Here is a 57,096-nt window from a genome sequence, read left to right on the forward strand (position 1 = left end):
GTCCGGGGCAGGCAGCGGGTGCGCCGGACACGGCCACGCACGGCGATTTCGCCACGGCTTGGGCCTCACAGAGCCAGGATGGCGGAAAGGAGTGGCTGCAACTGAAGTATGCGGGCACGACCGAGATCGGGGAGGTGGTGGTGCACGAGAGCTACAATCCGGGCGCGATCAGCCGGGTGGTGGCGATGATGCCGGATGGCGGCGAGCAGGTGCTCTGGGAGGGCACCCAGGATCCGGGCACGGCGGGGCAGGCGCGGAATAGTTCATTCACCGTGCCGCCGGGAATCAGCAGCGACCAGATCCGGGTGGAGATGGATACCGCGCGCGTGCCGGGCTGGAACGAGATCGATGCCGTGGAACTGGTCGGCCGCGACGGCAAGCGCCAGTGGGCGACCGAGTCGACGGCGAGTAGCTACTATGGAGAAGGCCGGGCGCTGGGAGCGACGGCTTATACAAGCCAAGAGATTTTGTTAGATCTTCCGGAGGTGGAGAAGAGGTAGGGAATCGGCTGCCTTTTGCCGCCCACCGCCTCAGTCGCTCTGATCAAGCGACGCGCTAAGAGCTTGGGAAAGCGCCGCGCCGCCGCTGATGAGGTCCTTCCACTGGAGCTCGGGGCCCTTGCGGCGGCCTTTTTCGGTGAGCTTGAGGCCCTGAGGATCGAGCGTGACGATGTAGGCGTTGCCGTCGATTTCGATTTCGCGCTTCAGGGTCTTGTCGAGTTTGGTGGCCATGGCGGTGTCTGCTTGAACGGTTGCTTGATTTGTAAGGGGACGAATCGGTCGTCCGGTAGCGGACACCGGATGCCGCGGGGCGCAACGGGAATTTTAAGGTTGGACGGTGGATGGCCGATTCCAAGAGGCGCCAAGCCACCCAAACCAAGCTCATGTCAAGCTCACCCAAGATCCACCCCATTTGCGGCGCCGCCGCTATCGGAGTGCGTGCGAGAATCGCCGCTTTGAGCACGCGTCCACCCCACAATACGCCATCCAAGTTCTAGGAGAAATCCCCCACCACCCCGTACCCTCCAACTCCCGAATCATCCCAAATGGCCACCACTCCTACACAAGCACGCGGTAAACTCGCCTAGAACTTGCATGCCTCTGATCCAAGCGCACCAACTCGAAAAGCGGCGATTGAACCGATGCTTTGTTATATCGGTAGCGAGGTAGGCAATCAAGAGCCCCAAAGGGGCGGCACGGAGAAAGCCCAAGGCAAGCACGCATCGCGTGCGCAACCCTGGGTACGATGCCGAAGAAGATTGGCCCCTGAATTGGGGGCAAGGAGGTCGCGGAGGAGAAAGCCGCCGGGTGTCACCGCACTCCTGGCCCCCCATTCAGGGGGCATGGAAATGCGGGACATGATAGACCCAGGGTTGCGCGCTTTGCCGCTTGCCCTGGGCTTTCTCCGTGCCGCCCCTTTGGGGCTCTTGATCACCCTTCACTCCGGCCATTTGATGTCCGGTGCCTTGCCGTGCCAGAAGGCTTGGCGAGGATCGAAGATGTCCAGGCTGCCCATGAGGACATGGCCGGTGGGATCGATGGGATAGACTGCAACGCTATGGTCGGCGTGGAGCACCACTGCTTGACCGTGGAAGGGCTTGGGATCGAAGAGCAGGGATCCGGGGAGAAGAGGGCAGACCAGCACAGGTGTCGTGGGGCCACTCGAACTGCTGAGGCCGGCGATGTAGGCGAAGGCGGACTCGCCAGGGCGGAGGGCAGTGCTATTGCTGGTGAAGATTTCGTCCGGTGGCTTGGGCGTGATCGAGGTCTCGGCCCAGAAGATCTCCTCGGAGGGATGGGGCATAGTGACGAGGAGCTGGCGGAAGAGTTGATTGGCGGTGGAACTCCCAAGGGTGAGCGGGGTGCTGGTCTTCGCGGAGACGGCGGCGGCAGTGCTGGCATCCGGGAACTTGCCGTAGCTGGCCTCGAAGTTGGCCAGGGCCTTGCCGACTTCGGTGGCGTTGTAGACCGCGCTGGTTGTTGTGGCACGGGACCTGACCATGTTCATGAGGCCGAGGCCCAAGGAGAGGAGCACGAATACAAGGCCGATGATCGCGATGGCCTTGAACCACAGGAAGCGCCTAGGGTAGTGGTCGGGCGGCGGCTCGGGGGCATCCGGTGGCGGCTGGGTTAAGACGGAGTTCATGGCTTATCTTGGAGGATGAAGCACGGAGGTGCTTCAGTCACGGAGGAACTCGCCACGCTCGCTGTGTCTACTTCGGCCGTTTGATGCCGAAAGTGGGTGCCGGTATTCGCTCAGAAACCGCCTTTTTTTTGGAGGGTCTTGGAAGGGATGTTGAAGGTGTAAGTGCGGGTGTAGCCCGGCTGCGTGGCCAGGTATTCGGTCGAGGCTTCAAGGACGCGCTCGCTGCCTTTGTATTCCTCGCCGGTGTTTTCGACCAGGCCGCGGCTCACCAAGTCCTTGAGGTCATCATGAACGGTCGGGCGAAGCTGCTCGAGGTCGCCCCAGCCTCTGACATTGCGGGTCTTGAGGTTGTGGAGCACCCGTTCCCAAAGCTCATCGAAGCCAAAGGTCCTGTCTTCCGCGAGGATCTTGCAGAGTTCATCTAGCGGGGCATCGGCAGTCGGGCCCTGATTGAAAACAATCTCCGTTTCGGAGCAGCTCGAAATGGACAACTCCTCATCTCCCATCTGGAACGAAGGAAACAGGGCTTGGCGGTCATCGAAGATGATCGTGGTCCTATTGAAATAATACAAAACGACCTTTTGCGAGGAGCGGTAGTGGTTCTGGGTTTGAACAAACAGGATCGCTTGGATCTCGGGGAGCTCGATGTAATAAGGCGGCTTTCCGACGACGCTTTTGAACGTGTGTTTTCCAACCTGCAGCTTGTGTAGCTCGGAGCCGTGGACGTTGAAGCGGTCGAACCAAGTTTCGGGGTAGCTGGTGACCTTGATCTCATGGTCCCCGGGGGGAGGCGGCTCGACGAAGTGCGATGCGATGAAGTAAGCTGCGACTCCTGCTGCGAGAGGCGTCGTGATCATCCAAAATTCTTTGCTCTTCAGGCTCTTCATCCGGAGGTGATGTGAATCATCGGGGTCGGCCGCTGATAGATGCGGTCCGGCATCCTGCCATGATGCCGGAAACGTGGCTTCGCGGGGCATCGATAATCGCGCGCGGAATATCGGTAATGACGATTGATGGGCTCGCGGGCGGGAGAGAGGAAATCTGAGAGATGATCGATGAAATTCGAGAGGAAGAGGCCGGAGGCGGGCTTGGGGTGTGAAGTGCGATGAGGGACCGTTCGGCCGCACAGGGGCTGTGCGGACCACCTTTGCTACTCCGGCCATTTGATGTCAGGTGCCTTCCCATGCCAGAAGGTTTGGCGGGGATCGAAGATGTCCATGCCGCCGATGATGACGTGGCCGTCTTTGTCGATCGGGTAGGATTTGGCTTCGTGGCCGGCGTTGAGGAGGATGACGGCATGGCCGCCGAAGGGTTTGGGGTCGAATTCGTGTTTGCCCGGCAGGAGCGGCGCCATGAGCAGCGGCGTGGCCTGATCGCTTTTCGAATTGAGGCCGACGATGTAAGCGAAGCTGACTCCGCCCGCGACGAGGGCGCAGGCATCGCTGCCGAAGTTGTCGTCCGGCTTGCCGGGCGAGTTGGCGGTTTTGGCCCAGAAGGGCTTCCCACTTTTGCCACCACCGCCCGCAAGCAACTGGCGGAAGAGTTGGTTGGAGCTGGCGCTGCCGAGGCTGAGCTCGCTGCCCGTTGCGGACTTCACTTCGGCAGCGGCGGCGGCGCTGGGGTAGCTGCCGTATTCAGCGTCGAATTCGAGCATCATAAATCCGACGGCACGGATGTTGTCCATGGCCTCCTGCCGACTGGCGGCGGCGCGCTGGTAGGCCATGAGGAGGTACGAAGGATAGGCGATCGCCGCGAGGAGGATCAGAGCGATGATGATGCTCATCCAGCGAACGGTGGCAGGAAGCGGCGGATGCTTCTTGGTCGCGCCTGGTGGTGGCTCTGGATTCGTGCTCATGGTCGTAGGTCCGCTCTACTCCGGCCATTTGATATCGGGTGCCTTGCCATGCCAGAAGGGTTGCTTGGGATCGAAGATGTCCATGCCGTTGAGGATTACCTTGCCGTCTTTTTGAATGGGAAAGACGGAGGCGTTGTTGTCATTGAAAAGGATCACCGCGTAGCCGTGGAAGGGCTTGGGATCGAATTCGCGTTTGCCCGGCAGGAGAGGAGTCATCAGCAGTGGCGTGGAAGGATCACTGCTGGTGCTGAGTCCGGCGATGTAGGCGAAGCCGCACTCGCCTTTGGCAAGCGCGGTGGAGTCGCCGGTGAAATGGTCGTCGGGTTTTCTGGGCGGGCTGGTGATGGCTGCCCAGAAGGGCTTCTCACTTTTGCCAGCACCGCCCGCAAGCAACTGGCGGAAGAGTTGATTCGAGCTGGTGTCGCCGAAGCTGAGCTTGCGGTCCGTGGCGGCTTTCACATCGGCTGCAGTTTTGGCGCTGGGGTAGCTGCCGTATTCGTTGTCGAATTCGAACAGCATGATGGAGATCGCGCGCATATTGCGCATGGCCTCGTCGCGGGCATCGATGGCCTGTCGGTGGAGCGAGGCGCGATGGTAAATGAAGAAGATGGCGGCGATCGCTGCGAGAAGAAGGCCCAAGACGGTAAATCCCAGCCAGCGACGGGCCCATCGCCGGAAACGCTCAGACGCGGGTTCGTGATCCGATGCGAGGGCGGCATCGGGCAATGGAGTTGGAGAATGAGGGTTCATGGTGGGTTTACTCCGGCCATTTCACATCAGGTGCCTTGCCGTGCCAGAAGGGTTGGCGGGGATCAAAGATGTCCATGCCGTTGCTGAGGATGACATGGCCGTTTTTGTCGATCGGGTAGGGCACGGCGGAGTTGTCGAGGCGGAGGATGACGGCGTAGCCTTTGAAGGGGCCCGGGTCGAACTCCTGCTTGCCGGAGATGAGAGGGGTCATCACGACCGGTGTCTGGGGGTCGCCGGATGAGTTGAGGCCTGCGACGTAGGCGAAGACGCATTCGCCTTTGGCAAGCGCGGTGGTATCGGTGTTGAAGATATCGTCGGGCCTTCTGTTGAAGAAGCCGGTCTTCACCCAGAAGGGTCTTTCGCTCTTGATGCCCGAGGTGCTCACCAGCAATTGGCGGAAGAGTTGATTCGAGCTGGAGCTGCCGAGGGTGAGGGTGGTCTTGGTTTCATCCTTCACGCTGTCGATGGTGTCGGCACTTGGAAAAGTGCCGTATTCGCTGTCGAACTCGAAGAGCATGGTGCTGATTTGCTTGATGTCGCTGAGTGCCTCAGTGCGCGGTGCGGCCGGGGCGGACTTCAGGACGAATGGAGCCAGGAGAAGCAATCCGCAAAGGAAGAGTCCGGCGACGATGCCCCGGATGATCCAGCGCATCTTCCGCTGCGAGCGCAGGGCCTCCGGGCCGGGAGGTGGCGCGGGAGCGTCCGGAGGCGGTTGGGGAAGGGGTATACCCACGGGGTTTTGTTAGAGGGTTGCTGCAAGGGAGAATGGGACGGCGCTTTAGCGGGGTGGATTCGCCCTGCCGGAATGGCGCAGCCATTCCGCTACGATGCTTGGATTATTCCGGCCATTTCACGTCAGGCGCCTTCCCATGCCAGAAGGGTTGGCGGGGATCGAAGATGTCCATGCCGTTGATGATGACGTGGCCGTGCTTGTCGATGGGGTGAGCTGTGGCGGTGTTGTCGTTGCAGAGGATGATGGCCTTGCCATCGAAGGGCTTGGGATCGAACTCGTGGGTGCCGGGGATGAGCGGGGTGAGGAGGATCGGGATATCGGCGTCATCGGATGCTTTGTGGCCGGCGATGTAGGCGAAGGCGCACTCGCCCTTGGCGAGGGCGGTGGCGTCGGTAGTGAAGATATCGTCGGGCTTCTTGGGAGAGGTGGTGGTCTTGGCCCAGAAGGGTTCCTCGTCGATGCCTGGGCTGGTCACCAAGAGCTGGCGGAAGAGTTGACTGGCGCTGCCGCTGCCCAAGGGGAGGGTGGTCTTGGTCCTGGCTTGGACCGCGGCGATGGTGCTGGCGTCGGGGTATTGGCCGTATTCGCTATCGAACTCGAAGAGCAGGGTGCTGAGCTGCTTGATGTGGTGGATGGCAAGGGGCCGGTCGGGATGGCTGAGAGATTGATAGGCCAGCGGAAGGACGAAGGCCATCAGGCAGAAGGCGAAGGATAGCCCACCGAGCCACCAGATCCGCTTGGCCTTGATGCGGGAGTCGATGGCCTGCGAGCTGGGCTGGGATGGTGGCGGCTGATCAGGCGGCGGTTGCTGCAATGTCAAATGGGAATCCACGCGTTTTCACATCTCTAGCATTGCCGCTCGTGAAATTCCAAGCGGTGCGAAGCGATTCATCCTTCCTTTGCCAATTCTTCATACAGGGCGAGAGTGGCGGGGCATGCCGACTTCGTCCTCTACCTTCCAGATCAATGCCGAGCTCCACTATCAGGTGCTCCAGCGCAGCACGATGCTCCTGAATATCCACCCGCTCGCGACGGGAAACCAGAAGCTGACGGATGAGCACTTCAGCATCACCCCCGGCGTGCGCTGGGAGGAATTCCCGCTGGAGACCGGGGAGAACCGCTACATCCGGCTGGATACCGGTGATGTGACCCAGCTCGACATCGTCTACTCGGTGATGGCGGAGACCAAGTACGCGATGGTGAGCCACGAGGAGATCCACGATGTGTCGGTGGCGCAACTCCGCCGCAGCGCGATCCCCTACCTCTTCCCCAGCCGCTACTGCCAATCCGACCGGCTGTGGCAACTCGCCTTCAAGGAATTCGGAGCGATCGATCATCCCTATGACCAGGTGGTGGCGATCAGTGACTGGATCTTCAAGAACATCGACTACATCTCCGGCAGCACGGATGCGGCGACCTCCGCGTATGATACGATCACGCAGCGCTCCGGGGTGTGCCGGGACTTCGCGCACCTGGGGATCGCGCTGTGTCGCGCGCTGTCGATTCCGGCGCGCTACTTCACCGGCTATGCCTGCTTCATGGAACCGCCGGACTTCCACGCCTGCTTCGAGGCCTGCATCGGCAACCGCTGGTTTGTCTTCGATCCGACGCGCTTGGCCGCGCTGAACGGATTGGTGCGGATCGCGATCGGGCGGGATGCGGCGGATTCCTCGGTGGCGACGATCTTCGGCAGCATGCAGATGACCGGGATGTCGGTGTCCTGCGTGTCACGGGATTTCCAGGCGCTGGGTCCGGAGGATCTGGCGGGGCAGGCGATCTTGATCAAGCCATGACATGAGCGAGGAACAGAGCCACTTGCTGAGGATCCGGCACCGCACACGCTATGCCTATGCGGAGCCGGTGAGCTTTGGCAGCCACAAGCTGGTGATCCGGCCGCGGGAGGGGCATGACCTGCGAGTGGAGCATCTGGCGCTGGCGATCGCACCGGCGGCGGAGGTGGTGTGGACGCGGGACATCTTTGGCAACTCGGTGGCACGGGCGCATTTCAATGAGCCGGGGACGGAGCTGCTCTTCGACGTGGATGTGGTGGTGCGGCGCTTCTTCGATCCGGCCGCGCCGCCGGGTGCGAAGGCGGAGAGCCCGGATCCTTTCCCGCTGGAGTATGATACCCAGGAGCACGGGATCATCGTGGGCTACCTGACCCCGGTGTATGGGGAGGAGACCGCGGCGGTGAAGGACTTCATCAAGACCCTGCCGGATCCGGGGGGGGTCCCGAGTGCTGAGAACTTCGTGGTGCACCTGGCGGAGCTGATCCACGCCAAAATCGGTTACCAGCGGCGGGAGGCGAAGGGGGTGCAGACGCCGGCGACGACGCTCTCCCTCGGGACCGGATCCTGCCGGGACGTGGCGACGCTGATGATGGAGACGCTCCGGCACCTGGGGATCGCGGCGCGCTTCGCCAGCGGCTACCTAGACTGCGCGGCCACGCGGGCGGCGCGCGGCTCCACCCATGCCTGGACGGAGGCCTACTTCCCGCAGCTGGGGTGGCGGGGATTTGACCCGACGACGGGGAAGCGCTGCAGCCACCAGCACATCGTGACCGGGACCAGCCACCACCCGCGCGGGGTCATGCCGGTCAGCGGGCGCTTCACCGGCCCGTCCGGGGCCTTCCAGAGCATGGCCGTGACGGTGGAGTTTTCGGAAGTGGCGAAAGCGGAATCCGGAGTGCGGGGTTCTTGAGGGTCTTATTTCGCACTCCGCACCCGCCACTCCGCGCTTTTCCAGAGTGTCTGGCTATCAAGGAGTGGGGTGGGGTATTACGGGATTTCGGTATTGCCTTTGGGGGGTGGGGGTTGCAGTGTCCGGCGGTTTTTGCCCCGGTTCGGGCCCCCTGCCGATTGCTGTCCCTCTCTCCCTATTCGCTGCCCCGCCCTATGAATAAGCTAGTTATCGCGATTGCGATTTTGGCCGCCGCCGCGCTGGCGCTTTCGCTCTACAAGGGCGGATTGCATGCCCCGAAGGACTTGGTGGCACCTGCGGGGGAGGTGCCACGCTAGGGGATGGCAGGGGGTATTTTGGCGGAATCTGGGGGTAAGGAAAAAATTTTCCGGGGTGTGGCGCTATTTTCCGGGAACAAAATCCGCTTTCGTGGGTTCTCAAGATAGGTTATCCACCGCCACCACCACCAAGTAAAACTACTTCAATGAAACTCGTGCTCAGCTCATTAGCCGCCCTCTTCCTGGTCCCGCTGGCCTTCGCCGGTGACTGCGACAAGTGCAAGAAGCAGGACAAGGAAGATCCAGCCGTGGCCCTCCTTGGCGATTGCGACAAGTGCAAGAAGAACGACAAGGAAGATCCTGCTCTGGCCCTCGTTGGCGATTGCGACAAGTGCAAGAAGAACGACAAGGAAGACCCGGCTGTGGCCCTTCTTGGCGATTGCGACAAGTGCAAGAAGAACGACAAGGAAGACCCAGCTCTGGCTCTCCTTGGCGATTGCGACAAGTGCAAGAAGAACGACAAGGAAGACCCAGCTCTGGCTCTCCTTGGCGATTGCGACAAGTGCAAGAAGAACGACAAGGAAGATCCTGCTCTGGCCTGATCAATCTTGTTGGGCTTTTGCCTGACTGATTTCGAAGAGCCGCTTGGAGTGATCCAAGCGGCTTTTTCGTGGGCGGGTGTGGGGGAGAGGGTTAGGATAGGGCGGCATTCCTGGTTCTCCGATGACCGTCGCACTTGTCTATCCGCACCAGCTTTACCCGGATCATCCGGCTTTGTCGGCGGGGCGGGCGGTGTATTTGATCGAGGACCCGCTGTTCTTCGGGAATGATCCGCGCTGGCCGCTGGCGGTGCACCGGCAGCGGCTGGTGTTGCACCGGGCGGCGATGAAATCGTGGGCGGAGGGGCGCGAAGGCTGCCGCTATGTGGAGACGCCGGCGGGGAGCAAGGTGGACTCGGCGGAGCTGTTAGATGAGCTGCTGCCGAAGCCGGTGAAGCGGATCGAGCTGGCGGATCCGGTGGATGATGTGCTGGAGCGGCGGCTGCGGCGCTTCGCGGCGGCCCGCGGGGTGGAGCTGGTGCTGCATCCCTCGCCGAATTTCCTGACGCCGCCGGATTTGTTGGAGAAGCACACGGGGCAGGATTGCGGGAAGCCCTTCATGGCGAATTTCTACCGTGAGCAGCGGCAGCGGATGGGGATCCTGCTGAATGCGGATGGCTCGCCGCGAGGTGGTCACTGGTCCTATGATGTGGAGAACCGCCAGCGCTTCCCGGAGGATCACCTCGCGCCGCTGAAGCCGCAGCTGAAGCCGAATGCGGCGGTGCAGGAGGCGCTGGCGTATGTGGCGAAGCGCTTCCCGGGGAACCCCGGTGGCGTGGAGCGCTTCGGGTATCCGGTGACGCGGCGGCAGGCGCTGGCGTGGCTGGAGAAGTTCATGGCGGAGCGCTTCGCGGACTTCGGGGCCTATGAGGATGCGATCTCGCGGAATCACCGGGTGCTATTCCACTCGGTGCTCACGCCGGTGCTGAATATCGGGCTGATCTCGCCGCAGGAGATCGTGGAGCGGGCACTTGCGCATGCGGAGAAGCACAAGGTGCCGCTGAACTCGCTGGAGGGCTTCATACGCCAGGTGATCGGCTGGCGGGAGTTCATGGCGGGGATCTATCGCCACCGCGGGGTGGAGATCCGGAATGCGAATTTCTGGGGCTTCCGGCGCAAGATGCCGGCGGCCTTTTACACCGGGACCACGGGAATCCCGCCGGTGGACGATACAATCCGCCGCGTGCTGGAGCATGGCTGGTGCCACCACATCGAGCGGCTGATGGTGATGGGGAACTTCATGCTGCTGTGCCGGATCCGGCCGGATGAAGTTTACCGCTGGTTCATGGAGCTGTTTGTGGACGCCTACGATTGGGTGATGGTGCCGAATGTGTATGGCATGTCGCAGTTCGCGGATGGCGGGACCTTCACGACCAAGCCGTATCTGAGCGGGTCGAACTATATACGGAAGATGTCGTACTATCCGGCAGGGGAGTGGTGCGAGGTATGGGATGCGCTGTTCTGGTGTTTCATCGGGGACTACCTGGAATTCTTCAGCGCGAATCCACGGCTAGCGATGATGGCGCGGAGCTGGGAGAAGCTGGCAGGGGAGAAGAAGGAGAAGCAGCGGAAAGTGATGGAAGGCTTCTTGCGGGGCCTGAAGAAGGACTGATTCACTGGAAGGATTTGAGGCACCTACGACGGTCGCATTCGGCAACCCTTGGGCTATAGGAGGGAACGGCGTTGCCGTTCTTGGAGAGTGAAGTTAGTGCGCGCAAAAGGGGAGACGTGAGGTCGTGGCTTACCGTTCTTGTCAGGGGAGGGTGAAGAAGTCGCCGGAGCCCTCGGGGTGCTCGCGCTCGAGTTGTGCTACGCGCTTGCGGGCTGCGCCGGCGACGATGACGTGGCGGAGGAAGAGTCCGGCGCAGGCGATCACCATTCCCGCGAAGATATAGACAGGCATGATGTCGATATGATCGGGCTTCCACCAGCCGGGGCCGAGGGACTTGGGGACAAACTGGAAGGCGATGAAGACGAGGATCACGCCGAGCGAGCCGTAGGCCATGGCGCAGCGTTGTTCGCGGAGGACGGTGTGGCGGAGCTGGCGGCGCAGCTTGCGCCACTGCGCGGCGGCATCCAGCTCTGCACCCGCAGCCAGGGCGGAGGGTGGAGTCTGGTAGGGATTGTGCGGATCCCCGGCTGGCTTTGTGGCGGCTTTGCTCACTTCTGCTCCGGGCACACTCGGCCACGCAGGCGCGTGGGGCGAGCGGAAAGGATGGTGGCAGCTTGGAAACCTAAGCAAGGCGACCAGTTTTCTATCATATAAGAAAATCTGATTTTTACAATTGACGCTGGAACGGCGACTGCATATCTACCGGCAACTTCATTCCACACGATGCGTCTCCACCGATCCGAACTACAAAGCCGCGAGGTCCTCGTCACAGAGGTCTCCGCCCTTTGGCGCCGGGTCATCGGATCGCCGATTCAGGACAATAAATGCCTGAAATCATACGACGCAATGACCTTTGCCGGTAACCCGGCGCCCGAACGAAGCAGGACCAGGCCGCTGGCCTGATAGCCGCCTAAATCCAAGGATTTAAAGCCGCCCTGCTTCCAAACCGGAAGCGGGGCTTTTTGTTTTCCGCAAATCGTCCCACTCCAAACCCTTTACCCTTTCTCTGATTTTCGACCGTGATTCCGCGTCCATCGTAAAACCGATTTCCTGACCGACCGTCCCGCCCGACGGCCCCAGAACCCCTTCCGATCCGGAAGCCGATATCGCCGCCATAAGATATGGCGCTGCGATAAAGGTATATCTAGGAACGTGGGAGAACTGTTGTCATGTGGTGGGGTCAAAATGGTGGCCTTGGTGTAGAGGTAGCACCCCGCGTTGTGATCGCGGCAGGGCGGGTTCGACTCCCGTAGGTCACCCCAATCCCCAATCCCTTTCTTTCTTCCTCCGGACATGACAGAGCACTTTCTCCAACGCAGTTCCGTCCTTGTCCTGAACCGCCACTGGCTCGCGATCGACGCGGTCACCCCGGTAGATGCCTTCGGCCACCTGGCCACCGGCACCGCGCGGGCGCTGCGGATCGAGGGCGATGCGATGCAGGCCTTTGACTGGGCGGACTGGCGCGCGCTGCCGGTGGTAGCGGGGGAGCCGGCGATCGGGACCACAACAGGTCCGGTGCGGATCCCCACGGTGATCGTGCTGGCGAACTACGACCGCGTGCCGATCCACGTGCCGAAGCTCGGCTTCCGCGCGATCTGGGAACGGGACGGCGGGCGCTGCCAATACAGCGGCCGCAAGCTGACCCCGGGTGAAGCGAACATCGACCACGTGCTGCCGCGTTCGCGCGGTGGCATCGACAGCTGGGAAAACTGCGTGCTCGCCTGCAGGGCTGTGAATGCCCGGAAGGGCGCGCGGACCCCGGCTGAGGCCGGCCTAAGGTTGCTAGCGCAGCCGAGGGTGCCGCGGTCGGTGCCGACATCACTGCGGATCCGCAATCTGTGGAAGATCCCCGAGTGGGACTACTTCCTGAGACAAAATCACTAATTACTAAGCACTAATTTTCAAACCGAAGTGTGGAGAAGAGAGGGGTGGCGCTGCGATGCGGGCAGCTCGTCTCAACAGAATGTATCCGAGGTGCAAAGCGCCTGATCCCGGTGCCAGCTGCCTCTCTTCCACACGCTCCCGTCCGGGAACTAGTGCCTAGTGAACTCTCCTCAATCCAATGCACGAAGCCAATTTCATCTTTGCCATCATGGCGATCGCCTTCGCGCTGAGGTTCGCGTGGCTCGAACTCAGCAGCAGGTGATCCGCCTTCGTCACTCACTTCCCTTTCCAATCTAACAGACCACACCGCCAATCATGAAGACCATTGCTTCACCCGCCACCACCCGCCTTGAGACCGAACGCCTGATCCTTCGGCCGGTGAATACCGCCGACATTCCCGCGATCGTGACTCATGCGGGTGACCCGCGGATCGCCTTCAAGACCACGCTGATCCCGCATCCCTACCATCTGGGCCACGCGCTCGACTGGCTGGAGTCGGTGATGGTGGATCGCAAGCAAGGCAATGAAGTCTTCGCGATCGAACGCAGGGATGAGCCTGAAGCCGGCATGATCGGGATCGTCTCGCTCGAGCTGCGCAGTGACAAGTGCAGCGCGGACGTGGGCTACTGGCTGGGCGTGCCGTACTGGCGCAAGGGCTACGCGACCGAGGCGCTGCGCGAGGTGCTGCGGCATGGCTTCGAGGATCGCAGCCTGCTCTACGTGGGTGCCTGCCACATGGCTGACAACCAGGCCTCGGGCCGGGTGATGCAGAAGGCGAACATGAAGTTCGAACACGTGATCCGCGGGGGCCTGGTGCGCTTCGGCACCGCTTATGACCGCGTGAACTATGGGATTTTCGCCGACGAATGGCGGTTCGCCGGCGGCTAAGGGAAAAGGTAGTGGCGGGACGGTCGTGCCGTTCCGGCTGGGTAAAGTCCGCGTTGTGGCCTTCAAGCCTGAGTAACCCGGAACCCCAGCCGGAACGACGCGGCCGTTCCGCCATGAGCCCGCTTCAATGATCTGAAAAATCCAATCAACCACGAATGAACACGGATGGACACGAATGAAAGGCAGGGAACACGGCCGGAACTGGATCTCCATTCGCGTTAATCCGTGTCCATTCGTGGTTGGTCCTGCCTTTTCCGGACGCCCGGGACGGTTTGCCCTTCGCTCCAAGCTCTTTGCCCAATGAAACTCGAAAGCTCCAGACTCTTGCTGAAGCCCCCTACTGAAGAAGACATTCCGTCGATCGTGGCGGTGGCTTCGGATTGGCGGGTGGCGGAGATGGTGTTGGTGCCGCATCCGTATTTCCCCAGCCATGCGCAGACCTGGATCGAGCAGGCGCGGGAGTCGTGGCGCGATCATGGCATGGGTGCCCTGGCTGTTTTCACGCGGCAGGGGCAGGCATTTGTCGGTGCGATCGGCTTGAAGCCGACGACCGTGGATGGCCATGCCTCTGCGGGCTACTGGTTCTGTCCCTCCGTGTGGGGCCGCGGTTTTGCGACCGAGGCGCTGCGGGAGCTGGTCCGATATGGCTTCGAGGTGCGGAAGCTTCAGCACATCGAGGCAGGTCATTTGTTAGAGAATCCCGCTTCCGGCCGGGTGATGGAGAAGGTGGGGATGGCTCATGCTGTCCGCGTCGATCTGCCGCACCGGGATGATCCCGGGGTGATCGTGTCCGGGATCCAGCGCTGCATCTCGGCGGAGGAGTGGGAAGCACTGAAAGCTGCATAGCTAGATGACCATGAATCTATTCATTCCAAAGTGCCCCTTCACCAAGTGGCTGAAAAGGTGGTCCGCACAGCCCTCTGTGCGGCCGAAGTGACCCTTGTAGCATACTCTACTTGGTGGCCCCCGGGGTTGGCTTGCCTTGAGAACTCCTTCTAAAAATCAGATGATGGTGAGAGCGCAGTTTCCCGAGGGCACTTGGTCTCCGGCTACCGTCAGAACTGCTTCGCCGCACAGAGGGCTGTGCGGACCACCTTTTGCTGGTCTCCGACGACAACCAGAACTGCTTCGCCGCAAGGCTAAAATCTCCGCCAACCCGGGGCACCCGGTGTTGACATCCACTAGAACTACCTCGTCCGCACACGGCGTGTGCGGACTACCTCCAATCCCATGAAGCCCATCGTTCCCATCGTTTTGAAATCCACGCGCCTGATCTTGCGTCCGCCCTTGCCGGAGGATGCAGCGCGCATCGAGTGCTTCATCAGTGACCGCCGGGTGGCGGAGATGACGGCGCTGATCCCGCATCCCTACCCGCGGGGCGGGTGCGTGGACTGGATTCGCCTGACCGAGCAGCAGTGGCTGGAGGGAGTGAAGGCTTCCTTTGTGATCTGCCTGCGCGATTCAGGTGATCTGGTCGGCGCGATCTCCTTCTTCTGCGATGGCTCGCGGGACAATGAGATCGGCTACTGGATCGGCGTGCCGCACTGGGGCCGGGGCTATGCCACGGAGGCGCTGGAGCGCGTCCTGCGCTATGCCTTCGACGAGCTCGAGGTGCAGCGCGTGGATACCTATCACTTTGCCCACAATCCTGCCTCCGGACGTGTGATGGAGAAGGCCGGGCTGAAATTCCTATCGAAAACCAAGCTGGGCGCGAGCCGTGGCGACGAGCAGTATGATGACGTCCGCTATGGCCTCAGCGCCGGCGAATGGCGTGCCCGACACGCCAGCATGGCAAAATGAACTTATTGACGACAGAAGACCTGGTCGCCGCCGGCTATGAGCCGGGGCTGATCTTCAAAGACCTGCTCGCGAAAATCGCGGAGTATGAGGAACGCGGGATCGCGGACCCGAAGTATGCCCTGAAGCTGCTGAAGCGCGATGTGGCGCCGCCACCGGTGAAATACGCGATGCGCGAGAAGCCGGCACCGCTGGCGGAGGCGATCCAGGCGGAGAGCAAGGAGGAGAAGGCGAATGTGGAGCTGGTGCGCAAGAAGATGCACGAGCTGCTCAAGACTCCGATCATCTCCCGCGGGGCGATCATGCCGGACGCTTGTCCGGTGGGTGGCAGCGCGCCGGCGGTGATCCCAGTGGGCGGGGCGATCGCGGTGGAGAATGCGATCATTCCCTCCGCGCATTCGTCCGACATCTGCTGCTCGATGTACGCCACTTTCTACGAGGAGCGTAGTAGCGTGGGCAAGGAGATCGATGCGCTGATGATCGCGACGCGCTTCGGGCCGGAGCACCGGCACCTCGATGACCTGGTGTATGACCCCGTGCTGGATGAGAATGTCTGGGGCAACCGTTTCCTGATCGGACTCCGCGAGCGTGCGGCGACCCAGATCGCAGACCAGGGGGATGGCAATCACTTCGCCTTCGTGGGGGAAGTGGATGTGGATGAAACGATGCTGGCGATGCTGCGGCTGACCGGCCACACCGAGCTGGCGGATCAATTCGTGCTCACGCCGGAGGATGAGGGCAAGAAGCGCTACCGGGTGCTGGTCACCCACCACGGCTCGCGCAGCCTGGGCGCGCACGTTTACAAGCGCGGCCAGATCGCGGCGGAGAAGCATGTCGCGCGCAAGGCCCAGCACATCCCCGCCGCCGCAGCCTGGCTTGATGCGAGCTCCGACACCGGCCGCGATTACTGGCATGCGCTGGAGTATGTGGCGCGCTGGACCAAGGCGAACCACCGCTCGATCCACCAGCGCTTCCTGCAGCGCATCGGCGGCCATGCGGTGGCGGAGATTGGCAATGAGCACAACTTCGTCTGGCAGCGCGGCGATACCTTCTTCCACGGCAAGGGCGCGACCCCGGCGTGGAAGGATGAGCAAGGGCGGCCGCAGCTCGGCTTGATTCCTCTGAACATGGCCGAGCCGATTCTGTTAGTGCTGGGCGGCGATCGCGAGGAGTTCCTCTCCTTCGCCCCTCATGGTGCCGGGCGGAACCTCTCCCGCACCGCCCTGAGAAAACAGTTCCCGGATCAGGCCTCGCGGCGCACCGCGATCGAGCGCGGCACCGATGGCCTCGACGTCCGCTGGTTCTGCGGCAAGGCGGACCTCAGCGAGACACCCATCGCCTACAAGAACGCCGCCCAGGTGAAAGCCCAGATCCAGCACTTCGGCCTCGCCGAGATCGTCGCCGAGATCCGCCCCCTCGGCTGCATCATGGCCGGCGACTCCGGCCGCTCATGGCGCGACCGCGAAGAAGAACTCACCCCCAAGCAGAAGCGGCAGATCCAGCACCGCTCCGAGCGACGCAGGGTGAATCAAGAGATGAAGGACGAGTGGTAGGGGGCGCTTCCCTTACGCAGAATTCAGCGGAGTTGCGCATGGTTCTTCAGTGGAGTCGCCTCTAGTTCTTCAGCGCTGGAGGCGTTAAGATCTGGGGATCGTGCCTTTCGATCCGTGGTAGGGCGCGCTGGCCTCAGCGCGCCGCGTGCGATGTCGGGATCACCTTCGAGTGTAGAAAACGGTAAAGGTCCACGTGGATCGCACGCGGCTGCCTGAGGCCAAGCAGCCCTACCGAAGGCAGCGCTAGCTCCGATCCATCAGCAAATCTGACGGAGGGCCTTCAAAATTCCGCCCTCAAGCCCTCGATCCGCGAGCGTCCATCCTTCTCAGCGCGGCGACGTTCGACGGCTTCGGGATCGCGGATCTGCGCCTTGGCCCTTTCGCGCACCTCCTCAGACCAGAATGAGTTGTTCTTGATGTCCGCGAAGACGTCGTCGGCATGGGTGCCCTTGAAGAGAGCGGAAGACTGCGCCAGCGCATCGGCTAGCTTTGCGCCGGCATTCGGATCGGACTCGAGGCAAGGAGCGATCACTCCGGCAAGGATACTGGCCGGTTTCTGAATGCCGGCGGAGAACGGGTCGATGAGGAAGTGACTCTTACTAGGCGTGCCGTAGAAGTTGAGCGCCGCGGCCGGATCACGCTGCATCCAGCGCTTGGCGAGTTCCAGCCGCAGCGTGTGCTCACCTCCGCCGGGCATGAAGCTGCCTTCCCCCTGCATGGTTTCGATCTTGTGCGGAAAGTCCTCCCACTTCGTCTTCGGGGACAGCCCGGCGAAGAAACTTTGGGCGGCGGCTTTCCACTCTTGCTCGCCTTCTTCGGTGGGCGGGATGTATTTCAGCCATTCCCACGCGGCTTCCGGGTCGCTGCCGGCCCAGCCTTCGAACAAGGGGCCGATGAGTGCGCCTGTGGGGCATTGGTTCTCCGCGGGCAGCCACTCGCTCAAGAGCTCATAGGCACGCACGCCATCATGGCTGGCCACGCCCTTGAAGAATGCGCCGACCGCTTGCCAATTGCCTTCTCCTTCGTACCTCGGGGGGACGTCGATTCGGCTCACGGCATCCGGATCCAGCTGGCCCCAGCGTTCGAGCAAGGCGCTTTGCAGCGGGGCGAGGCAGGAGCTGTAGAAGTCCATACCGAAATCCACACGCACCCGGTGCTCCGGCGACCAGCGGAGATCCGGGCTGCGGAGGAGTTCCTCGATCATCGCCGCGTTGAGGTTCTTGCAGGCAGCCAGGACCTCCGGGGTGGCGGCGGGCTCGGATAGCTCGATCTCTTCGTTGTAGAGATTGTCGAGCCAGCGCTGGATCTGCGCCTTGGCCTCTTGCGAAGAGCTCTTCAAGGCCGCCGCCTTGCTCAAGGAGGCGCTGCGGTCGCCCGACTTCCCCGGCAGCGTGGGCGCAGCGAAGGTGTTCGCCCTTTCGTTTTCCGCTGTCAGCGACGCGTTCCTTTCCAAGCTCCCGGCCGCGACCAGCAAGACGCCGCCGGTGAGGATGAGGAGTTGGCGATTCACGCCTCGGGGAATCGCATGGATCATGGCGGAGGTCGAGGCGGAAGGGCGCACAGAATGGGTTGCAGGGCGCGGGATTCCTGCTCCCTTGTATCCGATCCGATTCAATTCGATACCTTCTCACTGCTCCACTCATGAAATCTCCGATCCTTGCCGCCGCTACGCTTTCCCTCGGGTTTTCCCTCCTTCCGCTTTCCGCCGCGCAGCCGCCGGATACTGAGTTCCTCAAGCAGGGGCAGCCGTCGACACAGGGGCAGGAGCAAGCGGCGGCGCCAACCTACAATGCGACGCTGGTAATGGAGTATACGCTGGTCGAAGCGGGGAAGGTGATCGCGCGGTCGGTGATCCATGCGGATCCACAGGACAGCTCTGAGGAGGGGACGAGGTCGAGCAGCGGCACGGCGCTTTTGCGGGTGCCGGGTAGCGGGACTTGGACGATCGTGAGCAGCCTGGACTTCGGCGTGAAACATCCCGGCAAGGCTCAGGACGATTACTTGAACGTGGAGGTCAATGACCTGCAGAAGCTGCAAGCGCCATCGGGCGACAGCAACACGATGCAGCCGGTGGTGATCTACGGCACCGAGCGCCGCTACAAGGGCCCGGGGACTTACCTGCTGTTCGAGGACAATGAGCGCAAGCTGAGCCTGACGGTCACGGAGACGAAAGCGGCGGTGGAGAAAGAGAAGGAGAAGTGAGGCGCTGTTAGATGGCGCTCATTAGTCCGGCAGCGGCAGCTTGCTGGGCTCAACGCTGAAGTCCGTGAACTGGAACCGCTTCTCCGTTTCGCGGAAGGAGTCGATGGCCGCGCGGTGTTGGGGATCGTGGATCAGGTTGCGCGCGGCGTCGCGGACTTCGGGGGGGAAGTCCGTTGAGCGCGCGATCGCGGCGAAGGTTTCCTCGCGGTCGAGGTGCCCGGGTTGCCAGGCCTCGAGCTTGGATTGGGTGCCGAGGTCCTCTTTGAGCCACTCCACGATGAGAAGGGCTTGGGGCGAGTCTGCGATGGATTCGCTCAAGTAGGCTTCGGTATTATTGCGGGCGACGGGCTGCGGGGCAATGTCGAGTGCTCCCAAGGCCGCGACCGGATCCTCAAGGCCCCAGCGGCGCATGGCCTCCTGGCGGAAGGCGGCTTGCGGGCTGCTGCCGGCGAAGAGGCTGGCGTCGGGAAGCTGCCGCGCGGCTTCCACCAGGGCGGGCCAGTCGGGATTTTGAAGGCCATTGAGGTAGCCGCGTGCAGCGCCCTGGAGCATGCTGCCGACGAGGTTCTTGTCCGTGAGCCATTGCCAGGCGGCGGTGGGATCGGAGCCGGCCCATGTTTGCATCAGCTTCTCCGTGATCTTGCCGAAGGCCGGGGAAGGATTGCTGAAGCCAACGCCATCGAACCAGTGCTGGAGCAAGCGGCCGGCAGTGGTGGCATCAGCGGACTCGATGGCCTTCTCAAGGAGCGCGGTGGCGGGAGCCATGGCCTTGTCCTGGTCATCCGGCGGCGGGAGCTTCATCACGAGCGAGCCCGCATCAAGCTCCGCCCAGCGCTCTAACAGGGCCTTGTGGAATGGCAGCATCGCCTCCCAATCCGTGAGGTAGGCGTAGCGCGAGACATCAAGCAGCGGCGACCAGCCGTGATCGGGATCGCGCAGGAAGCGCTCGGCGGCGCGGGCGCTGAGATTGGCGCAAGCATCGAGCGGCGGGTTCTTGAGATTCTCCGGGTGCGCGGCGAGGGAATCGAGCCAACGCTGGATGCTGAGCTCGGCCTCTTGGGTGAAGGGTGAGGCCGCGCGCTCCGCAATATCGCGGGAACGGTCGGAGGCCTTCGCGGGCAGCGAGCCGGCACCGAGGGGCGGGCGCTGCTTGGCCGCATGCGGATCCTGCTGCGTGGAACGCGGGAGAAAGAGCAGGCAGGTGGCCGTGGCGAGCAGCCCATACGCGGCGCTGCGGGTGCCGGGAGAGCCACTGCGATTGCCCGGGGAGTTCACGGGGTTCATCCATCGCACGGGCGCTTGCGCGCGGCGAGATGAAAAGGGGGAAGGCGTGCACAGCGGGGGTTCCCTTTAGGAGAGGGCTTGGTCCCCGGACACTAGAGGGGGGAACCGTTCCAGTGTCCGGGGGCCGTGTCCCTTTTTTGGGGGGCTTGTGCAACTATCCCTTACGCCGCTGACTATGGCCGATTTTGGGTGGGATGGCATTACGCGATCGCGGGAGGGGAGAAGATTCTCCGAAGGACCCGCCTGCAAATATCGGGGGATCTTCCCAACCGTTCCGCTCCGCGAAACCCCCACTCCTATAAACAAAAGTCCCCGGACGCTAGAGGGGGGAACCGTTCCAGTGTCCGGGGACCGTGTCCCTTTTTTGGGGGGCTGTGCAACTATCCCTTACGAGGCGGACCGTGTCCGATTTTGCCCCCCTACGCCAGCACGGAATGATCCGCCGTGCATTTTTCACGGAAGTCCTTCCGGATGAGGCTCTAACTTTTCGCGCGGGAGAGTTGTAGGAAAGTTGATAAGGGCCCGGGGCGAACCCCGGACCCTTCTCGGACCTCCTGGAAATGGGTAGGGCTCCCTTTACGGTGACTCGCTGACGTTCAGGCGGAGGAAGGCCTTGGTGTTGGGATTGTTCGGGCTGCCGGGGCTGCGGAAGCTGCGGTAGCTCCAGCCGGTGGAGAGGGCGGGCAGGCCGCTGCTCAGGGCCGGGGTGACCTCGGTGACATTCAGCGTGGTGAAGTCGCCGGAGGCCATGGTGGTGCTGCCCTGGATGCTGTAGACGAGGTTGTCCGTGGGAGCGGAGACGAGGTCGCCGGGGCCGGTGAAGACCGCGCCATTCCGCACCGGCAGGGTCAGGGTGAAGGCGTTGTCGACGCCCGCGCCGGGATCGACGTCGGCGATCGCGCTGCGGAACTTGCCATCGCTGGCACCGCCGAGCGGGCTGCCATCGAGAGCGAACTCGAGCAGGTTGCTGAGGCCGTCGTGGTCGGGGTCGTCGTTCTTGCCATTGTTGCCGGCGGTCAGGCCCTTGGCAGTGGCCCACTCGTCGTAGGCGCTGCCGGCGGTCACGGTGAGGGTGACCGAGGTCTGGCCGAGCAGGATTTCATCGTAGTCCACCTTGAACTTATTCAGGCCGACGGTGAGGACTGCTCCTTCCGGGGCATTGCTGAAGGCTCCGCTGAGTGCGCCGGTGTAGGTGGCGATGGTGAACTTGGTATCGACCGCCAGGGCGACCGCGGCGGGAGCGATATCCGTGACGGTGAGCGTGCCGCCGAGGGTGAGTGCGCCATTCACCGTGAGCAGGTCGGTGGTGGTGGCGGCGGAGTTGATCTGCACGGCGAGGCCGCCGGTGGAGTTCAGCGTGGTGGCGCCGGCCGTAAGCGTGCCGGTGGTGGTGGCGAGGGCCGGGGAGACCGTGCCGCTCGCGGTGATGCCGCCGCCGATCGTGCCGATGCCGCCGACGGTGGCACCGCTGGCCACGGTCACGGGCGAGGCGCTGAGCACGCCATCGACGACGAGAGTGCCGCCATTCACCTGGGTGGCACCGGTGTAGCTATTGGCCGCGCCGGTGAGGGTCACGATGCTGACGCCGTTCTTGGCCAGGCCGAAGGAGCCGCCGCTCTCGGTGATGTTGCCTGTTAGAGTGAGCGGGCGCACCGCGGCGGGGTCCGGCGCACTGGCATTGAAGCCGGTGAGGATGCCATTGCCTTCGAGCTTGATCGGGGCCGGGATGGTGGCGAGCACGGTGCCGGCATTGCCGATCATGGAGCCCTCACGCAGGGTGTATTCCCAGGTCACGCCGCCACCGACTGGCGGGACATTCTGATAGAAGCCGCCCATGGTGCCGGGCTCGAGCACTACCGAGCCGCTGCCATTCGTGGTGGTGGTGGTCTCCAGCGCGAAGAGCCCTTGCTCGACGATCACCTTGCCGCCGTCATCCAAGGTGGCGGCGACGAGGGTGAATTGATTGCTGCCGCGCTTGCGCAGCGTGTGGCCATTCAAGTCGAGCACCGGGGTCCCGCCGCGGATATCGAAGCGGCCGCTGCCGCCGACGCTGGCATCTGCCTCCAGTGAGACGAGCTGGTAGGCATTGAGCTGGGCGATGGTGCCGCTATTCACCAGAGCGCCGGTGCCGGTGGGACCATTGCCGGAGATCAGGAATTGCTTCGCGCCGAAGTTGTGGGTGGTCGCGGTATTGCCCGCGATGTCCACCGCGCCGCCGGCGAGCACCTGCACGGTGCCTGCGCCGAGTGAGCCATTGTTCGTCACGCGGGCGGTGCCGGCGGAGATCACGGTATTCCCGCCGTAGGTATTCGTGCCAGTGAGGGTGGTGGTGGCGCTGCCATCGAGGTGGAGTTCGCCGCCGCCTTCGATCACGGGGGCGAAGGTGCTGTCCACCGTGCGGTTGATGGCGAGCACGCCTTCATTGTGCAGGGTGCCGCTGCCGAGGCTGCCGTTGTTGCCGAGCTCCAGGGTGCCGGCATTGATCAGGGTGCCGCCGGAGTAGCTGTTCGGGTTGTTGATAGTGAGCTTGCCGGTGTTCTGCTTGGTGAGCACGGCCACGCCGGTGATGCCCTTGCTGCCGGTCAGTGTGTAGTTGTCACTGGCGTTGTCGAAGAGCACGGCGCTGGGCGTCACATCCGCGACGCTGATGTCCACGGTGTTGCCGGTGGCATTGTCATTGAAGACCACCGCGTCATTGGTGAGGAAGTCGGTGGTGGTGGCGGGAGCATTGCTCAGCACCCAGTTCTTGGGCGCGGCGATGGTGGCGGTGCTCCACTCGCTGCCGGCCGCACCGCTCCAGACGGCGGAAATGCCGCTGGCGGTGACGTTGAGGAGCAGTGCCTTGTTCGGCACGTCTTCCACCAGATTCGCGACCATGCGCGGTGGCTTGGTGCCGAGCGTGAAGGCGGCGGCGCCGATGCCACCGAGGCTGCCGGTGGGATTGTAGGTGATGAGCTGGTGTTGGCCGACGGCGGGCTCCGCGCCGGTGAGATTGATCGCCACGCTGCCAGCACCGCCGGTGGGAGTGATGGCACCCGTGACCATGACCGGCGCGGTGGGCAGGCCGGAGGTATTGATATCGATCGAGGAGCCGGCATCGAGCGTGAGATTTCCGCCGAGCGAAAGCTGCCCGAAGTCGACGAGGGTCGGCCGCAGTGAGCCGCCGGCGAGGACCACATTGCCGGAGATCAGATTGTTCGAGGCGAGGGCCGCGCCGGAATTCACCGTGATGGTGCCGAGGCCGAAGGAGGCGCCGACGTATTCCAGGATGCCGCCATTCACGCTCACAGTGCCACTGTGGTTCACGGAGCCGCGCATTACCTGCTTGCCGGTGCCGGTCTTCACCAGGTTCAGCGTGCTGGTTGGAGCGGCGACCTTGTCCTGAATGGTGCCGCCGAAGTCGCCATTCGCATTGCTGGCACCAAGGGTGAGGGTGGAAGTGCTGCCGGCCGCCATGTTCGAGACGGTCAGGAAATTGCTCACGCCGCCATTCAACGCGCCGATGGTTTCATTGAAGCCATTCAGCTCAAGGGTGGCATTGGTGGCCCCGCTGAGGGTTACGTCGCAGGTATCCGGGATCTGATTCGCGGCACCGAGACGCAAGGTGAAGCTGCGCTGGTTCGAGAGAGCGCTGACCGAGAGCGGCCCGACCCAATCGTTCGGGCTGGCCGTCTGGTTGTTGAAATTCATGATCGACGCGGTGGTCGCGAAGGCGCCGACCTGCAGCGCGCCGTTGCCGGTGATGCGGCCGGTGAAGCTGCCGCCATTGCCGGTCGAGTTCGTGGTCAGGCGCGTGGGTCCGGCCAGGGTGATGGTGCCGGAGATGGTGGAGCCGGTGCCGAGGCGGATCGCACCCGCGCCATCATTCACGCCGCCATTGGTTTCAGTCGGGCCATTGCCGGAGACGGTGAAGGAGTTCGCGAAGATGTTCGCGGAATTGGTGAAGGCCTGGCCACCGGCATAGATGGTCACCGGGCCGGTGCCGAAGGTCGCGGGATTGCCGGCCTGGACGCGGCCTTGGTTGATGAAGGTGCCGCCGCTGTAAGTATTCGCACCGGCGGTGGCGCTGCCCATCTGGAGGTAGCCCATGATATTCACCGAGACGGGACTCGCGCCGTCATTGGTGATCTGGGAGTCGATGCGCAGGTTGTTGTTGGTCGCGGCGAAGTTTGCGGCGGAGGTGGTGGCATCCCACAGGGTCATGGCGCCGCCGCCATCCACGGTGAGGGTGCTGCCGGTGCCCTGCACGCCCATGACGCCGGTGCCGGAAGTGCCCAGGCGGTAGATCGCGCCATTCGGCCGCAGGCGCATCTGGCCGGTGATGTTCAGATTGCGCGCGGCGGAGATCTTCGCCTGCAGGGTATTGATGGTGGTGCCGGTGGCGGCGGTGATGTCGCCGGTCTCATCGGTGAAGCGGTAGTTCGCGTTCGGATTGTTCGCGACCGCGCCGGCGGCGATGGGCGTGTAGCCGGTGTAGGCGACGAGATTGCCGCTGCCATTGATGGTGGCCCAGTCATCGCCGATCACGGCCCAGCCGCCGAGGATGCCGCTGGCGTCATTGGCGAGGCCGGTGGCGGCGCTGAAATTGATGTGGCCGCCGGTGCGGGCGATGACGGTGGAGTTGTTAGGGCTATGGCTGAAGGCGCCGGTGAAATTGATGCCGCCGCCGCCAGTCGGGCTGGTGATCATTTGCTTGCCGGCGCTTAGGCTTACCGGTGCGGAGATGGTCAGCAGGGTGGTGGCGTTGTTGACGATGGTGCCGCCGGAGACTGCCACGCCGCCAGCGGTGATGGGGCGGGTGAAGGTGAGCGAATTTCCGGAAAGGGTGAAGGCGCTGGCGCCGGCGGTGACGCTGAGGCCATTGAAGGTGGTGCCGGGCGCGTAGTTGTTTACCGGGGCCGGGCGCAGGGTGCCGGCCAAGACCAATTGGTCATCGGCGGCGGGTGCGCTATCGGCATTCCAGTTCGGGCCGGTCAGCGTGTTGTCATCGCTACCGCCACCATCCCAGGTTTTGACGGCTGCGGAGCTGGTGGAGGCGATGGCAAGCGAAGCGGCGGCGGAGAGAAGGGCGGCGCGGGTACGCCCTCCGGAGCTGTGGAGGTAGATCATGGGTTTCCTGAGCTGGGTTGGGTCTTGGGGCCTGCCGAAAGGAGATTTTGGGAAAGCCCTTTTCGGAGGCTTGCATGCTCGGCCCGCAGCTCTGGACGTCCCAGCTACATGATTGAGTGGGTGGGGTGGGGGGATAGCGCCTCGGGTCGCCGATCCGCTTCCTCATTTGCCATGTGTGTGCCCTTTTGCGGCTGCGCCGCTTTCGGAGTGCGCGCGAGAATCGCCGCTTTTTGCGCGAGGCCGCGAAGAGTAACGCCGTCTTAGTTCTAGGGCAGTTTACCCCAATCCGGTGTCCTTTGGAAGGTGCCGAGTTTCCTCAAGTCTCCCCCTTTTGGCAGCGCAGCTGCTTTCGGAGTGCGTGCGAGAATCGCCGCTTTTTGGGCGGGGGTTCGCAGAGGGACGCCGTCTTAGTTCTAGGGCAGTCCACCCCGATCCGGTGTCGCTGGGAAGGTGCGGAGTTCTTGGGAGATGCGGGGACTCACTCGGGCACAGGGCAATGGTGACCTTACCTGGAACTTGTCTGGCGCCGTGTGGCTGAAGCGCGCCCTCAAAGCGGCGATTCTCGCGCGCACTCCGAAAGCGGCGTAGCCGCAAAAGGGGGAATTCTAACGGGAAAGGGGACTTCCTCTTTGACCTGCCGCCTCTCTCTTCACTTAGATAGGATATGTCTGCGGAAAGCTTCCAGTGGCCGCATGCGCCGCCCCACTTCCTCGCTGGCCCTGGCACCTTCATGCTCACCGGGGCCACCTATGGGAAGGAACACTACTTCCGCTCCCGCAAACGCCTGCGGACGCTCACGGAGTGCATCCATCGGGAAGCAAACAACTATGGCTGGCGCCTGGAAGCGTGGGCGGTTTTCTCGAATCACTATCACTGGATTGGCCAAGCCCCGGACAAAGAGGGCGCTAGCCGGCTCAGCGAAATGATTGCAAAGGTTCACCGCCAGTCGGCGATCTCAGTCAACGAACTCGATGACACTCCCGGGAGACACGTGTGGCACAATTACTACGAGAGCACCCTCAGCTTCCAACGCTCCTACCTCGCCCGGCTCCACTACGTCTCTCAGAATCCGGTAAGGCACGGTCTTGTCTTGAGATCCGAGGTCTATCCCTGGTGCTCGGCCGGCTGGCTGGAGAAACACGCGACCGCCGGATTCAGGAAGACCTTGGCGAGCTTCAAGATTGATCGCTTAAGAGTGATGGACGATTTCTAGGATCAGCTCGTTTTTTGGTGAATCCACGCATGAGGGGGAGATGTCGCATCTCATCCAGGTCCTCCCTTTTTGCGGCTGCGCCGCTTTCGGAGTGCGTGCGAGAATCGCCGCTTTTTGGGCGAGGTCGCGCAGAGGAACACCGTCCTAGTTCTAGGGCAGTCCACCCCAATCCGGTGTTTTTAGGAAGATGCGGGTTCTTGGGAGATGCGGGGACTCACTCGGGCACAGGGCAATGGTGACCGTGCCTAGAACTTGTCTGGCGATCTATGGGGTGGACGCGCGAAAAAAGCGGCGATTCTCGCACGCACTCCGAAAGCGCTGCGCGCAAAGGGGGCGGACGTGGGGGCGCGGGTCATCGCCGCGGCTAGGCTAACTCCAAGCACTGGTCTCTGGTCTCCGCCTCACGGCGCGAGCAGCGCCTTCATCTTCGCCGCCTCCTCGGCGAGGTAGCTGTCGTTGGCGGCTTTGGTGGCGGCCTTGTCGATGATACGATAGAAGTAGTAGGACTGGCTGGTGCCCGTGAAGCTGCGGTTGAAGGCTGGATCGGGGAAGCAGGCCTTGAGGCCGGCTTCGGCGGCTTTCTGCCACATGGAGTCGCTATCGCCGGGGGCGTAGAGCTTGGCGACGTAGCCGATGATGGCGCCGCGGTGAACGAGGATCAGCAGGCCCATGTCGCCGGGCTTGCGGAGGTAGTAGCTGTCGGTAGGCAGGTCGCCGATGGTAACGTATTCGAAGCCGGGGACGCTGCCGCGGGTGGCCTCGATGGCGACGGTGTCGGGGAAGCGCTTCTGGTAGTCCGCGATGGTCTGGGCGGTGTAGAGCGGAGCGGTCTTCTTCTCCACGGGGGAGGCAAAGGGATCCGCGTTGGCCTTGACCGCTTCCTCGGTGGTTCTTTCGAGCGGCGGGGTGGTATTGCTGAAGCTCAGTTGCTGGAGGCGGGCGGTCTCGGCGGCGGCATAGTCCTTCTTGGCTTGGTCATAGGCCTTCACGTTCAGCACGTGGTCGGTGCGGAAGAAGGTGGAGTTGATGCCTTGGATGGAGCCGGGCTCGTGGCGGTAGCTGTCCTGCGGGAAGGTGGAGCTGATGAATTGATTGATGCTGTCTTGCCAGAGTTCGGAGGCATTGCCGGGCTGGGTGAACTCAAAGCGGTAGCCGAAGACGGTCTCGCCATTGACGAGGTAGGAGATGTTCACGCGCTCGGTCTCGCGCCGGTAGACGGCGGTCACGGGGTAGCTGCCATAAGCCTCCCGGAGGTCGCCGGTGACTTGCTCCAGGCCGCCGGGACTCTTCTTCAGCTCGGCGAGGGTGGCGGGCGGTGCCGGGGCAGGAACTGGTGCTGCTGTGGTCTCCGCGGTGGCGGTGAGGGTGGCAGTGGCAGTAGCAAGGGCGGCGATGGAGAGGAGTAGGGGAAGACGAGACATGATGGCTGGGAGTGTGGAAGGAACGGGAAAAAGAGCAATCTCCCGCGTGAGACGGAAGCGGTGGAAAGTTGATTCAATTTTCCACGGGTGATTTTAGGGAGATAGGGGGATTCCCTGTGTGTGCCTGGCCCCGGCAAAACGACAGCGCCCCACCGGCACAGTGGCCGGCGGGGCGCTTCATTCCTTGCAGTCCTCTGTGTTAGATGATCGCGAGGTGTCGTGAGAATCGAATCGAATTACTTCGCTTCGCGGTTGCGGTCGGCCTCGTCTTCGAGGGCGTCGGCCTTGCGTTCGGCTTCCTTGCGGATGGCGGCGGCATTATCTTCCTCGGCGGCAGCCTTCGCCTTGGCGTCGTCCTTGCGCATTTCGGAGGCGGTCTTGGCTTCCTTGCGGGTCAGCTCGGCGTTGCGTTCGGCCTCATCAGCAGCCATTTCGCCTTCCTTGCGAACATCCTTGGCCTGGTGCTCCAGGTTATCGGCCTTCTGTTCGAGGGCGTCTTCGCGGGCGTTCTCCTGGCGGGAGTCGCAGGCGGTGAAGAGAAAGCCATAGGTCGCAGCCGCGAAGATCGAGAGCAGGATCGGTGGTTTCATAGTCGTGTGGTGGTTGGTGTTGATGGATTGTTGTGTTAGGTCGGCAATCGCCCCGGGGAGGGCTTATGGTTGGCCTACATCGCAGGGGGTGTGCCGGTGCGATTTTCAACGACTTATGAAGATCCTGCGGCGGGGGTTGCGCAGAGTTGCATTGCGTTAGATGGCAAGATGCACGCTCTGGGGCCTGGCAACGCAAAAAGGGCGCGCCATCCAGAATCCGGCAATGGCTCCCCGAAAATCCAGGAGCCTTTCGACGATTTGGATTTCGCGCCCCTTCTTGGGGATGGATCACCGATCCAAATTCACAGGCCGTCCACCTTCAGCCGGGCGAAGAACTTCTGGTTCCCCTGCGTCCTGATGGTGACGGTGACCTTGTCCACGCCGGGGCCGAAGCCATCGCTTTCCACCAGCACGGGGTCGGTGGAGTTTTCCGGAGCGGGTGTCCAGCTCCCGGCGGCGAGGTTGGTGCTGATCTCCACCTTCAGCGGATAGTTCGCGGATGAGGCATCCGTCCGGCGGTAGATGAACTTCAGGTTTGAGCCGTCCTGCGTCATCACCGGTAGCAGCGCGGCGTCGGGTCCGTTGGGATTTCCGCCGATCACGAACTCGATGCCATTGCTGATGCCATCGCCATCGGTGTCCGCGTTCGGATCCGCCCCGGCGATGCCATTCGCGGTCGCCCAGAGTTGATAGGGCGGGGCGGCGGGACCTTCCGTGACTGTGAGAGTGCCGTTGCCCATGATGCGGCCGCTGACGTGGCTGGAGCCGTAGACTCCCGGTTGCTGCTGCACGCCATTGATGAAGAGCCGGCGAACCGTATCCGTGCCGCTGAATCCCAGGTTCAGGAAAGCGCCATCGGCGATGCTCACCGTGGAGGTATCGGCCAGGCCGGGAGCCCCGAGGCTGAGACGGCCGCGGAGATAGTAGTTGCCGGGCTGTGCCAGGATTGTGGTGTCGCCGGTGTAGGCGGGTGCCTGCAGGCTCACGATGCCGTAACCGCCGACCGTCAGCGAGCCGCTGCCGGAGACCACTCCGTTTACGGTGAGGTTGGCGGTGGGCACCGGACCGGAGGGGCCCGAGTAGATGGCGGTGCGTTCCGCGATCAGGGTGCATGCCCCATTGAGCTGGATCCCACCCGGGAGCGAGACCGAGAGGAAGGGGCCTCCGCTGGTCGATACCGTACCGCCGTTGAGCACGATCGGCTTGGCGCAGTTGGAGGTCGTTGTTGTCGGGGTGTAGTTGACCGCGCCCCCGAAGTCGAGCGAAGCACCGCTGTTGACCGTAACGGTGCCGGGGTAGGTGTTGTTGATCGTGTTGGCTTGCTCGGCCACGAGGCTGCCCTCATTGATCACGATGTCCTTCACCGTCACGGTGGTCTTGAAGAAGGAGAGGGCACCCGGTCCCACCTTGGTGAGCTTGTAGTTCCCGTTCAGGTAGCAGGCGATGGCCGAGGGATAGGGATTGTCGTAGGTGGGCGCAGGCTGGTCCTTGAGACTGATGCCGCCGCCGATGCTCGCATCGCCGCCAAGCTGGTGGGTGCCCTTCAGGGTGACGAGGTTGCCGCTATTCAGGAGCGCGCCCTCGCCGTTGGTGCCGCCGCCATTCAGCGTGAGGGACCCGGCCCCGGGGTGGTAACCCCTGAAGTCCAGGCTGGCGCCCGCGGCGACAGTCACGCCGCCGGGGAAGAGGCTGTAATTGTTCGCGCCGATCTGGCCGCTGCTCAGGGTCACCGGTCCGCTGATGGCGGTGCCGCCCAGGAGCATGCGCCCGCTGCCGAGCTTGCCGATGCTGCCGCTGCCCGTGATGGAGTTCGGCAGCGCGACCTCGCCACCAAGGTTCACGATCAGGCTGGCTCCGCCACTCAGGGTGATCAGCCTGCCGCTGATGCTGCCGCCGGTCGCGCCATCCCCGATAATCAGGGTGCCGCCCTGGAGCGCGATCGCGCCGCTGCCGGTGACCGTATTCGTCAGCGTGAGCGTGCCGCTGCCCTTCTTGGTGAGCGGACCATTCAAGGCGAGGTCCCCACCGCTGAAGCTGTAGTTCTCGCTCGCATCCACCAGCATCGAGGCGGGTGAGATTCCATTGGCGACCGTGATCGCATTCACGGTGCCTGCCGGTGAGTCATCGAACTTCACATCATCGCCATCGAGGAACTGCGTGGCGGTGTTGCTGCCGGCCAGGAGCCAGTTCGTATCCTCCTTGTTCCAGACACTGCTGCCGGCACCGGTCCATGTGACGCCATCCGCGCCGCCGATCACCAGATCGATGGTGGAGTTCGCGGCATTGATCTCGAGTGATTCGGTGATGCGGCCCGGGATATCCGTCGGCACGAGGCCGGCCAGTCCCTGCCCGCCGATGCTGCCGGTGAAGCCGATGAGCGGGTAGTGCCCGTTCACGAGCTTCCCTTCCTTCACGATCTGGATGATGTGCTTCTCCGGGGCCGTGCCCGTCACCTGCAGGCCATCGGGATCCGTGACCCGCACGAAGTCCTGCACGGCTCCGCCGACGCGGAAGACCGAGGTTTCCGCCGGGCTGAGGTTCGCCTTGAGGAAAGACGCATTGCTTCCCACCTTCACGAAGGACCCGGGAGGGGCCCCGGTCTGTAGCTCCGCGAGGATCTTGGCGGTTGGCTCGCCGGCAGGGAAGGTAACCACCCGCGCCTCGTCGATCAGGCCTTGGAAGGGAGGATTGGAAAAGGAGTTCCAACTTCTCGCCAGCTGCGGGTAGGAATGGACCGGTTGCCTGGTGAAGGCGGTTCCCTGATCCACGCCGTTGATGTAAAACCTGCTTTCGTTGTTGGTGCGGATGACCGCGAGGTGGACCCAGGTGTTCGGGGTGAAGTTTCCGGGGAGCCCGTCGGCGCCCGTGCCTTGATACACCAAGGCGGTCCAACCATTCTGGGTCAGCCCGAGTCCGAACGCGCCGGCGGAATCGCCGAGCGCGAAAACCATGCGGTGTCCGGGAGGGGGCAATGCCGGTGCCTGGGCGAAGACGCCGAAGGCAAAGTCGTTCGTCGGAAGGTTGTAGAATATACCACCGGCCCCCCAGCATTGATCATCCTGCGGCTGCAGGCAGGCGGTCGACCCGGTGGCTGCGGGAGAAACCGAGCTGCTGACCGGGACCGAGGTGTTGTTAGCATTGCTGGTGAAATGACGGCCCGCACCGCTGCTGTCCTGCGGATACTTGAGGGTGCCGCTGAGGCTGCCTGCCTCGCCGAGGTGATACTCGGCATAGGGAAAGACCGTGGCACGGGCAGCGGTCGCGAGGAGGCTGACGATCAGACCGGAGAGGAGAAGATTCCCGGGTTTCATTTGGGGGTAGGGGTTGTTCCTGCAATTAGTCTTTCCTGAGTCCTCTATCAAGGAGATATGATATCGGCGGGCTATGTGGTTGGTACCCTGCTTTTTGCACGAGTGACGAGAAGGTCACGGAGCCTGCCGGGGGCTGCGGGGCGGCTGCGAATGGTCCCCTTCGCGCTTGCGGGTGCAGCTTGGCTTTGGTGCTTTGGGGGCGAAAAAATGATGAGCGCTGCGCCGAGTGCGGATGAGATTGTGGAGATGCTGCGGGAGGAAGGCCTGGCCGAGTTGCCGGAGGGCTTCCCGGTGGACGGGGATCTATTCGCGGCGGGGATGGACTCGATGGCGGTGATGCAGCTGATTGTGATCGCGGAGGAGCGCTACGGTGCGGTGATCCGGCCGGAGGATGCGGGGCGGGAGAATCTGGGAACGCCGGCGGCGCTGGCGGGATTGATCGGGAGGAGGCTGGCGTGAGAAATGCGCCGGCGATGCGCTGCGAAGTGCTGGTGCTGGGCGCGGGGAGCGCCGGGCTGGCGGCGGCAGTGCACGCGGCGAAGGCCGCACCCGGCGCGGAGGTGCTGCTGGTGGAGCGCCACGGCTATGCGGGCGGGATGGGTACGGCATCCCTAGTACATACTTTCTGCGGGCTGTATCTGCCGGGAGATGGACCGGCGGTGATCGCGAATCCGGGATTCGCCACGGTGGTGGCGGAGCGGATGATCCGGGCGACCGGCGCGGGCCCGGTGAAGATGGGCAAGGTCTGGGTGCTGCCGCAGCATCCGGCGGAGTTTGTGCGGATCGCGGATGAGCTGCTGAAGGAGAGCGGCGTGAAGCTGCTCTATCACACGGAGGCACTGCGGGCGGAGCGGGATGGCGAGGGCTGGAAGCTGGAGCTGGCCGGGCGCGGCGGGATCTTCACGGTCCACGCGCGGGCAGTGGTGGATGCGAGCGGCGATGCGGTCTTTGCGGCGATCAGCGGGGTGGCCATGGCGACCACGGTGACGGATGCGGGCAGCCTGCAGCGGCCGGCTTATATCTTCGGCCTGCGCGGGGTGGCAGAGGATGCGGAGATGGGACTGAAGCTGGCCGGACGGCTGGTGGATGGGATGCGCCGCGGAGTGCTGCCGAATGGCGCGCTGGGCCTGCACTTCCGCGCAAGCGCACGGGCGGGTGAATTCTTTGGGACGATCGATCTGTCCGGGGCGGAGGAAGGCAGCGCGTATGATCCGCTGGATCCCCGCTGTGTCTCGCTACTGGAGAGCACGGGTCGTGAGATCGCCTGTGCGGCGCTGGATTTTCTGAAGGCCGAGGCGGAAGGCTGGGCGGAGGCCTACATCGCGCAGTGGCCGGTGCGGGCCGGGGTGCGGGAGAGCCGGCGCTGGATCGGCAGGCAGGTCATCACGGGTGAGGAGATCTTGGCCGGGGTGCGGCACGCGGATGAGATCGCGCTGGCGACTTGGCCGCTGGAATTCCGCGAGACCAACCGCGGGCCGAAGCTGCGCTACCCGGAAGGCGACCAGCCGGCGGGGATCCCGGCGGGCTGTCTGGTGCCTGCGGCAGCGGAGCTGGAGAGGGTGTGGGTCGCCGGGAGGTGCATCTCCTGCGATCACGCGGCGCAGGCGTCGATACGGGTGATGGGGACTTGTTTCGCTACCGGGCAGGCGGCGGGGGAGAGGGCGGGGGAATCGGTCAGTGCCGAGTGATCGGTGATCGGTAGGGCGGCCCTGGCCTCAGGCCGCCGCGGGCGATCCACGTGGACCTTGAGCGGCTGCGATGCGTGAAGGTGATCCCCACATCGCTCGCGGCGCGCTGAGGCCAGCGCGCCCTACCGGGCGGAGAGCCTACCGGGCGTAGCGGCATGGCGGCTGTTGGTGGGGCGGCTTGGCCTCAGGCCGATGCCATTAAGGATTCGCCGCAGGTCGGCTTCCTGTGGCGGCGAAGCCCTTGGACTGCGTGTAGCCTGCTACCGCTTTCCGGCAGACAGCCTTGCTGTCGTGAGGCACGGGGATGGCTTTTCTCACCCCGGAGCCCCCGGGAGGATGGTGGGTTCACGGCTTGCCGGTGGCGTGGCGATGCGCCTTGGGGTCATGGCATTTACCACGAGCCGGAGCCGCCGGGGTCATGCGCGGACCGAAGCGGCAAACCGTGAGGAGATGTCTTGCCGGGGGCATGGGGCGAGGACGGCTTGATCGGTCGCTTCACGGCAACAGGGTTGCCTGCCGGAAAGCGGTAGCAGGCTACACGCAGTCCAAGGCGGCTACGCCGCGTTTTTGAGGGCGAGCTCTCAGTCCTCAAAGGAATTGGGCCTCAGGCCGCCGCGGGTGATCGGCGTGGACCTTGAGAGGCTGCGATGCGTGAAGGTGATCCCCACATCGCTCGCGGCGCGCTGAGGCCAGCGCGCCCTACCGGGCGGAGGCGCTAATCGACCTGTTGTCGCTTGAGAGGCTCTTCAAGCTGCGGCCATTTCCGCATTCTTGTAGCGGAAGGCGAGGTCGACGCGGCGGGCGGTGAAGCCGCGGTCAAAGCGGACGTTCTCGATCGAGCGGATGCAGAAGGACTCGAGGTCGTCGTTGGCGCGGAGCTTCACGGGCATGGTCTCCAGCTCGATGCCATCGGCGCGGACGCCGATTTCGAGGTTGGTCTCCATCCAGGCGATGAGCGGGGCGAGGTGGGGCAGCACGCTGCGATTTCCGATGCTGCTGGCGGCGGTGAAGAGCTGGAAGAAGCAGCGGACGCACTTGCCGGGATGGCCCTTCGACATCAGCAGCTCGCGGAGATCGAGGATCGCATCGGCCTCTTTGGCCAAAACGGGAGCAAGGGGAAGCAAGAGTCCGTCGATTTCGTGGGCAAGCTGCACGCGGCGGACGGAAGCTCAATTGAGACCCGGTCGCAATAGAATTTGCCAACAGTTAGAGAGGCGGCGCCCGGGTGGATTTGAAATCTCAAATTTGAAATTTGAGATTTGAAACGCAGAGGATCCGGATTTTCAGGCGATTGATGGTGAGTTGTTTGTGGGGATTTGAAGCCCCGCCGCTCAGCCCTGATTCTCGAAGTCGCCGCACCAATCCTCGCCGGTGGTCATGGGGAAGACCGACTCGAAGTGGACCTCCTCGTCGACGTCGAAGGCGACGGTGTGGGGCGCGTGGCGGCGGCATTCGCCGTGGCCTTCCTCCTGCGGGTTCCAGAAGGCGCAGTTCTTGCAGGCTTTGGCGGCGGTCTTGGTGGTGGTGCTCATGACGTGGAGGAAACGGTGGCTTCCAGCTTATCCACTAGCTGCTTTTGCGGTTCGGGGCAAGGAAGGGGATCAAGTCGCCGCGCAAGAGTCTCATTGCGCAAAAAAATTGCTGCGGGGGTCCTCCGGCCGATTCCGCCCGGAGATCCGCCGCAGGAGTGACTCGACCGGGCCGCGGGGGTGGTGGTCGAGCCAGAAGAGGGTGAGGGTGATCTGGATGGTCCAGATGAGGAGGACGACGAGGAGCTGGGTATCGCGGCCGAGGGTGCCGATGAGGCCGAGGCCCTGGCCGTGGAAGATGAAGGTGGCGAGGAGGGACTGGAGGAGGTAGTTGCTGAGGGCGGTGCGGCCGATGGCGGCGAGGGCATTCGCGGCGGCGGGGAGCTTGCCGCTGCCGAGCCAGAGTTGGGCGGCGGCGAGGTAGCCGGCAATGGTGGGGAGGCTGGCGAGGGTCATGCCAGTGCTCATGAGCAGGTAGTGGCCGCCCATCTGAAAGCCAGTGAGAGCCCAAGCGCCGATGGAGAAGGCGGCGATGCCCCAGCCGAGAATGCAGCCGAGGATGGCGATGGGCCAGAGGTGAGGGGAGCCGCGGGTGGCGGCGGGCCAGCCGCGTTTGACGAGGGCGATGCCGATGAACATGAGGCCGAGGGTCTCGGCGAGGAAGGCGGGGTCGCGCAGGAATTCACGGGAATCGCGGGCGCGCTGGATACGGGTGTCTGACTGGCCGAGCCAGGGGCCGCGGTAGATCTCCAGCTCGTCGGCGAGGGATTCCGGGTAGTCGCGGGAGTCGAAGAAGAAGCTCTGGAGATGCAGGGCTTCATGGGTGGTGGAGACGATGGAGCCGGTGAGGAGGATGACGCCGAGGAGTGCGAGGACCCTGGGCCCGAGGCGGCGGAAGGGGTAGGCGATGGCACCGCAGATGGCGTAGTGGTAGAGGATATCGCCGGGCCAGATGAGGTAGGCATGGAGCAGGCCTAACAGGAAGAGCGCGATCATGCGCCGGTAGTGCGAGCTCGCGGGGCGGGCGGCATCGCGGCTCATGAGGAAGATGCCGGCACCGAAGAGGAGGGCGAGGGTGGAGTAGAACTTGCGCGAACCGAAGATCTCCGTGAGGGCCCAGGCGAGATGGTCGCGCCAGCCCTGGAAGTGATCGTAGGAGGCAGGCCACCAGTAGGCGCCCGAGGACATGGAGAAGTCGCGGATATTGAGCAGCAGAATGCCGAGGATGGCGATGCCGCGGAAGACATCGAGCTCGGGGATGCGCTGGGGTGGTGGCGTTTCGGCTGGGGGGAGGGAGGTCATTTGGGGAACAGCCGGAGAAGGAATTACTAATGACTAAGCACTAATTTTTAAACGAGTCACTGTGGGGAGGAAGGCAGGGAGACACCACGAATCTGACGAATCGGAGTGGGTGCGCTGAGGACAGGATGCTTTTGTCTTCATTGGCGCTGCTCCGGCTTCACGAAGAAGGAGATCAGGATGAGGATCAGGGCGAGGGAGAGCAGGATGGTGGCGAGGGCACTGTGGAGCACGGGGGCCTCGATGGAGGTGACGGTGGTGGTGGTGTCCTGCTCGGTGGTCCAAGTATAGGGGCCTTGCCCGCTGTGGGGGAGCTGGGAGCGCCGGAGGTAGAAGGCCATCAGGAGTCCACCGGGAATCGCGGGGACGAGGGCGAGCAGGCGCAGGATGGTCCGCTTTGAGGGCATGTGGCCGTTTTCTATTAGGAGGGTGTGGGCTTGGTGCCAAGGCGCGAAGTCTGAACGAGCTGTGAGGGCAGGGGCTGTCGGGGGCGGCGGCGGCATTCCGGATAGATAAGAGATCAGGTTTGACGATCTAACATCAGGCTGCTAGAGGGCCACGTTCACTTCCCACTCGGTCCCGGGTCCCATCACCCTCCGGGATCGTTTTACTCCCACCCTTACAACCAGCCATGAAATCCTTCCGCGCCCTTTTGGGTTTGACGGTTGCTGTCCTCGCGCTTGCGCAATCGCAGGTCCAGGCCGCCTCCGATATCTTCGTCCGCTTTGTGACCCCGGGGAGCGGGGTGCCCGGCTACACCGGCGATAGCACGAATCTCACCTTCCCTGGGAGCCAAGGCTGGTTCCAAGTCGAATCGGTCGGCTTGGGGATGGAAAACGTCATCACGATCGGTGGCGCGACGGGTGGCGCCGGGGCTGGCAAGGCGAGGGCGCTGGAGCTGAGCTGCGTGAAGAGCCCGAACTCCGCGAGCGCGGCCCTGTTCACGTCCTGCGCCATGGGCGGCCATTGGGATGTGATGGAGATCGTCTACACCAAGCCAACGGCCGCCACCGGCAAGTCGGAGACCTATCTGAAGGTGGAGCTGAAGCTGGTGCTGGTGTCCAAGCTGGACCTGAAAGCGAACACAGGTGACGACAAGCCCACGGAAGAGGTGTCGATCGCCTACGGGGCGCAGCGGCTGACCTTCTACGCGGCTCCCACGAGTGGCCCGGGCACGCCGGTGAAGACCGGTGAGGCAATCTGGAGCTTCGTGCTGAACAAGAACGTCTTCGCGACGAGCTGAAGCCGCAGCCGCCAATCCACCTACCCACTTCCCAGGTCATGATCACCAGGATGCTGCGGGCGCTGCGGAAGCATGCACCGGCGATGGCGGGCGCGGCGGTGGCCGTGCTGTGGACCGGCGCGGCGCTGCCGGCGGCGGGCATCGATGCCTTTCTCAAAATCGAGAGCACGAGCGGGCAGCCCGTGGATACCGATGCGGATCACTCGTGGGTGGAGCTGTTAGGCTTCACGCAGGGAGTAGAGAGCGAGGTGACGATCGGGGGTGCCACGGGTGGTGCGGGCGCGGGCAAGGTGCAGGGGGAGACCTGCACGCTGAAGCTGGCGCAGGACCGCTCCCTGGCGAACCTGATAGACGCCTGCACGAAGGGCCAGGCGCGGAATGTGACGCTGCACGTGGTGCGGGAGGAGAGCGGGAAATACCTGATGATGACGGAGCTGCGCTTCGAGGATGCCTTCGTCTCCGCGGTGAAGTGCTCGATGGCGGAGGGTGCGGAGAAGCCGGTCTTCGACGTGGAGCTGGAGTATGTGAAGGTGACGTGGACGGTCGCCTGGTACGAGAACGGGCCGAAGAGCGGGAAGGCGCAGGGAGGCAGCTTTGACTTCGCGCAGGCCCGTTACTTCGGGGTGCCCGGCGCGGTGCCGGCGCTAGGCGACTATGCCGGTGGCACGACACCGCCGAATCCGGATGCGGATGGCGATGGGATCCCGGATGCGTGGGAGGCCGCGAATGGCATGAGCGGCTCGAACGCGGCGGATGCCGATCTGGACTTCGACCAGGACGGCCGCGCGAACAAGGAGGAGTATCTGGCGGGGACGAACCCGAACTCGGGCGCATCCTTCTTCCGGATGAGCGCGAGCACCGCGGCACCGGGTCAGGTGAGCCTCACTTGGAATAGTGTGGCAGGCAGTTCCTATAAGGTGTGGGCGGCCCAGACTCCGGACGGGAGCTATACGCAGGTGGGGACGGTGACTGGTGTCGCGGGTGAGACGAGCTATGCGACGACGCTGGCGAATGGAACCTTCTTCAAGGTGACGGTGGGAGAGTGAGGAAAGGCAAACAGCCAATTACTAATTTTTAAGCACTAATTATTAAACGAGTTAGTGTGGAAGAGGGGGGGGCGCATGCGTTGGGCATGGCGTCTCGCAGGTGGCGGAGCTTTGATCTCTCCGACACTGATTGGTTTAAAAATTAGTGCTTAGTCATTAGTCATTTCTCTTCCGGCGCTTCAGAAAGCAGCTTCCTCAGATCAAGCGGCTGGGTGACCATGGCGAGTTCGCCGCCCGGTGTGCGTGGCCATTCTTCCATCGGGCGGTCGCGGTAGAGTTCGACTCCGTTTTCATCGGGGTCGCGGAGGTAGAGGGCTTCGCTGACGCCGTGGTCGGCGGCACCATCGAGGGGGATGCCGGCCTTTTGCAGGCGGCGCAGGGCATCGGCGAGGGCGGCGCGATCCGGGTAGAGGATGGCGGTGTGGTAAAGGCCGGCGCTGTGGCGCGGGGCGGGCGGGCCGCCGAGGCTTTCCCAGGTATTCAGGCCGATGTGGTGGTGGTAGCCGCCGGCGGAGAGGAAGGCGGCCTGGCTGCCGAAGCGCTGCATGAGCTCGAAGCCGAGAACATCGCGATAGAAGCGCAGCGAGCGCTCGAGATCGGAGACCTTGAGGTGGACGTGGCCGATGCTGACGGCGGGATCGATGGCTTGCTTGCTCATGGGGAGATGATGCGGCACGGCGGGAGCTGTGGCTAATGCCGGATGGTGAGGGTGAGCATGCGTGGGGCGTATGGCGGGGGGCTTTACCCGGCTCGAAACGCGGGGGGGGATTTGGAATCGGCATTTGCTTTCCACGGGGGAGAAGCGGTGGTATCTGCGATGTGCCATGAACGATCCCTTCACTCCGCCAGCCGTTTCCGAAGTCGTCGCGCCGCCCGCGCCCGCGGAGCTGGGTGTGGTCTCCAGCGAGGAGAAGATGTGGGCCACGATCGCGCACTTGTCCGCGCTGACCGGCTGGATTACGGGCTTCGGCTACATCGCGGGGCCGCTGATCGTGTACTTGGTGAAGAAGGATACGATGCCCTTTGCCGCCAAGGAGGCGAAGGAAGCGCTCAATTTCAATATCACTTGGCTGGGGATCACTATCATCTTCGCGGTCGTTACCTTCGTGCTCTCACTCTTCGTCATCGGGCTCTTGCTGATCCCGATACTGATCGCCATACCCGTGGTGATGACGGTGCTGAGCATCGTCGGCGGGCTGCGTGCGAATGAAGGGAGGTCCTACCGGTATCCGCTGACGCTGCGGTTGATCGATTGAGATGGTCAGGTGGCATTGGTCATTGGTCATTGGTCGCGATTTTTTAGGTTGGTTCGTTTGGTCGAATGACCGATGACCATTGGCCGGTGACTCATGCCTTCCATGCCTGCCATATCGTGAGCGGTCCCGCAGGCGCGGGGAAGAGTGTGTATGCGCGGCGGCTGGCGGCGGAGCTGGGCGCTTGCCTGATCGATAGCGATACGGCGACGGAGCGGTTGGTGCGCGCGGGCCTGGCGCTGGCGGGGATGGATCCGGATGACCGGGATTCACCGGCCTACAAGCGGGTGTATCGCGATGCGGTGTATGAGGCGATGTATGATCTGGCGGTGGCGAATCTGCCGCAGGTGCCGGTGGTGCTGGCGGGGCCCTTCACGCGGGAGGGTGGTGAGGCGGATTGGCCGGAGCGGATGACGCGGCGGCTGGGGGTGGCGCCGCGGATGCACTTCGTGTGGTGCACGCCGGAGTTGAGACGGGAGCGGATGATCGCGCGAGGGGAGGAGCGGGACCGGCCGAAGTTGTTAGACTGGGCGACGTATATCGCGCAGTGCCGGGAGGAGCGGCCGGTGTGGGAGTGTGTGTTTGTGGATTCGGGGGAAGAGGCTTAGGCGTGCCTTTTTTGGGGTGCTCTGCTTCGCGATCGATGATGTCATTTGCGGCTGCGCGCAAAGGGGGGCGCTGAGAGGAAAAGATCAGTGGCTGGTGCTTCGGTCCCTTCCCACGAGTTCGCGGTATACCGCCAAGGTCCCTTCGAGCATGCGCGCGAGGGTGAAGGGATGCTTGTTCGGCACCTGCGGGGGATCGTCTAACAAGCCGCGCACGATGGCAGTCGCGCGCTCGGGATCGTTCGGGGTGATGCAGCCGGCGGGGTAGAGCAGGCGGAGTTGTTCGCCGACGCCGCCGTGGTCGTAGCCGGCGACGGGGATGCCGAGGCCGAGCGCTTCCAGGGTGGTGCGGCCGAAGGACTCGGGCTGGGTGGTGAGGGAGAGGACGATGGTGGAGATGGCGAGGATCTCGCGCAGGTCGGAGCGGCCGCCGGTGAAGGTGACCTTGTCCAGCAGGCCCTCGGCCTTGAAAAGCTCCTTGATCTCATCGAGGTAGGCGGCCTTGCGCGGGTGGGCACCACCGGCGATGACGCCGTGGATGCTGGGATCGCCGGCGAGTGAATTGAGGATGATGGCGAAGTCCTCGTGCCCCTTCAGGCGGGTGATGCGGCCGGGCAGGGTGATCAGGCGCTTGCCGCGGGTCTCGGGGAACTGGCGGTGGAAGTCCTCGCGCCACTCGGCCGTGGGCCGGAAGCCGTGCGGATACTCGGCGGGATCAATGCCGCGGTGGATGACGCGCAGCTTGTTTTCCGTGCAGCGCGGGTAGTGCTTGAGCACGTGCTCGCGGATGCTTTCGGAGACGCAGATGACCCGCTCGCCGCAGGTCATGATCTCGGAGTAGCGGTTCACGGAATTGAAGCCGTGCACGGTGGTGATCAGGCGCGGGCGGCTGGTGGGATCCATGCTATTCCATGCGAACCAGGCGAGCCAGGCGGGCACGCGGGAGCGCAGATGGATGATGTCCGGGTCTTCCTCAGTGAAGAGCTTCCGCAACTTCGGGATTTGTAGTAGCGAGCTGAAGCGCTTGCGCCCGACGGGCATGGTGATGTGGCGGGTGCCGCAGGCCTCGAGCTGGCGGACCATCTTGCCACCGCCGGAGACGACGATCGATTCGTGGCCGAGGGAGCCAAGGAATTGGGCAAGCTCCAGGGTGCCGCGCTCGACGCCGCCGGACTCCATTTCGGGGATTATCTGGAGGACTTTCATCTCAGCGCTTGGGTAAAAGTTTCTCCAAGACGATCGCCGCGCAACGGTCGGCTTCACGCAGGATCTGTGGCGACGGGGCGAGGGGGAACTGCGGCGCCCAATCGGAATAGCGGGTGACGTAGCCCTCCGCGGCGAGGCGGGCGATGCCGCGGGCGACGCGGCCGCCTTTCTTCTTCGCGCTGAGCGGGGGAACGGGCAGTAGGCCGACGCGTGCCCCGCTACTAAGGGCTTCGTAGATCATGGAGACGCTTTCCTCCGTGACCCAGGCTTCCGTGCACTTGGCGAGATGTTCGCCGACCCAAGCGGGGCCGGTCTCCGTGTGCGGATGGCAGGCGATGCCGGGGACTGCAGCGGCCAATGCTTCCAAGCTGCCCTGCGGGGAACGCCGGGAATCAGTGGCGGTCCAAGTGCTGGCGGGCTTGGCGCTGACGATCGCCTTCAGGGCATCGATCACCGCAGGGCCATCCCAACCGTAGTTGGAAGAAGGTCCGCCCAAGAGGATGACGCCGCCGCTGCGCTCGCCCTCGCCAGGCGGCGGCACGCGATTGAGCGCGCCGCGGGTGGCGATGACATTCTCCGGCAGCTTGGCCATGCTGAGATCGTGCTCCGGGATCAGGCAGAGATCGAAGAGTGCGGCGGGCAGCGTGGGCTTCATGAGCACCACGCAAGGCACATTGTAGCGTCGCGCGAGGGCGAGCAGCGCGGGATGCGTGGCGTGGCCGGCGCCGATGAGAAGCTGCGGGCGATGCAACGAGGAACTCTCCTGCCATGCCGTGCGGAAACGGGTGATAGTACCCTTCACCTCGCCAAGCGCGAGCGTGGAAACCTTCACCGGGCGCAGGCGGCCCAGGGCCTGGGCGAGACCGATCGATTGGTTCTCATGGCCCGGCTTGCCATCGGACAGGATCTGGATTTCCAGCGGCTTCATCCGGCTTTCTGCTTCTCTTGTTCCTTCTTGCGGGCCTTCGCGGTGAGCACCAGCTTGATCGCGAGCTCGCGCCAGTCGGCGGCATCACCGGGCACGGGGAAATGGCGGGTCCAGGGCTTGCCGCTGGTGCCCACGCCGATGATGGCGCGCAGTCCGAGCTCCTTCGCTTGCCCGGCAAGTTCCGCATTGCCATCGAGCAAGAGCACGAAGTCGAGCGGCACCGGGTGTGAGGCGTCGCAACGCTCTAACAGGTCAGCCGTGATCGCACCGGGGAAGCGGACGATGCGCGGATCATCCGGCAGGCCGCTCGCATCTCCGATGATATCGATGCGTAGATCCGGGCGCAGCTCAAGGAGAGTGGTGATCGTAGCAATGGAATCCGGGCTGCCGGGACGCAAGGTGGCAGCCATGCGGGTGGGCTGCGTGGCCTTGGCCGCAGCGGCGGCGGGAGAGTCCTTGGTGTAGAAGCCGAGCGGCATCATCTTGTCGGTCCGCCAGCGGTCGTGGAACCAGAAGATGTCCGCGAGGCTGTCGCGCATCGCGGTCTCAAGGTGGCTCATGACCTCCGGCGTCTTTGCATTGTCCGGCACCGGACGGATGGTGAGAAGCCATCTGCCGCCTGGCTGTGAGGCTATCGAGAGAGAGACTATCGCGGTGCCGGTGCGACGCGCGAGAAGGGTGGGCAGCGGGGTGCAGGATGACAGGCGGCCGAAGAATTGGCAGAGCTCGCCGTGGCCGCCAGCGCGCTGGTCGGCCATCACCGGGACCACGCCGCCGCGCCGCAGCAGACCGGCGGGGCCGTTGAAGCCATCGTGCTTGCTGAAGACGACAGCGCCCTCCTGGGTGCGGCGCTTCAGGGTCAATGCGTCTAACAGAGGGTTCTCCAGCGGGCGGTAGATCGGGCCGCCCTGGATATCGCCGCCGACCTCGCGGATCAACTGCGCGAGGACTTCCCAATTGCCCATGTGCGCCCACACCATGACCACCCCTCGCCCGCCGCGAAGTGGATCTAAGAGGTGTTCGAAGCCCTCGAGGGACAAGTATTCGCGGAGCTTGCCGGGCGGCATGGTGGCGGCGCGCTGGCTGGCGAGCATGTTCGCGCCGGAGCGGCGGAAGGTCTCGCGGACCAGGCCATCCATGTCCGCCGGTGGCGAGGCCGCGGTGGCGATGCGGAGATTGCGGCGGACGAGGCGGCGGCGCTTGGCCGAGAGCGCATGCGCGGCCAGTCCGAGAGCTCCGCCGATCTTTGCAACGGTGGGCAGGGACATTAGGCCGAGCACGCCCTCCAAGGCACGGAAGAGCGCAAACTCCACGCGGTGCTTCAGGGTCGGTTGCGGGTTCTCTTGCGGGGCCTTGTCCTCTTCCTCTTCGCTCATTTCATCTCTTCGGCGAGGGAGTCTCCCCGCTGGGAGGGGGGAGGGCAAGCCTCGTGGCGAACTCCTACACCTTCACCGGATGCGCGATCGCGGCGTGGGGATCGCAGCCGGTGAAACGGACATTCGCGAGAGCCGGGTGCGCCTGCGGGGGAAAGCCGGCAGCGGCGGCGAGGGTGGGCAGGCGGACTTCGCAAAAGACCGGCGCGGCGAGTGCCTCCTCGCATTCCGGATGGGCGAGGATGGCATCGAGCGCGCGGCGGCTGAGGAGGATTGCGGCCAGCGGGGCGATGCCCGTGGCGTGGCCGCGCAGGGATGACGGAAGGTGCGGGATCTCGCGCCACCAAGGCCAATCGCTATTCCGCGGCTGGACCTCCGGGCAGAAGAAGTCGCCGGGGATGGGGAATGCATCCCCGAGCTTCGCGGCGAAGCGGACATCCCACTCGAGAAAGAGCAGGTGGCTCGCCGTGCAGCTTTCGCGATGCGCTCGCCGCTGCCGGCTCCCTCGTGCTCCCTCGTGCTCCCTCGTGCTCCCTCGTGCTCCCTCGTGCTCCCTCGTGCTCCCTCGTGCTCCCTCGTGCTCCCTCGCGGGCGCCACAGTCTCGCCACTGCCGCGAAGGCCTTCTTCCCGAAACTGTCCTTGCGGTTCACTCCTGCAAAATCCGCGTGCGGCTCTGGCAACGTATTCTCCTCGGTATTGAATGGATCAGCCATGATTCGTCTTCCTGATTGGAGGTAATGGTTCTCGTCCCTCTTTTGCTTGCTCGTGCGGCCTCGTCACACCGACCTTACAGCGCCCCGCTCGCCGCGGCACCCGCGATGCCCTCACCATTCCACCCAGCCTCTGCCCCCGTAACGGGCGCATCGCCAGCCATGCCGGCATCGCCAATCCCGCCGTCCGGCACCGCCTCCACCGCCTTCCGGATAATCCGGTCCGCGTCATTGAAGCCCATGCTCGACAGCGCCTGCACGAACAACCTCCGCAGCGCAGGCTTATCCGCCTCCGGCACCGCCACATACTGCAGCGCGATCTGGATCGCCGTCTTCGCCGCCTCCAGCCGCTGCAAATTCTGCGACTGCGTCAACACCAGCGACACATTCGTGCGCAGCCCCCGCACATCGCCCGCCTTGATCTCCAGCAGCTCCGCATCCTTGCCCTCGCCCCAGGTGAAGACCTCATCCTCGAACTCTCCGAGCGCCCCAGACGCGGCCAGCCAGCTCCCGCGCAACCCACATCTGACTCCGAATAGCCACCTGCCAGATACTGCCGGAATCATGCTCGCTCCCGAGATCGAAATCAAAAGCGCCAGCTTCCCCGCCGATGGCAAAACTGTCCGCGAGCTCTTCCGCGAATACGCCGATAGCCTCGGCATCGACCTCGCCTTCCAGGACTTCGAGCAAGAACTCGCCACCCTCCCCGGCAAGTACGCCGCCCCTAGTGGCTGCATCCTCATCGCTTGGCAAGATGACCAGCCCATCGGCTGCGTCGCCCTCCGCCCCATCGATGACCGCGACTGCGAGATGAAGCGCCTCTACCTCCGCCCATCCGCCCGCGGAATCAAGCTCGGCCGCCAACTCGCCGAACGCATCTGCACGGAAGCCCGCAGCGCCGGCTACCAGCGCATCCTCCTCGATACCCTCGCCCACATGGCCGCCGCCCGCGCCCTCTACAGCTCCCTCGGCTTCCAGCCCATCGAGCCCTACATCTACAATCCCATTCCCTGCGCCATCTTCATGGCCCGGGATCTCTAGCGGCCAGCGCGTCTGTTAGATCCACGCATCCCTGGAGAGTGGATGCTATTTCAGCCACTCCCCCTTGAGTGAGCTGAACCCGGCATTGCGGGTGGCGTGAGGCCGGTGGATGCCAATGGGCAAGCGCTAGCTGGGTTGCGCCCGTTACGCGGGGAGCGCCACGTCGGGAACCATGCCCGCTATGGGCAAATACCGGGGTGGCGGGATGCGGCGATGGGCGGGGGAACTGTCGCAGTCGGCGGTGCCCCCCGCCTCGCCTCAGGGACAGGCGCAAACACAAGCGCCCGCGGCCAGCGATTCCCTCGCGCCGCCAAAACTGGAAGAGCAAGCGCCGCTCATACAGCAACCTCTGCCAGACCAGGAAGCAGAGCGCCGCAAACAGGAGGAAGCGCAACAGCAGGACCTGCTCCGCCTTCAACAGCAGGACGCAGAACACGCACGACAGGCGCAGGAAGCGGAACAGCAGCGTCAGAGAGATGCTGCTCGCGACACAGCCCTCCGTGATCTGCGGGAAGCAGAGGCCCAAGCAGATGCACAGCTTCCCCCCAGCTCCGCACCAGTCGCCGTTCCGCTTGCGAAGCCGTCCCCGGAAGCCACCGCGTATGAATCCCAAGCCAGCAATGCGGAGCCCGAGACTGTGGCCCGGGGTGCACAGGAAAACCCCGATTCTGACCTCTCACGCGAGAATCTAACACAGGAGGAGGACATCCCGCGCCGCAGGAGCCCTGGGGCTGCGATCCCCACCCGGGTAGCGGCAGCGGCGGAGCGAGTGAGGCAAACGGAGGCTGCCTTCAAATCGCACATCAGCGATCTGGTTCAGGCCTCACGGAGTGCGCTGCCATCGACTTCAACGCCAAGCAGGGGAGCGGCGGAGAAGCAAAGTGATCCAGCTCCTTACTCGAAGCCTCAGGCTTCTCCCCAGGGTTCCAAGACCGCCGCGGCGTCATCGCCGGGCATCTCGCCGAGTCCTGCCCAAGCGCAGGAAGGAGAGGCCGGAAGGAAGCAAGACGCCGCCCCCATCGATGTCCACGCGGCTGCGATGGGCAAGGGAGCCAGGAAGCTCCTCGGGCACGTCAAAGTCGGTCGCAAGATCGCCTTGGAGGTCTACCGCCACTACAGCGGGAAGCTGGAGAAGCACGGTAGTCTGGATGTCGCCGGGCAAGTCCAGTTCGACGATGCCCGCAGGGCTCTAGCCACTGCACTGTCAAGCAGCACACCGGCCGCAAAAGCAGCAAGCAATGCGGAGCAGACGGCAGGAGGTACTTCCAACGAAGATACTGAGCTCCCGGAAGTCCACTTCTCTTTGAGCGGGCTTCCCGAATTGGCTTCAAATATTCTTCATGCCCTGCAAGCAGGTCACCCAGCTGTCCTCACCTACCTTGGAAACCGAAGGGCGAAGAGGGCGAACCGAAGGGCCGCAACATATGGCGTTCCCAGCATTGCAGGATTCAGCCGCGACGAGTATCCCTTTGCATCATCCAGGGAGGGTGGCAAAGGAGCTTGGGTCGGTCATGTACCGGTATGGCAGCAAGACCTTCAAGCCAAGCTCATCGGGGCACTCGTAAGTAAGCACAAACTCAAGCCCGGCCATCGATACCGGGTAGTGATCATTCCATGAAATCATATCCTGAACCTTTCATGCTTCCCGATCTCGACTTCGCCTACGGCATCTTCGTGCTGTTTGATGAAGCGGTAGGTCATCCTGACGTAACTTTTTCAGAGGAAACCGTTGCTCAAGGTTTCTCGCGGGCCGAATCCGGCGCTTGGTTCAAGACGCCGCTGGAATTCGGGGATGGCTACCTGCGTGTGGCAATTGGCCCGTTCGAAGCCACCGGGGACTATGATCGCGCGGTTGCCGTGCCTTTTCACTGCATCTCCGGATGCGTTACCATCGCGGGCCCGGATGAACCTTTGGAAGAGCAGAGAAGCTTTGACCTTCCGCCGGGATACTACCGGCTCACCGTCGCGCAGCGGGTGGTCGATGAAGAAGGGGAAGACATCGATCTATTCTTCGAGCCGCTCGCGGAACCAGCCAAGTGGAGCGAGGTTCTCATCGCGGACGAGAGCATGCGTCCGCCTGGGGTGATTGAGCAAGAAGCTGGGAATCTCGGGAACTGAGTTCGGTCGCTCCCATGGCTTTCCCGCTAGGGCGGCATGAGATTCAGCTTCTTCCCTGCGGCTTCCGAACGTCCGTGATTCGATCCAATCGAACCACGCCACGCAGACTCCCATTGTTACCCGCCCCCCTTCACGACAGCCGCTTGCTGCGGCATGGGCGACAGCGGAAGAACAGCCCGGACACCATCAGCGCCCCGACGCCCCCGAGTGAGAAAGGCTCCGGAATCGTGGAGATGGAGGACACATTCTCCACGGTAATCTGCAGGGTGTAGGTGTTGGTCTCATCCAAGGGATTCCCATCCATGCCTGTATTAAAGAAGTCGGAGTAGAATTCGCCGACTCCAACGACATAATTCCCGGCCGGCAGTAACCCATCGAAGTAAATGCTAGGATCCCAATCATGCACCGAGCCTGGATCGAGGGGAACCAAGCCGCTCGACTGGACTAGATTCCCGTCGTCCAAGGCTCCCAGCAGCTGATAGGTTCCTGGGACGGCGGTTTCCACCCAGAGCCCGATCATGGTATCAACATCGGGCATCCCATAGTCAATATCGATGGAGATCCGACCGGGGGACGTGGTCGCGAACGTGTAATAGTCAAAACTATTCCCGCCGCTACTAGTGATGCTTACCCAAGGAGTGACGGAGGGATCGATTCCAAAGTGGGACCCGATATCTGAATTCGGGCCGATTGAGAACGAGCCGCCCACATTTTGGGCCGTGGCGAGGGTATCGTTCAATTCCAGCTCGGCAATGACCGCGGCGTTCGAGATGCCGGAGCCTTGGATGAGCAGAACAGCAAGGGAGGGGAGGGCCCCTTTCATGATTGCTTTCATTTTAATGGGGGGCGTTTGTATTTTGGGGGTAAATAATCCCTGCGATATCACTTGAGAACAAGGCCAGGGGTCAAGGTGTATTTGCTTCGGGTTGTTCGGTATCATATGAACAACTTTACCCCATTGCGCGCGATGATCTGCCCCTCACTACAGGCCATTCCCACATTTCCAAAGCCGTAGTTGATTCGCGGGATGTCGCCCCGCACGGCCTCGTTCTTGTTAGGCTATGCGAGCAAATCCCTTTGGGAGACCAGCTCCTGATCGCAGACCGGGCACACAGGATGGTCCTTGTGCTATTCCCAAGTGGGTTCTCCTCCGGGGGAAGTCCGGCCAGCGTCGATCTCCTTTTTCATTCTTCTCCGGAGAAGCCGGGTATCAATGCCGCGGCTTCCCAATGGAGAGAGGCCCACGTGCCCCTCAGATTTCCTTCAGCGAACCCAGCGCCTCCGCGATCGGCACATCCACCCGCTTCCGGTCCACGAAGTAACTCACCTTCTCATACCCCGCCTCTAACAAACTCGCCAGCGCCTCCCGATATCCATCGCCCACCCGTTCCGCCACGTGCGCATCCGCGCCGATCACCACCGGAATCCCGCGCTCGCGCATCAGCACCAGTTGCCCCAGCGAGGGATTCATCTCCGGAAGCAGCTTGAACATCCCGCTCGTATTCAGCTCCATCGCCACCCCCGTCGCCGCGATGCGGTCGAGCGCGCGGCTCACGTCCTCCCGCAGCCTCGCGAAATCCCAATCCGCCGGCGACTCGTTCTTGATCAGATCCGGGTGCGCCAGCGTGTCGAAGAGCCCCGTCTCCGCGGACATCGCCAGGTGCTCGTAGTAGAGCTTCTGATAGGCCAGGACATCCCCGCGGTAGTAATTCTTCCGGTAGTCCCCCAGCTGATAGTGCACCGATCCCAGCACATGGCTCAGCGGCGTGCGCGCATGCAGCTCCTCCAGCCACGGCTCCACGCCCGGATAGTAGTCGCTCTCGATTCCCGTGCGCACATCCACCTGGCCCTCATGACCCGCGCGCGTCTCCGCGATCATCGCCAGATAGTCCGCATACTGCCCCGGCCCCATCCGCACATGCGCGGAATTCCCGTCCGGCAGCGGACAGTGGCAGGTGAAGGTGATCCCCTTCAGATTCCGCTGCCGCGCCACCGCCGCATACTCATCCGTCGTCCCGTAGGCATGCTTGCACAGCGTCGTATGGCAGTGGGATTCGTAGAGCAGGGGAGCAGGTGCGGCGATCTCGTTCACGCCCCCAGACTCGCCGATCCACTCGCATCCCGCCAATCGCAATTCCTCATCGCCGTGATTCCACGCAGGAATCACCGGCCCGCCGCCATCTCCGGCGTCGCCGCCTCCGCCCCGCTTGCTTTTTCTTCCACCTGACCCCGGTGCCAGCGCCACACCCGCCACGCTAGCAGCCCACCCCACAGCACCACCTCCACCAGCAGGATCATCCAGTGCGGGATGAAGACGATCCGCGCGCCCGCACTCAGCCTTGCTGGCATCGTCTGTTCCAGATGATCCCTTAGGCCGCGCAATGCCGGATCTTCCCCGGGTCCCACGGTCAGCGGCCTCCGTCCGGGCATCGCCGTCGTCTTGTCCAGTCCCGGAACTCCGATCGCCGCAGGCCATGCGAAGCGCATCTCTCCCAGCGACACCTCATTCGGGCGATAGTGCGGGCGCCGCCCCATGTGCCAAGCCACGGGCGCATCCGCATGCCTCATCCAGATCACCGCGGAGGCCCAGCTTTGCAGCTCCTGGTTGCCCGATTCGATGTAGCTGCTCTGCCGCGTCGAGTCCCGCCACAGCCACAGCGTGAACGTCAGCGCCGCCAGCCCGCACCAGAAGACCGGCGAGCGCCACAGCGGATACGCACTGCTACGATGTTCCTCGTAGCTCCTAGCATCCATCCGCCGCCAGCGCCCCGCCCGCCAGTACAGCAGCCCCTGCCATACCAGCGCCACCGCCAGCAGCAGCAGCCAGTCCGGCAGGAAGGCGATCCATCCCCTTGGCCCCGCTCCGGAGGAGAAAGGCGGCCGCGACTCCAAGTAGTGATCCCGCAATGCTACATCCATCCCCACCTCCGGCCCTCCCGCGATTCCCCGCGGCCCGTAGGTCACACCCACCGGGATATAGAAGCCCTTCGCCTCGGCCAAATCCTGCACCCCTGGCCGGGCAAAGCGGAACGTCTCCAGCGCAACGGTCACCGGCGGCTTCGGCGCATGGCAATCGTAGGATGGGTCCCGGAAGCTCGCGGATCCCGATCGCTCCCGTGGCTGGTAGCTCAGCTTCCAGCGGCCTCCTTGGCTCGGCCGGTATTTCACCGCCATCCCGCAGGCCCAGCTCTCGATCTCACACGGCCCCATCGTCAGCTTGGCCGAATTCACCGTCGAATCCCGCCACCCCCACACCGCAAACCCCATCACTAGGAGTCCACCCCAGAAGACCAGTGACCGGAATAGGGAAGGGGGCTTCATGCTACGGCGTCTATCGTAGTTAGGGATTTCTCGTGCCGCCGGATCCGCCTTGCCCGCCATGCCAGGGATCCCACCCATCCGAGAACCACCGCCAGCAGCAACAGCCAGTGCGGGATAAAAAGCACCCAGCCTCCGGGCAGCACCGAAAACACATAGGCCGAGCCGGAGGCGAGCAGATTCCGCCGCCCGTTCTCCCGCAGCGCTGCATCCAGCTCCGGTGCATTCAGCCTCGGTAGGAATTCCACAAATTCCTCACCGGGCTTCGCGCCTGCCAGAAACCCCGCGCGAGCCAGTCGCACCCTCCTCAGTTCCGGATCCAAGTGCCCGGACTCTATCGAGAAGGCACGAGTTCCCCGGGATGTGTAGTTGACGCGCATGGTTGGCGGAGGGGCCTGCCCGGCCTCCCACTTGTAGGCAAGCCGGCTCCCGTTCATCACCGATACCCCGCTGGCCCAGCTCGCCAATTCCCAATTCGGCCCGCGCACGTAGGACATCCGCATCGTCGAATCCACCCACATCCAGCCAATGAACCCCATCACCAGGAGCCCGCTCCAGAAGACCAGCGACCGGAATAGGGAAGGGGGCTTCATGAGAATCTATCCATCCTCCGCGAGCAGATCACTTCTCCTGCCCCCAATCAATCCTCCGCCGCAGCCGCCACAGCAGAAGCACCCACCACGCCAGCCCTGCCACCATCAACAGCAGCCAGTAGGGAATGAACAGCAGCCAATTCCCCTGCGGCTGGTAGCTCATCGTGTTCTCACAAAGTTCCCGGTAGTCCCACTCGGGGTCGACCAGCCCATCGTTCACAAGCTCACCTTTTCCATGCAGGAGGAAGGGCCCCTTCATCGTCCGCCTTAGCACCAGCGCAGGCTCGCGCCCCGCCTCGAAGTCCCGGAATAGATACGGATTCCTCTCCAGCACCAGCCCGCCCTGGTCGCTCGCCAAGAGAAAGCCGGCCACCTGCACATACGTCCGCCGCTCCCGCGAATCCTTCCACGCCCAGCACAGGAACACCACCGCCAGCAGCCCACTCCAAAAGATCAGCGATCGCTGCAGCCCGAATCTCACCCCCACAGCATGACCCGCCCTGCGCCGCTTTCAATCTCTCTCTCTCAGCCCCGCGATCGCCCCGCGCTCCTGGCGGCTGAGCCGCTGGCTAGAAATTCCAACCGGGGGGGAGTTTCCGCCTCACGATATGGTGCTTCACGCAGCGCGGCTCGCTCACGACGATACGCCGCTTTGCTAGAAAGCCCATAGGGAAAATCTCTTGCAGTGACCTGATATGATACATCATCAGCGGATCATTTGGAAGGGAATGACCACGATTCCGCAGCGCTCGCGTCACTTCATGCCCGTTGGAATACTCGCCGGCCCGCATCCTAATCCTTTGCTGGATCTCCGCGAGCACCACATCCCACTTGGAAGAAAGCTCTTCTGAAAGTTGGGGCGGTCGCGCCCAGCGGACGACACCCTCCCGAGCGTCCCACTGCAGAGGGGCGGGGAAGTGCTCGATCTCGAACTCTACCGTCTGATAGTCCCCTTCATGATATCTGCCCGGGCTGTTTTCTTCGGTATTCATTGCGGATTGAGAGTTCTAACTACGAAATCAAAATACTCCGGATCGGTCAGCATGAAAAGGATCGGATCTCGATCAAGTCTCTCGATTCCCACGGTCAGGATTTCGGTCGCGTCCTTTCCGCAATCCTTGCCGGAATATTCGGTGCCTCCCTTTTCCCTCCAAAGGTCGAACCAAGCTTCCTCAACGGCATCGTACCTTGAGATTCCCGTTCTCTGCTGAAGCGAGCCCTTTCCTCCGGTTTTTCCTCGTCGCTCCAGAAACTCCTTGGTGCGTTTGAGGATTTCCGCATGGGTTGCCTCCAATTCATGGATGATTTCGTGGGCGATTCGAGCCGATGACAATTGCCCGTTGATGAAGATCTTCCCCTTGATGTGGCCACCCCGCTCATCGGGATCGTGGATGACCTCCAGCCCGTGGGGGACTAGTTCGTCGCTCAAGTAGCGGAGGGCCAACTCCAAGCCGCGATGCGCGTGTTCCAGCACCCTTGCATCTCCGTGAAACGCGGTCTTCCGCTCGGTCTTGGGATGGGGTCGCAGTGCTTCCCGCGCCTGTTCGATGAGATCTTCTACCCGTGCTTCGGCTGCTTCTTCTGCGGCCTGCAGGCGGGCATACTCCTCTTGGGCTCCTGGCGCTGTGTCGTCCACGGTTCCCATGGCGTCCCTGTTCGTAATCTGACCGTTCCTGGCTTCCACCAGCTGTCTCCGAATATCCTGGAGGCGGGACATCAGGGCACCATGTGCGGCGGATGGTGGAAAGCCGTTGTCGAATACATCCTCCACATCCGGGTCTGCGTAGGGATTTTCAGACAGACCTCGGACCTTGAAGTTCGGCTCTCGGGGGATCCCACTGCTTCCCCGGCTCATCGCCGCCGCCAGCGCCTGCGAGGCGCGGTCCAGTTTCGTCTGTTCCGCGGGGCTCAGGCTCCCATACCTTGCCTTCTTCGCGCTGAGATCGTGATAAGCTTGCAACGCATGGAGTCTCCCCGCCCGCACGCCTCCCAGTCGCTGTCTTGCCCCCGGCGCCTTCACCGCTGCCGCCACATCCGCGGGAGTCACCCTGGTGTTAGATGCCCTTGACCTCGCCTCGACAGATGCCCCCGGTATACCTACCCCCGCCTTCCCGCTCCGCGCGATATCCGCCGCCGGATCCGCGATTCCCGGTTGCTCCACCGCGCTTGCTCCAGCGGCTTCCGGACCGGGCGCGAGGGCTGTCAGTCCGCCATCTTCGCGAGACAGTCCATCCAGCGCCTCCGTCCTTGGTCCGGCCGGGTCGGGCACATAGGCGGGAAACTCGCCTCCCTTCTGATACTCATCCACCATCGCCGCCACCTTCGAGCGGACCTCCTCCAGGTGATCCGCCAGCATGCCCTCCGCATTGCGGCTTTCCCGCCGCTCGCGGAAGGAGGCGGTCATCTTGTCCACCACCTTGCTGAAGACTGCGAAGATCCTCGCTGTCAGCCCACCGCTCCGGCGTCCCAGTTCTTGCCAGAAGCGCGCGTCGCGGAAGAAGTGTCCCAGCACATCGTTGAAGACCTCGTTGTCGAGCTTGTGGCCCGCATACCACTGCTCCAGGCCTTCGCGCGCGATGTAGGAATCCTCGTCCCGCAGCAGGGCCATCACCTCCTTCCTGGTGGCAGCGTACAGTTCCGGGCTCTGGCGCTGGATCGCGTGGCCCAACTCATGGCCCAGCACGAAGAAAATGCTGAACGGTCCATTCGCGTTGACCGCGATGTAGTTCGGGAACTGGTTCGAGGATAGCCCGCCTCGCGGCAGCGGCTTGGTGGCGGAAGATGCCCGGTAGAAGATCACCCGCTTTCCAAAGGCGCGCTCGAACCCGCGCACCAAGGTGGCTACCAGAGGATCTCGCAATCCAGTAGCCTCTCGCGCTGCTCCTCGCTCAGGGATGCGTAGAAGGCGAACTCCAACCGCTCCGCTTCCAGTCCGCAGGGAACTTCGGAACGCTTCAGCCACCTTGGCCGGCACGAGGTGATTTCCTCCTGCTGCGGGGTGTCTGGCTTCTCGTCTGGAGTATTCATCCCAAGGTTCGAAACGTAGCCCCAGCCGCGCCGGACTGTCAATGTCGGAGAGGCCAGGGTGGCCGTCGGCTGCTTCGGTCGCCAGCTGCTCCGGCTTGCCTCTCTCGTGGGGGCTTCCGTCTGCTGGCATTTGCCCTGCCTGAGTTCCTGCGGATAGCCCTCCTGCGATGCTGTTCCATTCCTGCCCGGGCGCGCTCTCACTCGCCTCCCGTGGGGGCGGGGAAGTCCGGGCAAGTCCGGGGTCATCCTGCAGCTCCGTTTCGTCCGGATCGGCCTCTTCATGCGCAGTGCGATCTTCAGGCTCCGATGTCCACTCCTCAGCTTCGCCTTTGGCCTCCGCCTCCGCTGCCTTCAGCTCCTCCATCGCCGCGCGGTGATCCTCTGCCAAGCGCTTCAGCTCCTCCACATCGGTGGTCCGCATGAGGTCCGCGGCTTGCTCCTTGGTGATCGGCTGGAAGCCAGGCGTTCCCGCCATCTCGCGGTTGTGCCAGTCCGCGAACTCCGCAACCTTCTTGCCGCGATACAGCTCATCCACCCAGCCGGCCACGATGCCCACCGGCGCCTGCGCCACCCTCATCACTGGCTTGAGCAGCGGCGCTCCCAGCGCACCCATCGCGCCCGACTCTAACATCGAGCCCGGCGTCATCTCCGGATTGCCGGCCTCCGTGGCCATCTCCTCGACGGCCTCTCCCGCCATCTCCTTGCCTTCGTGCAGGGCCGCCCTCCCCAGCCGCTGCCAGAAGGGGAGCCGCGCCGCCTCCGCCGCCTTCTCCGCCGCACTTGCCGCTTCTCCCCCCTGGCCGATCCGCCTGAGCATCTTCTGACCGCGCAAAAGCTGCGATGCCACCTCGCCGAAGCGCCCGCCCCGCCTCGCCAGCGCGGCGAGCTTGGTCTCCACCGCCACCGAGCGGGCCAGCTTCCCCGCGCCACCACCCAGCCACGATAGCGCCTCCATGCCGAGCTCCTGCGGCCCGGCATAGAGGCCGGACATGACCGCCGCGTCGAACTCGTCCAGACCGTCTGTTAGATCGCGCATGTCATCCTCGTGCTCGCGCATCCCGCGGTCCTGCAGCAGGCGCCGCTCGAAGATCTTCCAGAACGCCGGATCGCCGGTCGCTTCATATTCTCCCAGTGCCTTCTTCAGCACCGGATCCTGCTCCGGGTCCACATCCTCCGGGCGGATCTCGAAGCCGCTCTCCTGATGGCGGGCTTGCACCGCATAGGCCTTGTCGCGCACCGCTTGCAGCGCCGCCTTCCGCGCCGCTGCCTCCTTCTCCGGAGTATCCGTATAGCCGTAGTGCTCCGCCGCATCCCCGCGATCGATCGAATCCTTCAGCGTCATGAGCGCGCCGATCAGATCGCCGCGCTCCTGGCTGCCGAAGCTCGTGAAGTACTTCTCACCGTTCTTGCCCAAGCCACGGATCCAGTTCTTGCCATCGCGCCCCTGGATCCGCAGCAGCTCGTCTTGCTGCTTCCTCGCCTCCTCGCTGATTAGCGAAAGGGGATTCAAAATGGAATGCTCCGCCAGGCCCAGGCCCATCCCCAATACCGGTGCCACCAGACCGGTGCCCAGGCTCTTCGCACCTTTCTTGAAGGCGGTGAAATTCTCATCGAAGCCTTCCGACTTCTCACCCGTCAGCTCGCGCCGCAGCCGCGCCTGCATGGTTCGCGTCACGCCCGGCAAGTGCGAGTTCGTGGCATACCACCAGTTCACGAATTGATTGCGCACCTCATTGCGCGCCTTCACATCGTGCTCGTCCTTGTTCCAGACCTTGCGGATTTCATCATCCGCCACCCCCTCCAGCCAAACTTCGAAGACCTTCGGGCTGCGTGGATCCGCCGGCCTCAGCGTCTCGCCATACAGATCCCGCATCAGTGCCTCGCCGTGATCCAGGGAGATCTCCCCGCGCCGCGTGCGCTCGATCACCTGCTGACCCAGGCCGCCGAGTTGCTCCAGCTCCTTCAGCTTGCGCTGCTGTGCCATGGCCTCCGTCTCTCCCGGCAAGGGCGCCGCACCATAGACCTCGTAGATCTTTCTTACTTCCTCCAGCTCCTTTTCGATCGCCTTGCGCTTGGAGTTCTGGCGCAGGTAGAGCGGCACCCCGTTCGTGCCGTGCAGGATCGCCTGCTCGCGCAGCTTGTCCTCATCGCCATCGGCCTCGCGCAGCGTGATCACCGGCACCGCGCCGTTCTTCTCCACATTCGCGATCCACTT

53 protein-coding genes and 1 tRNA gene (1 of these 54 cut by a window edge) are annotated in these 57,096 nt (G+C 63.5%); 23 read left to right on the forward strand and 31 right to left on the reverse strand.

From position 1 onward, the window contains the following. Positions 1-500: the 3' portion of a hypothetical protein gene (locus BV071_RS25330; RefSeq protein ID WP_035613218.1), read on the forward strand. Its footprint begins 442 nt before the window's first position; 500 of the gene's 942 nt are visible here — the last part of the coding sequence; its start codon lies off the left edge, out of view; it ends in the stop codon at positions 498-500. Between the two features lie 30 nt (positions 501-530). On the opposite strand, the gene BV071_RS25335 is transcribed toward BV071_RS25330, so the two are convergent. The 7 genes from BV071_RS25335 to BV071_RS25365 all read right to left on the reverse strand — a co-directional run bounded on the left by BV071_RS25335 (position 531) and on the right by BV071_RS25365 (position 6,315). Then, positions 531-731 carry a hypothetical protein gene (locus BV071_RS25335; protein ID WP_035613222.1) on the reverse strand — a complete coding sequence of 67 codons (201 nt, stop codon included), beginning with the start codon at positions 729-731 and terminating at the stop codon, positions 531-533. A gap of 706 nt (positions 732-1,437) precedes the next feature. After that, on the reverse strand, positions 1,438-2,145 hold the full coding sequence (locus tag BV071_RS25340) for a hypothetical protein (protein WP_035613225.1): 708 nt from the start codon (positions 2,143-2,145) through the stop codon (positions 1,438-1,440). A 110-nt stretch (positions 2,146-2,255) separates the two neighbouring features. Continuing rightward, complete coding sequence (locus BV071_RS33660) at positions 2,256-3,002, reverse strand: hypothetical protein (protein ID WP_265594869.1); 747 nt, start codon at positions 3,000-3,002, stop codon at positions 2,256-2,258. 293 nt (positions 3,003-3,295) lie between these two features. After that, entirely contained in the window at positions 3,296-4,000 is a 705-nt protein-coding gene (locus tag BV071_RS25350; protein WP_035613228.1) for a hypothetical protein, read from the reverse strand. A 15-nt stretch (positions 4,001-4,015) separates the two neighbouring features. Then, positions 4,016-4,639, reverse strand: coding sequence for a hypothetical protein (locus tag BV071_RS25355; protein ID WP_035613230.1), 624 nt, complete (start codon positions 4,637-4,639; stop codon positions 4,016-4,018). A 118-nt stretch (positions 4,640-4,757) separates the two neighbouring features. Beyond that, on the reverse strand, positions 4,758-5,483 hold the full coding sequence (locus BV071_RS25360) for a hypothetical protein (protein WP_265594870.1): 726 nt from the start codon (positions 5,481-5,483) through the stop codon (positions 4,758-4,760). Between the two features lie 103 nt (positions 5,484-5,586). Then, entirely contained in the window at positions 5,587-6,315 is a 729-nt protein-coding gene (locus BV071_RS25365; protein WP_265594871.1) for a hypothetical protein, read from the reverse strand. Positions 6,316-6,418: 103 nt separating this feature from the next. Here BV071_RS25365 and BV071_RS25370 point away from each other — a divergent pair, with 103 nt between their 5' ends. The 5 genes from BV071_RS25370 to BV071_RS25385 all read left to right on the forward strand — a co-directional run bounded on the left by BV071_RS25370 (position 6,419) and on the right by BV071_RS25385 (position 10,651). Further along, positions 6,419-7,276: a transglutaminase family protein gene (locus BV071_RS25370; RefSeq protein ID WP_035613240.1), complete on the forward strand. Its 858-nt coding sequence runs from the start codon at positions 6,419-6,421 to the stop codon at positions 7,274-7,276. Position 7,277: 1 nt separating this feature from the next. Next, entirely contained in the window at positions 7,278-8,183 is a 906-nt protein-coding gene (locus BV071_RS25375; protein ID WP_052573889.1) for a transglutaminase family protein, read from the forward strand. Positions 8,184-8,377: 194 nt separating this feature from the next. Continuing rightward, positions 8,378-8,500 carry a hypothetical protein gene (locus tag BV071_RS35735; protein WP_265594872.1) on the forward strand — a complete coding sequence of 41 codons (123 nt, stop codon included), beginning with the start codon at positions 8,378-8,380 and terminating at the stop codon, positions 8,498-8,500. 146 nt (positions 8,501-8,646) lie between these two features. Then, positions 8,647-9,042 carry a hypothetical protein gene (locus BV071_RS25380; protein WP_035613245.1) on the forward strand — a complete coding sequence of 132 codons (396 nt, stop codon included), beginning with the start codon at positions 8,647-8,649 and terminating at the stop codon, positions 9,040-9,042. 121 nt (positions 9,043-9,163) lie between these two features. Next, a complete protein-coding gene (locus tag BV071_RS25385) occupies positions 9,164-10,651 on the forward strand; it encodes a cryptochrome/photolyase family protein (protein ID WP_035613248.1) in 1,488 nt (495 codons plus the stop codon). A 141-nt stretch (positions 10,652-10,792) separates the two neighbouring features. On the opposite strand, the gene BV071_RS25390 is transcribed toward BV071_RS25385, so the two are convergent. Further along, positions 10,793-11,203, reverse strand: coding sequence for a hypothetical protein (locus tag BV071_RS25390; RefSeq protein ID WP_265594873.1), 411 nt, complete (start codon positions 11,201-11,203; stop codon positions 10,793-10,795). A gap of 636 nt (positions 11,204-11,839) precedes the next feature. On the opposite strand from BV071_RS25390, the gene BV071_RS25395 reads away from it, so the two are divergent. The 6 genes from BV071_RS25395 to BV071_RS25420 all read left to right on the forward strand — a co-directional run bounded on the left by BV071_RS25395 (position 11,840) and on the right by BV071_RS25420 (position 16,773). Continuing rightward, positions 11,840-11,913, forward strand: a tRNA-His gene (locus tag BV071_RS25395). A 31-nt stretch (positions 11,914-11,944) separates the two neighbouring features. Then, the gene (locus BV071_RS25400; protein ID WP_035613255.1) at positions 11,945-12,535 is read left to right on the forward strand and encodes an HNH endonuclease; all 591 of its coding nucleotides are present in this window, start codon (positions 11,945-11,947) and stop codon (positions 12,533-12,535) included. A 315-nt stretch (positions 12,536-12,850) separates the two neighbouring features. Beyond that, entirely contained in the window at positions 12,851-13,423 is a 573-nt protein-coding gene (locus BV071_RS25405) for a GNAT family N-acetyltransferase (protein WP_035613258.1), read from the forward strand. Between the two features lie 300 nt (positions 13,424-13,723). Continuing rightward, positions 13,724-14,269: a GNAT family N-acetyltransferase gene (locus BV071_RS25410; protein WP_075091006.1), complete on the forward strand. Its 546-nt coding sequence runs from the start codon at positions 13,724-13,726 to the stop codon at positions 14,267-14,269. A gap of 384 nt (positions 14,270-14,653) precedes the next feature. Beyond that, positions 14,654-15,223, forward strand: a complete 570-nt coding sequence (locus BV071_RS25415; RefSeq protein WP_052573891.1) for a GNAT family N-acetyltransferase — start codon at positions 14,654-14,656, stop codon at positions 15,221-15,223. Next, positions 15,220-16,773, forward strand: coding sequence for an RtcB family protein (locus BV071_RS25420; RefSeq protein WP_035613261.1), 1,554 nt, complete (start codon positions 15,220-15,222; stop codon positions 16,771-16,773). Before BV071_RS25415 ends, BV071_RS25420 begins: the two co-directional genes overlap by 4 nt. A 280-nt stretch (positions 16,774-17,053) precedes the next feature. Here BV071_RS25420 and BV071_RS25425 read toward each other — a convergent pair whose 3' ends face one another. Continuing rightward, positions 17,054-18,283 (reverse strand): hypothetical protein, encoded by a 1,230-nt coding sequence (locus BV071_RS25425; RefSeq protein ID WP_265594874.1) that lies wholly within the window; start codon positions 18,281-18,283, stop codon positions 17,054-17,056. Between the two features lie 131 nt (positions 18,284-18,414). Between BV071_RS25425 and BV071_RS25430 the strand changes: the two genes are divergently transcribed. Continuing rightward, a complete protein-coding gene (locus BV071_RS25430) occupies positions 18,415-18,975 on the forward strand; it encodes a hypothetical protein (protein WP_035613268.1) in 561 nt (186 codons plus the stop codon). Between the two features lie 21 nt (positions 18,976-18,996). Here the strand turns inward: BV071_RS25430 and BV071_RS25435 are convergent, their stop codons facing one another. Then, complete coding sequence (locus tag BV071_RS25435) at positions 18,997-20,259, reverse strand: hypothetical protein (protein WP_035613270.1); 1,263 nt, start codon at positions 20,257-20,259, stop codon at positions 18,997-18,999. A 576-nt stretch (positions 20,260-20,835) separates the two neighbouring features. Further along, positions 20,836-25,368: an autotransporter-associated beta strand repeat-containing protein gene (locus BV071_RS25440; protein ID WP_035613273.1), complete on the reverse strand. Its 4,533-nt coding sequence runs from the start codon at positions 25,366-25,368 to the stop codon at positions 20,836-20,838. A 664-nt stretch (positions 25,369-26,032) separates the two neighbouring features. On the opposite strand from BV071_RS25440, the gene BV071_RS25445 reads away from it, so the two are divergent. Next, positions 26,033-26,581, forward strand: a complete 549-nt coding sequence (locus BV071_RS25445) for a transposase (RefSeq protein ID WP_035613276.1) — start codon at positions 26,033-26,035, stop codon at positions 26,579-26,581. Positions 26,582-26,982: 401 nt separating this feature from the next. Here BV071_RS25445 and BV071_RS25450 read toward each other — a convergent pair whose 3' ends face one another. From BV071_RS25450 to BV071_RS25460, 3 genes are all read right to left on the reverse strand, one after another. Next, a complete protein-coding gene (locus BV071_RS25450) occupies positions 26,983-28,002 on the reverse strand; it encodes a hypothetical protein (protein WP_035613278.1) in 1,020 nt (339 codons plus the stop codon). A 236-nt stretch (positions 28,003-28,238) separates the two neighbouring features. Then, entirely contained in the window at positions 28,239-28,592 is a 354-nt protein-coding gene (locus BV071_RS25455; RefSeq protein ID WP_035613280.1) for a hypothetical protein, read from the reverse strand. Positions 28,593-28,894: 302 nt separating this feature from the next. Next, a complete protein-coding gene (locus BV071_RS25460) occupies positions 28,895-31,903 on the reverse strand; it encodes a LamG-like jellyroll fold domain-containing protein (RefSeq protein WP_035613283.1) in 3,009 nt (1,002 codons plus the stop codon). Positions 31,904-32,110: 207 nt separating this feature from the next. Between BV071_RS25460 and BV071_RS35740 the strand changes: the two genes are divergently transcribed. Continuing rightward, the gene (locus BV071_RS35740; protein WP_035613286.1) at positions 32,111-32,362 is read left to right on the forward strand and encodes an acyl carrier protein; all 252 of its coding nucleotides are present in this window, start codon (positions 32,111-32,113) and stop codon (positions 32,360-32,362) included. Next, positions 32,359-33,591 (forward strand): FAD-dependent oxidoreductase, encoded by a 1,233-nt coding sequence (locus BV071_RS25470; protein ID WP_265594875.1) that lies wholly within the window; start codon positions 32,359-32,361, stop codon positions 33,589-33,591. Before BV071_RS35740 ends, BV071_RS25470 begins: the two co-directional genes overlap by 4 nt. Before the next feature lie 746 nt (positions 33,592-34,337). Here the strand turns inward: BV071_RS25470 and BV071_RS25475 are convergent. The 4 genes from BV071_RS25475 to BV071_RS25490 form a co-directional block, all read right to left on the reverse strand. Continuing rightward, positions 34,338-34,745 carry a hypothetical protein gene (locus BV071_RS25475; protein WP_035613293.1) on the reverse strand — a complete coding sequence of 136 codons (408 nt, stop codon included), beginning with the start codon at positions 34,743-34,745 and terminating at the stop codon, positions 34,338-34,340. Between the two features lie 177 nt (positions 34,746-34,922). After that, positions 34,923-35,123, reverse strand: coding sequence for a high-potential iron-sulfur protein (locus BV071_RS25480; protein ID WP_035613296.1), 201 nt, complete (start codon positions 35,121-35,123; stop codon positions 34,923-34,925). A 90-nt stretch (positions 35,124-35,213) separates the two neighbouring features. Further along, positions 35,214-36,422 carry a DUF418 domain-containing protein gene (locus BV071_RS25485; RefSeq protein ID WP_035613299.1) on the reverse strand — a complete coding sequence of 403 codons (1,209 nt, stop codon included), beginning with the start codon at positions 36,420-36,422 and terminating at the stop codon, positions 35,214-35,216. A gap of 137 nt (positions 36,423-36,559) precedes the next feature. Further along, positions 36,560-36,826, reverse strand: coding sequence for a hypothetical protein (locus BV071_RS25490; protein WP_035613302.1), 267 nt, complete (start codon positions 36,824-36,826; stop codon positions 36,560-36,562). A 224-nt stretch (positions 36,827-37,050) separates the two neighbouring features. Here BV071_RS25490 and BV071_RS25495 point away from each other — a divergent pair, with 224 nt between their 5' ends. Together BV071_RS25495 and BV071_RS25500 are read left to right on the forward strand one after the other, a co-directional pair. Continuing rightward, positions 37,051-37,662 (forward strand): type VI secretion system tube protein Hcp, encoded by a 612-nt coding sequence (locus BV071_RS25495; RefSeq protein ID WP_035613305.1) that lies wholly within the window; start codon positions 37,051-37,053, stop codon positions 37,660-37,662. A 38-nt stretch (positions 37,663-37,700) separates the two neighbouring features. Next, positions 37,701-38,708, forward strand: a complete 1,008-nt coding sequence (locus BV071_RS25500) for a type VI secretion system tube protein Hcp (protein WP_035613308.1) — start codon at positions 37,701-37,703, stop codon at positions 38,706-38,708. A gap of 160 nt (positions 38,709-38,868) precedes the next feature. On the opposite strand, the gene BV071_RS25505 is transcribed toward BV071_RS25500, so the two are convergent. Next, positions 38,869-39,366: a VOC family protein gene (locus BV071_RS25505; protein ID WP_035613311.1), complete on the reverse strand. Its 498-nt coding sequence runs from the start codon at positions 39,364-39,366 to the stop codon at positions 38,869-38,871. 166 nt (positions 39,367-39,532) lie between these two features. Here BV071_RS25505 and BV071_RS25510 point away from each other — a divergent pair, with 166 nt between their 5' ends. Both BV071_RS25510 and BV071_RS25515 read left to right on the forward strand, forming a co-directional pair. Beyond that, positions 39,533-39,964: a DUF4870 domain-containing protein gene (locus BV071_RS25510; RefSeq protein ID WP_035613314.1), complete on the forward strand. Its 432-nt coding sequence runs from the start codon at positions 39,533-39,535 to the stop codon at positions 39,962-39,964. A 65-nt stretch (positions 39,965-40,029) separates the two neighbouring features. Next, positions 40,030-40,569, forward strand: a complete 540-nt coding sequence (locus BV071_RS25515; protein ID WP_075091007.1) for an ATP-binding protein — start codon at positions 40,030-40,032, stop codon at positions 40,567-40,569. 84 nt (positions 40,570-40,653) lie between these two features. Here the strand turns inward: BV071_RS25515 and BV071_RS25520 are convergent, their stop codons facing one another. The 5 genes from BV071_RS25520 to BV071_RS25540 form a co-directional block, all read right to left on the reverse strand. Further along, positions 40,654-41,772, reverse strand: a complete 1,119-nt coding sequence (locus BV071_RS25520) for a glycosyltransferase family 4 protein (protein WP_035613317.1) — start codon at positions 41,770-41,772, stop codon at positions 40,654-40,656. Between the two features lies 1 nt (position 41,773). Then, positions 41,774-42,700 (reverse strand): ELM1/GtrOC1 family putative glycosyltransferase, encoded by a 927-nt coding sequence (locus tag BV071_RS25525; RefSeq protein WP_035613320.1) that lies wholly within the window; start codon positions 42,698-42,700, stop codon positions 41,774-41,776. Further along, a complete protein-coding gene (locus BV071_RS33665) occupies positions 42,697-44,076 on the reverse strand; it encodes a lysophospholipid acyltransferase family protein (protein ID WP_052573892.1) in 1,380 nt (459 codons plus the stop codon). The genes BV071_RS25525 and BV071_RS33665 overlap by 4 nt, the downstream gene beginning before the upstream one ends. Before the next feature lie 64 nt (positions 44,077-44,140). After that, positions 44,141-44,671 carry a hypothetical protein gene (locus tag BV071_RS25535; protein ID WP_035613323.1) on the reverse strand — a complete coding sequence of 177 codons (531 nt, stop codon included), beginning with the start codon at positions 44,669-44,671 and terminating at the stop codon, positions 44,141-44,143. A 190-nt stretch (positions 44,672-44,861) separates the two neighbouring features. Next, positions 44,862-45,302 carry a hypothetical protein gene (locus BV071_RS25540; protein ID WP_035613326.1) on the reverse strand — a complete coding sequence of 147 codons (441 nt, stop codon included), beginning with the start codon at positions 45,300-45,302 and terminating at the stop codon, positions 44,862-44,864. A gap of 46 nt (positions 45,303-45,348) precedes the next feature. Between BV071_RS25540 and BV071_RS25545 the strand changes: the two genes are divergently transcribed. The 3 genes from BV071_RS25545 (at position 45,349) to comJ (ending at position 47,943) form a co-directional block, all read left to right on the forward strand. After that, on the forward strand, positions 45,349-45,825 hold the full coding sequence (locus BV071_RS25545) for a GNAT family N-acetyltransferase (protein WP_035613329.1): 477 nt from the start codon (positions 45,349-45,351) through the stop codon (positions 45,823-45,825). Between the two features lie 1,039 nt (positions 45,826-46,864). Next, entirely contained in the window at positions 46,865-47,443 is a 579-nt protein-coding gene (locus BV071_RS35745) for a NucA/NucB deoxyribonuclease domain-containing protein (protein WP_265594876.1), read from the forward strand. Positions 47,444-47,463: 20 nt separating this feature from the next. Continuing rightward, positions 47,464-47,943 (forward strand): competence protein ComJ, encoded by a 480-nt coding sequence (comJ, locus tag BV071_RS25555; protein ID WP_035613332.1) that lies wholly within the window; start codon positions 47,464-47,466, stop codon positions 47,941-47,943. Between the two features lie 130 nt (positions 47,944-48,073). Here the strand turns inward: comJ and BV071_RS25560 are convergent, their stop codons facing one another. The 7 genes from BV071_RS25560 to BV071_RS25590 form a co-directional block, all read right to left on the reverse strand. Next, positions 48,074-48,766, reverse strand: a complete 693-nt coding sequence (locus BV071_RS25560) for a hypothetical protein (RefSeq protein WP_035613334.1) — start codon at positions 48,764-48,766, stop codon at positions 48,074-48,076. Between the two features lie 429 nt (positions 48,767-49,195). Beyond that, complete coding sequence (locus tag BV071_RS25565; RefSeq protein ID WP_265594877.1) at positions 49,196-50,035, reverse strand: histidinol-phosphatase; 840 nt, start codon at positions 50,033-50,035, stop codon at positions 49,196-49,198. A gap of 71 nt (positions 50,036-50,106) precedes the next feature. Next, the gene (locus BV071_RS35750; protein ID WP_035613337.1) at positions 50,107-51,264 is read right to left on the reverse strand and encodes a hypothetical protein; all 1,158 of its coding nucleotides are present in this window, start codon (positions 51,262-51,264) and stop codon (positions 50,107-50,109) included. Then, complete coding sequence (locus BV071_RS25575) at positions 51,261-51,854, reverse strand: hypothetical protein (RefSeq protein WP_035613340.1); 594 nt, start codon at positions 51,852-51,854, stop codon at positions 51,261-51,263. The genes BV071_RS35750 and BV071_RS25575 overlap by 4 nt, the downstream gene beginning before the upstream one ends. Before the next feature lie 28 nt (positions 51,855-51,882). Further along, complete coding sequence (locus tag BV071_RS25580) at positions 51,883-52,335, reverse strand: hypothetical protein (protein ID WP_265594878.1); 453 nt, start codon at positions 52,333-52,335, stop codon at positions 51,883-51,885. Between the two features lie 88 nt (positions 52,336-52,423). Further along, positions 52,424-52,846, reverse strand: a complete 423-nt coding sequence (locus tag BV071_RS25585) for a hypothetical protein (RefSeq protein ID WP_035613346.1) — start codon at positions 52,844-52,846, stop codon at positions 52,424-52,426. After that, positions 52,843-57,096: hypothetical protein (locus BV071_RS25590; protein ID WP_035613349.1), on the reverse strand; the 4,254-nt coding region annotated here is incomplete at its 5' end. The genes BV071_RS25585 and BV071_RS25590, both read right to left, overlap by 4 nt.

Source organism: Haloferula sp. BvORR071 (assembly GCF_000739615.1).
Classification (GTDB): domain Bacteria; phylum Verrucomicrobiota; class Verrucomicrobiia; order Verrucomicrobiales; family Akkermansiaceae; genus Haloferula.

Bases quoted from the DNA above. Each gene is read 5' to 3' on its own strand.
- BV071_RS35750 (WP_035613337.1), bottom strand. From the start codon at position 51,264: ATGAAGCCCCCTTCCCTATTCCGGTCACTGGTCTTCTGGGGTGGACTC.
- BV071_RS25435 (WP_035613270.1), bottom strand. From the start codon at position 20,259: ATGAACCCCGTGAACTCCCCGGGCAATCGCAGTGGCTCTCCCGGCACC.
- BV071_RS25490 (WP_035613302.1), bottom strand. From the start codon at position 36,826: ATGCCCTCAAAGCGGACCATCCTGCGCCTGCTCGCCCTCGTCCCCGCG.
- BV071_RS25495 (WP_035613305.1), top strand. From the start codon at position 37,051: ATGAAATCCTTCCGCGCCCTTTTGGGTTTGACGGTTGCTGTCCTCGCG.
- BV071_RS25585 (WP_035613346.1), bottom strand. From the start codon at position 52,846: ATGAATACCGAAGAAAACAGCCCGGGCAGATATCATGAAGGGGACTAT.
- BV071_RS35740 (WP_035613286.1), top strand. From the start codon at position 32,111: ATGATGAGCGCTGCGCCGAGTGCGGATGAGATTGTGGAGATGCTGCGG.
- BV071_RS25400 (WP_035613255.1), top strand. From the start codon at position 11,945: ATGACAGAGCACTTTCTCCAACGCAGTTCCGTCCTTGTCCTGAACCGC.
- comJ (WP_035613332.1), top strand. From the start codon at position 47,464: ATGCTTCCCGATCTCGACTTCGCCTACGGCATCTTCGTGCTGTTTGAT.
- BV071_RS25455 (WP_035613280.1), bottom strand. From the start codon at position 28,592: ATGAAACCACCGATCCTGCTCTCGATCTTCGCGGCTGCGACCTATGGC.
- BV071_RS25415 (WP_052573891.1), top strand. From the start codon at position 14,654: ATGAAGCCCATCGTTCCCATCGTTTTGAAATCCACGCGCCTGATCTTG.
- BV071_RS25440 (WP_035613273.1), bottom strand. From the start codon at position 25,368: ATGATCTACCTCCACAGCTCCGGAGGGCGTACCCGCGCCGCCCTTCTC.
- BV071_RS25335 (WP_035613222.1), bottom strand. From the start codon at position 731: ATGGCCACCAAACTCGACAAGACCCTGAAGCGCGAAATCGAAATCGAC.
- BV071_RS25505 (WP_035613311.1), bottom strand. From the start codon at position 39,366: ATGAGCAAGCAAGCCATCGATCCCGCCGTCAGCATCGGCCACGTCCAC.
- BV071_RS25350 (WP_035613228.1), bottom strand. From the start codon at position 4,000: ATGAGCACGAATCCAGAGCCACCACCAGGCGCGACCAAGAAGCATCCG.
- BV071_RS25575 (WP_035613340.1), bottom strand. From the start codon at position 51,854: ATGAAGCCCCCTTCCCTATTCCGGTCGCTGGTCTTCTGGAGCGGGCTC.
- BV071_RS25420 (WP_035613261.1), top strand. From the start codon at position 15,220: ATGAACTTATTGACGACAGAAGACCTGGTCGCCGCCGGCTATGAGCCG.
- BV071_RS25500 (WP_035613308.1), top strand. From the start codon at position 37,701: ATGATCACCAGGATGCTGCGGGCGCTGCGGAAGCATGCACCGGCGATG.
- BV071_RS35735 (WP_265594872.1), top strand. From the start codon at position 8,378: ATGAATAAGCTAGTTATCGCGATTGCGATTTTGGCCGCCGCCGCGCTG.
- BV071_RS25385 (WP_035613248.1), top strand. From the start codon at position 9,164: ATGACCGTCGCACTTGTCTATCCGCACCAGCTTTACCCGGATCATCCG.
- BV071_RS25375 (WP_052573889.1), top strand. From the start codon at position 7,278: ATGAGCGAGGAACAGAGCCACTTGCTGAGGATCCGGCACCGCACACGC.
- BV071_RS25515 (WP_075091007.1), top strand. From the start codon at position 40,030: ATGACCGATGACCATTGGCCGGTGACTCATGCCTTCCATGCCTGCCAT.
- BV071_RS25410 (WP_075091006.1), top strand. From the start codon at position 13,724: ATGAAACTCGAAAGCTCCAGACTCTTGCTGAAGCCCCCTACTGAAGAA.
- BV071_RS25405 (WP_035613258.1), top strand. From the start codon at position 12,851: ATGAAGACCATTGCTTCACCCGCCACCACCCGCCTTGAGACCGAACGC.
- BV071_RS33665 (WP_052573892.1), bottom strand. From the start codon at position 44,076: ATGAGCGAAGAGGAAGAGGACAAGGCCCCGCAAGAGAACCCGCAACCG.
- BV071_RS25510 (WP_035613314.1), top strand. From the start codon at position 39,533: ATGAACGATCCCTTCACTCCGCCAGCCGTTTCCGAAGTCGTCGCGCCG.
- BV071_RS25340 (WP_035613225.1), bottom strand. From the start codon at position 2,145: ATGAACTCCGTCTTAACCCAGCCGCCACCGGATGCCCCCGAGCCGCCG.
- BV071_RS25485 (WP_035613299.1), bottom strand. From the start codon at position 36,422: ATGACCTCCCTCCCCCCAGCCGAAACGCCACCACCCCAGCGCATCCCC.
- BV071_RS25450 (WP_035613278.1), bottom strand. From the start codon at position 28,002: ATGTCTCGTCTTCCCCTACTCCTCTCCATCGCCGCCCTTGCTACTGCC.
- BV071_RS25370 (WP_035613240.1), top strand. From the start codon at position 6,419: ATGCCGACTTCGTCCTCTACCTTCCAGATCAATGCCGAGCTCCACTAT.
- BV071_RS25460 (WP_035613283.1), bottom strand. From the start codon at position 31,903: ATGAAACCCGGGAATCTTCTCCTCTCCGGTCTGATCGTCAGCCTCCTC.
- BV071_RS25380 (WP_035613245.1), top strand. From the start codon at position 8,647: ATGAAACTCGTGCTCAGCTCATTAGCCGCCCTCTTCCTGGTCCCGCTG.
- BV071_RS25560 (WP_035613334.1), bottom strand. From the start codon at position 48,766: ATGAAAGGGGCCCTCCCCTCCCTTGCTGTTCTGCTCATCCAAGGCTCC.
- BV071_RS25545 (WP_035613329.1), top strand. From the start codon at position 45,349: ATGCTCGCTCCCGAGATCGAAATCAAAAGCGCCAGCTTCCCCGCCGAT.
- BV071_RS33660 (WP_265594869.1), bottom strand. From the start codon at position 3,002: ATGATCACGACGCCTCTCGCAGCAGGAGTCGCAGCTTACTTCATCGCA.
- BV071_RS25430 (WP_035613268.1), top strand. From the start codon at position 18,415: ATGAAATCTCCGATCCTTGCCGCCGCTACGCTTTCCCTCGGGTTTTCC.
- BV071_RS25525 (WP_035613320.1), bottom strand. From the start codon at position 42,700: ATGAAGCCGCTGGAAATCCAGATCCTGTCCGATGGCAAGCCGGGCCAT.
- BV071_RS35745 (WP_265594876.1), top strand. From the start codon at position 46,865: ATGGGCAAGGGAGCCAGGAAGCTCCTCGGGCACGTCAAAGTCGGTCGC.
- BV071_RS25480 (WP_035613296.1), bottom strand. From the start codon at position 35,123: ATGAGCACCACCACCAAGACCGCCGCCAAAGCCTGCAAGAACTGCGCC.
- BV071_RS25520 (WP_035613317.1), bottom strand. From the start codon at position 41,772: ATGAAAGTCCTCCAGATAATCCCCGAAATGGAGTCCGGCGGCGTCGAG.
- BV071_RS25445 (WP_035613276.1), top strand. From the start codon at position 26,033: ATGTCTGCGGAAAGCTTCCAGTGGCCGCATGCGCCGCCCCACTTCCTC.